The 43,795-nt window shown below is 32.4% G+C and carries 37 protein-coding genes and 1 pseudogene; 8 read left to right on the top strand and 30 right to left on the bottom strand.

The window, feature by feature from the left end:
- From glmM to thiC, 4 genes are all read right to left on the bottom strand, one after another.
- Positions 1–1,231, bottom strand: a 1,231-nt coding sequence (glmM, locus tag ACJMLB_RS01310) for a phosphoglucosamine mutase (protein WP_405323032.1), incomplete at its 3' end; no start/stop codon positions are given.
- 110 nt (positions 1,232–1,341) lie between these two features.
- Positions 1,342–1,740, bottom strand: coding sequence for an exodeoxyribonuclease VII large subunit (locus tag ACJMLB_RS01305; protein WP_295605647.1), 399 nt, complete (start codon positions 1,738–1,740; stop codon positions 1,342–1,344).
- A gap of 244 nt (positions 1,741–1,984) precedes the next feature.
- Positions 1,985–3,640: an ATP-dependent DNA ligase gene (locus ACJMLB_RS01300; RefSeq protein WP_296856692.1), complete on the bottom strand. Its 1,656-nt coding sequence runs from the start codon at positions 3,638–3,640 to the stop codon at positions 1,985–1,987.
- Between the two features lie 53 nt (positions 3,641–3,693).
- On the bottom strand, positions 3,694–4,968 hold the full coding sequence (gene thiC, locus ACJMLB_RS01295; RefSeq protein WP_405323029.1) for a phosphomethylpyrimidine synthase: 1,275 nt from the start codon (positions 4,966–4,968) through the stop codon (positions 3,694–3,696).
- A gap of 457 nt (positions 4,969–5,425) precedes the next feature.
- Here thiC and ACJMLB_RS01290 point away from each other — a divergent pair, with 457 nt between their 5' ends.
- Complete coding sequence (locus ACJMLB_RS01290; protein WP_405323027.1) at positions 5,426–6,196, top strand: SDR family NAD(P)-dependent oxidoreductase; 771 nt, start codon at positions 5,426–5,428, stop codon at positions 6,194–6,196.
- Positions 6,197–6,379: 183 nt separating this feature from the next.
- On the opposite strand, the gene ACJMLB_RS01285 is transcribed toward ACJMLB_RS01290, so the two are convergent.
- Complete coding sequence (locus ACJMLB_RS01285; RefSeq protein WP_405323024.1) at positions 6,380–7,480, bottom strand: cation diffusion facilitator family transporter; 1,101 nt, start codon at positions 7,478–7,480, stop codon at positions 6,380–6,382.
- Positions 7,481–7,674: 194 nt separating this feature from the next.
- Between ACJMLB_RS01285 and ACJMLB_RS01280 the strand changes: the two genes are divergently transcribed.
- On the top strand, positions 7,675–8,127 hold the full coding sequence (locus ACJMLB_RS01280) for a MarR family winged helix-turn-helix transcriptional regulator (RefSeq protein ID WP_405323023.1): 453 nt from the start codon (positions 7,675–7,677) through the stop codon (positions 8,125–8,127).
- Between the two features lie 180 nt (positions 8,128–8,307).
- Here ACJMLB_RS01280 and mtrA read toward each other — a convergent pair.
- The 10 genes and pseudogenes from mtrA to ACJMLB_RS01230 all read right to left on the bottom strand — a co-directional run.
- Positions 8,308–8,847: pseudogene (gene mtrA / locus ACJMLB_RS01275) on the bottom strand (tetrahydromethanopterin S-methyltransferase subunit A); the annotation flags it as partial.
- A gap of 362 nt (positions 8,848–9,209) precedes the next feature.
- Positions 9,210–9,632 carry a universal stress protein gene (locus ACJMLB_RS01270; protein WP_405289201.1) on the bottom strand — a complete coding sequence of 141 codons (423 nt, stop codon included), beginning with the start codon at positions 9,630–9,632 and terminating at the stop codon, positions 9,210–9,212.
- 130 nt (positions 9,633–9,762) lie between these two features.
- Positions 9,763–10,371, bottom strand: a complete 609-nt coding sequence (locus ACJMLB_RS01265; RefSeq protein WP_405323021.1) for a 7-carboxy-7-deazaguanine synthase QueE — start codon at positions 10,369–10,371, stop codon at positions 9,763–9,765.
- Between the two features lie 68 nt (positions 10,372–10,439).
- Positions 10,440–10,799 carry a 6-carboxytetrahydropterin synthase gene (locus tag ACJMLB_RS01260; RefSeq protein ID WP_298536524.1) on the bottom strand — a complete coding sequence of 120 codons (360 nt, stop codon included), beginning with the start codon at positions 10,797–10,799 and terminating at the stop codon, positions 10,440–10,442.
- A gap of 74 nt (positions 10,800–10,873) precedes the next feature.
- The gene (gene queC / locus ACJMLB_RS01255) at positions 10,874–11,509 is read right to left on the bottom strand and encodes a 7-cyano-7-deazaguanine synthase QueC (protein ID WP_405289205.1); all 636 of its coding nucleotides are present in this window, start codon (positions 11,507–11,509) and stop codon (positions 10,874–10,876) included.
- Positions 11,510–11,714: 205 nt separating this feature from the next.
- Positions 11,715–12,548: a methanogenesis marker 8 protein gene (locus ACJMLB_RS01250; protein WP_295606986.1), complete on the bottom strand. Its 834-nt coding sequence runs from the start codon at positions 12,546–12,548 to the stop codon at positions 11,715–11,717.
- A 439-nt stretch (positions 12,549–12,987) separates the two neighbouring features.
- Positions 12,988–15,198: a CDC48 family AAA ATPase gene (locus ACJMLB_RS01245; RefSeq protein WP_295606989.1), complete on the bottom strand. Its 2,211-nt coding sequence runs from the start codon at positions 15,196–15,198 to the stop codon at positions 12,988–12,990.
- Between the two features lie 873 nt (positions 15,199–16,071).
- On the bottom strand, positions 16,072–16,761 hold the full coding sequence (locus ACJMLB_RS01240; RefSeq protein ID WP_295606992.1) for a diacylglycerol/polyprenol kinase family protein: 690 nt from the start codon (positions 16,759–16,761) through the stop codon (positions 16,072–16,074).
- A 119-nt stretch (positions 16,762–16,880) separates the two neighbouring features.
- The gene (locus ACJMLB_RS01235) at positions 16,881–18,029 is read right to left on the bottom strand and encodes a tocopherol cyclase family protein (RefSeq protein ID WP_405289208.1); all 1,149 of its coding nucleotides are present in this window, start codon (positions 18,027–18,029) and stop codon (positions 16,881–16,883) included.
- 394 nt (positions 18,030–18,423) lie between these two features.
- Complete coding sequence (locus ACJMLB_RS01230) at positions 18,424–18,723, bottom strand: DNA-binding protein (protein ID WP_295606994.1); 300 nt, start codon at positions 18,721–18,723, stop codon at positions 18,424–18,426.
- A 185-nt stretch (positions 18,724–18,908) separates the two neighbouring features.
- Here ACJMLB_RS01230 and ACJMLB_RS01225 point away from each other — a divergent pair, with 185 nt between their 5' ends.
- Positions 18,909–19,103, top strand: a complete 195-nt coding sequence (locus ACJMLB_RS01225; protein WP_295606996.1) for a helix-turn-helix transcriptional regulator — start codon at positions 18,909–18,911, stop codon at positions 19,101–19,103.
- Positions 19,104–19,209: 106 nt separating this feature from the next.
- Here the strand turns inward: ACJMLB_RS01225 and ACJMLB_RS01220 are convergent, their stop codons facing one another.
- From ACJMLB_RS01220 to ACJMLB_RS01205, 4 genes are all read right to left on the bottom strand, one after another.
- Entirely contained in the window at positions 19,210–19,920 is a 711-nt protein-coding gene (locus ACJMLB_RS01220) for a hypothetical protein (RefSeq protein WP_295606998.1), read from the bottom strand.
- A gap of 503 nt (positions 19,921–20,423) precedes the next feature.
- The gene (mtnP, locus tag ACJMLB_RS01215; RefSeq protein ID WP_295606999.1) at positions 20,424–21,197 is read right to left on the bottom strand and encodes an S-methyl-5'-thioadenosine phosphorylase; all 774 of its coding nucleotides are present in this window, start codon (positions 21,195–21,197) and stop codon (positions 20,424–20,426) included.
- A gap of 116 nt (positions 21,198–21,313) precedes the next feature.
- Positions 21,314–22,762 carry an RtcB family protein gene (locus ACJMLB_RS01210; RefSeq protein WP_405323018.1) on the bottom strand — a complete coding sequence of 483 codons (1,449 nt, stop codon included), beginning with the start codon at positions 22,760–22,762 and terminating at the stop codon, positions 21,314–21,316.
- Positions 22,763–23,289: 527 nt separating this feature from the next.
- A complete protein-coding gene (locus tag ACJMLB_RS01205; protein ID WP_405323017.1) occupies positions 23,290–23,478 on the bottom strand; it encodes a hypothetical protein in 189 nt (62 codons plus the stop codon).
- 255 nt (positions 23,479–23,733) lie between these two features.
- Here ACJMLB_RS01205 and ACJMLB_RS01200 point away from each other — a divergent pair, with 255 nt between their 5' ends.
- Positions 23,734–24,198: an archease gene (locus tag ACJMLB_RS01200; RefSeq protein ID WP_405323016.1), complete on the top strand. Its 465-nt coding sequence runs from the start codon at positions 23,734–23,736 to the stop codon at positions 24,196–24,198.
- Between the two features lie 74 nt (positions 24,199–24,272).
- Here ACJMLB_RS01200 and ACJMLB_RS01195 read toward each other — a convergent pair whose 3' ends face one another.
- The 5 genes from ACJMLB_RS01195 to ACJMLB_RS01175 all read right to left on the bottom strand — a co-directional run bounded on the left by ACJMLB_RS01195 (position 24,273) and on the right by ACJMLB_RS01175 (position 29,850).
- Positions 24,273–25,391, bottom strand: coding sequence for an ORC1-type DNA replication protein (locus ACJMLB_RS01195; RefSeq protein WP_405323014.1), 1,119 nt, complete (start codon positions 25,389–25,391; stop codon positions 24,273–24,275).
- A 148-nt stretch (positions 25,392–25,539) separates the two neighbouring features.
- A complete protein-coding gene (locus tag ACJMLB_RS01190; RefSeq protein ID WP_296870475.1) occupies positions 25,540–26,277 on the bottom strand; it encodes a 6-hydroxymethylpterin diphosphokinase MptE-like protein in 738 nt (245 codons plus the stop codon).
- An 86-nt stretch (positions 26,278–26,363) separates the two neighbouring features.
- On the bottom strand, positions 26,364–27,152 hold the full coding sequence (gene surE, locus ACJMLB_RS01185) for a 5'/3'-nucleotidase SurE (RefSeq protein WP_405323011.1): 789 nt from the start codon (positions 27,150–27,152) through the stop codon (positions 26,364–26,366).
- Between the two features lie 237 nt (positions 27,153–27,389).
- Positions 27,390–28,655 (bottom strand): aldo/keto reductase, encoded by a 1,266-nt coding sequence (locus ACJMLB_RS01180; RefSeq protein WP_405323008.1) that lies wholly within the window; start codon positions 28,653–28,655, stop codon positions 27,390–27,392.
- Positions 28,656–28,767: 112 nt separating this feature from the next.
- Positions 28,768–29,850: a metallophosphoesterase gene (locus ACJMLB_RS01175; RefSeq protein WP_405323006.1), complete on the bottom strand. Its 1,083-nt coding sequence runs from the start codon at positions 29,848–29,850 to the stop codon at positions 28,768–28,770.
- Between the two features lie 230 nt (positions 29,851–30,080).
- On the opposite strand from ACJMLB_RS01175, the gene ACJMLB_RS01170 reads away from it, so the two are divergent.
- The 4 genes from ACJMLB_RS01170 to ACJMLB_RS01155 all read left to right on the top strand — a co-directional run bounded on the left by ACJMLB_RS01170 (position 30,081) and on the right by ACJMLB_RS01155 (position 33,160).
- Positions 30,081–31,223, top strand: coding sequence for a pyridoxal-phosphate-dependent aminotransferase family protein (locus tag ACJMLB_RS01170; RefSeq protein ID WP_405323004.1), 1,143 nt, complete (start codon positions 30,081–30,083; stop codon positions 31,221–31,223).
- A gap of 294 nt (positions 31,224–31,517) precedes the next feature.
- Positions 31,518–32,006 carry a GerW family sporulation protein gene (locus ACJMLB_RS01165; protein WP_405323002.1) on the top strand — a complete coding sequence of 163 codons (489 nt, stop codon included), beginning with the start codon at positions 31,518–31,520 and terminating at the stop codon, positions 32,004–32,006.
- A 54-nt stretch (positions 32,007–32,060) separates the two neighbouring features.
- Positions 32,061–32,795 carry a hypothetical protein gene (locus ACJMLB_RS01160; protein ID WP_405323001.1) on the top strand — a complete coding sequence of 245 codons (735 nt, stop codon included), beginning with the start codon at positions 32,061–32,063 and terminating at the stop codon, positions 32,793–32,795.
- Positions 32,796–32,800: 5 nt separating this feature from the next.
- A complete protein-coding gene (locus ACJMLB_RS01155) occupies positions 32,801–33,160 on the top strand; it encodes a hypothetical protein (RefSeq protein ID WP_405322999.1) in 360 nt (119 codons plus the stop codon).
- Between the two features lie 35 nt (positions 33,161–33,195).
- Here ACJMLB_RS01155 and ACJMLB_RS01150 read toward each other — a convergent pair whose 3' ends face one another.
- The 6 genes from ACJMLB_RS01150 to ftsY all read right to left on the bottom strand — a co-directional run bounded on the left by ACJMLB_RS01150 (position 33,196) and on the right by ftsY (position 43,752).
- Positions 33,196–35,010, bottom strand: a complete 1,815-nt coding sequence (locus ACJMLB_RS01150) for a thiamine pyrophosphate-binding protein (protein ID WP_405322997.1) — start codon at positions 35,008–35,010, stop codon at positions 33,196–33,198.
- Between the two features lie 95 nt (positions 35,011–35,105).
- Positions 35,106–35,636, bottom strand: coding sequence for a hypothetical protein (locus tag ACJMLB_RS01145; protein WP_405322994.1), 531 nt, complete (start codon positions 35,634–35,636; stop codon positions 35,106–35,108).
- 184 nt (positions 35,637–35,820) lie between these two features.
- Positions 35,821–38,235, bottom strand: a complete 2,415-nt coding sequence (locus ACJMLB_RS01140; RefSeq protein WP_405322992.1) for a hypothetical protein — start codon at positions 38,233–38,235, stop codon at positions 35,821–35,823.
- Between the two features lie 300 nt (positions 38,236–38,535).
- Positions 38,536–40,026, bottom strand: coding sequence for a sodium-dependent transporter (locus tag ACJMLB_RS01135; RefSeq protein WP_405322989.1), 1,491 nt, complete (start codon positions 40,024–40,026; stop codon positions 38,536–38,538).
- A 195-nt stretch (positions 40,027–40,221) separates the two neighbouring features.
- Positions 40,222–41,946 carry a Na+/H+ antiporter NhaC family protein gene (locus tag ACJMLB_RS01130; protein WP_405322987.1) on the bottom strand — a complete coding sequence of 575 codons (1,725 nt, stop codon included), beginning with the start codon at positions 41,944–41,946 and terminating at the stop codon, positions 40,222–40,224.
- Between the two features lie 375 nt (positions 41,947–42,321).
- Positions 42,322–43,752, bottom strand: coding sequence for a signal recognition particle-docking protein FtsY (gene ftsY / locus ACJMLB_RS01125; RefSeq protein ID WP_405322985.1), 1,431 nt, complete (start codon positions 43,750–43,752; stop codon positions 42,322–42,324).
- Between the last annotated feature and the right edge of the window lie 43 nt (positions 43,753–43,795).

Here is a 43,795-nt window from a genome sequence, read left to right as displayed (position 1 = left end):
CCTCTTTTAGGATTGTAACCCCATCTGTTGTATCAAGCTCAAAATCAGTTGTTTCCTTGATCTCATCTGCAATCTTTGTCATGACTTCTTGCTTTAAGTCATCCGCACATTCGACTTTTAACTTTTCCTGATAATAAACTGGAAGCTCTGCTACAAGTTCAGATAATGGCTTATCTTCCTTAACAAGTATTTCAAGGATTTTCGCTACAGTCATAGCTGCATCTCTTCCATAGATGAAGTCTGGGAAAATGAGCCCTCCATTTTCTTCACCACCAAACAATCCATCAGTATCCTTAAGCTTTCTTGCAACAAGCAAATCTCCAACAGCAGTGGATATAACTTCACCGCCAAACTCTTCAGCAATATCATAAATTGCTTGGGAAGTAGCTACAGTAGTTACAATAATGCCTCCCCCATTTTCCTTTAACATATGCTTTTCAACAAGGGCAAAGGTCTTATCTCCCAAGATAAAGTTTCCTTTCTCATCAATGCAGATGGTCCTATCTGCATCACCATCATGAGCAAGACCAATATCCGCTCCGAGATTCTTGACAGTTGCAATTAAATCCTGAAGATTTGGTTCAATTGGCTCTGGATCTCTTCCTGGGAAAAATCCATCTGCCTGACAGTTGATGGTTGTCACTTCACAACCTAATTCCTTAAGGATATAAGGTGCTGTATAGGAACCTGCTCCGGAACCACAATCAACTACAACCTTAAGTTTCCTATTTCTGATTGCTTCTGCATCAACTCTTTTAATGGTCTCTGCAATATACTCCTTAATTATAGTGTCATTAGTAAAGCATTCTCCTATCTTATCCCAAGAAGCCCTATTAGGCTCTGAGTCAAAGTATAATTTTTCAACCTCAATTTCCATATCATCTGGAGTCCCTATACCGAACTCATCCACGAATTTCAATCCATTATACTTTGGAGGGTTATGAGAAGCGGTTACAATGATTCCACCATCATAATAGTTTCTTACAGCATATTGAATAGCGGGAGTTGGAAGAATACCTAAATCCACCACATCACAGCCAGATGAAAGCAATCCTGCAGTAATTGCATATTTGAGCATAGGAGTGCTGGTTCTTGTATCTCCTCCAATAGCTACAGTGCCTTGAACAATTGATCCGTAACTTGCTGCAAGACGTGATGCAAATTCTGGAGTCAAAACATCATTTGCAGTTCTTCTTACACCAAATGTACCAAATAATCTTTTTTCCACCATTTTATGACCTTTGTAAAATTAATAAATGATTAAATATATAATATTTAAAATTATTTTAAATCTAAATATATTTTTGTTTATAAAGTTTAAATATTTTATTAAAAATTAACCTAAGAAACCAATTTAATTGAATTTGAATTGGATAAAATCAGTTCCATTGAAGACTTGTATTCTGTTATGCTGCCAATTACCTTAACTTTATGATTCCTAAAGCTGTCCAAATCATTTCCAGCATCCTTAAGCTCCACTAATGTCGATTCAAAGATAATCAGATTTATCTTCCCAGTGCCATCATTTAACTCCATAAAGCAAGAGCTTCCACTTGAAGACTCCTTAATCGATTCAATCACTCCTGTGACTGCTACAGTCTCTCCAATATTGTTTCTTGTAATGTCCTTTACTTGAATTTCCTTTGGTTCAATGTAAGATGCAAAAACCAGCATTCCCATAATTCCTACAAGCGATGTAATCAATGCAACTTTAAAAATTATTTTATCATTTAATTCCATAAAATCACCAAATAAAATTATTCTTAAAATGATTTATTTGGTAAATAACATATAAATATTGCTTAAAATTAAAAAATAAGTCATATAATAATTTTAATATTGTTTTAAACTCATTTTAATTATTTAAAATGATATCAATGATAAAATAATTTAAAAAAGGCTAAAAAATGTATAAAAAACATTAAAATAAAAAAAGAATGAAAAAATGAGAAAATAAAAAAATAAAAGAAATAAAAAATTAAGATTATTGGCCATTATACATTGATTCCAATCTTTCAATTGTATCAATGTCCTCTACACCCTTATCTGTCCTTATGCTTTTTACAATTGGGAAACGTAAAGAGTATCCTGCAGGATATTCTGGACTTTTAACAATCTCACTGTATTTTATTTCTAAAACAATTTTTGGTTGGACACTAATGTGAGTTCCTTTCTCTGAGATTATAATTTCTTTCATTTGCCTTGTTAGATTTGCCAAATCATCATCTGAAAGTCCACTCCCAATCTTAGTGATTGTAAGCAATTCACCATATTCATCGCGAAGAGCAATCTCATAAGATCCTATAAACTCTCCTCTTTTACCTATTCCCTTTGTTCCTCCAACAATAACCGCATCCAATGTTTCAGGTTCTGCCTTGAACTTTAACATTTTCTTTCCACGGATTCCAGGAATATACGGTTCAGCGCAGTTTTTAATCATTATTCCTTCATGCCCACCAGCTATGGATCTATTGAACAACTCTACAGCATCATCAATGTTTTCAGGACCTACTTTTACTATATCACTGAGGTTCAATTCATCAATTGAGCAATCCACAGCATTTTCCAGAATCTCCCTACGCTTAATAATAGGTTCATCAACTATAGGCTCCTTAAAGTAAAGCAAATCATATAGGAATATTTTTATAGGAACATTTTTCATTGCATCATGGATATCATATTTCCTTCTGACTCTTTGCAATACTGTTTGGAACGGAAGAGGCTTATCATCCTTAAATCCTACAATTTCCCCTTCAGCAATGAAGTCTTCATCCGGGAACCCTCTTCTTATGAAATCAACTGCATCTGGAAAAGCATGTGTAACATTTTCCAAACGACGGGTGAATAATGTAATCTCATCCCCATTCTTATGGAATTGAGTACGGAACCCATCATATTTAGTCTCACAAAGTGCACAGCCCATTTCTTCAATGCTTATATCAATACCTTCAGAGAGTTGTGCAAGCATTGGCTTTACAGCTCTTCCAGGAATTAATGTCAATTTTTTAAGGCCATCTTCACCTTCAAGCTTTGCCACTTTTGCAACAAGACCTAAGTCATTTGTCAACATATGAGCCCTTTCAGCAACAGCCTTATCAACACCAAAGGCTTGAGAAATTGCATCGCGGATAATTCCTTCACCTACACCAATCCTAAGCTCTTCCAAAATGGTTCTGCAAATATATTTTGCTTCCTTTCCAGAAGCAGAAGATAAAAGTTCAAGAATATTGGAAATTTTACGGGCAGTGGACCTGCTTCCAGATATTGTTGCCAATTTTCTTAATTGATTATAAACAAATTTGACAGTTAAAGGTTGTGAGAAGAATGTCATTTGAGCCTTTTTGGCATAGAGCTTTTCTGCAGCCGCTCCAATATCTCCTTCATCACGGATGGCATCTTCAACTACATCTACAGAAACTCCTACAGCATCCCCAACAGCTTTCATAACAAGCTTATCTCCTATTCCCTGTTCCTCTTCACTCCAAGATGGGAAAACGCTTCCTAAAGCCATTAAAGTGATTTTCTCCAAATCTTCCTCTTCAACTCTTTTGAAAAAATCAGCTAAAATATCTGTCTTTTCCAATCTTTTTGTAGTGGCACCTAATGCCTCATAAACATTAACAAGTTCTTGATATTTCATCTTTTCACTCCCAAGAATCCATGATAAACTTATACAATAAATGTAATATTAATCTAAAAATCTCCTTTAGCTATTTTAACTGCACAGTATTCTCCACACATAGCGCACATTTCATCATCATCAAGTTCACATTTGTTTCTATAATGTCTTGGCTTGACATTATCAAAAGCAAGATTGAATTGGCTTTCCCAGTCAAAGTTTTTCCTTGCAGTTGCCATTTTAACTTCCTTCTCCCATGCGGTTTCCAAACCTAATGCAACATCTGCAGCTTGAGCAGCAATCTTGCTTGCAATGACTCCTTCCTTTACATCCTCGAGGGAAGGCAATGACAAATGTTCAGCAGGTGTCACATAACATAGGAAATCAGCTCCGCTTGAAGCAGCAATAGCTCCACCAATAGCTGAAGTGATATGATCATAACCAGGAGCCAAATCTGTAACGATTGGGCCTAAAACATAAAACGGAGCGCCATGACATAATGTCTTTTGAATTTCCATATTAGATCTGATTTGATTTAATGGAACATGGCCTGGACCTTCAACCATAGTTTGAACTCCTGCTTCTTGAGCCCTTTTGACAAGTGTTCCCAAGGTTACCAATTCCTGAATCTGGGAAGTGTCAGTTGCATCAGATAAGCATCCAGGACGAAGCCCATCACCTAATGAAAGGGTGATGTCATATTCCAAAGCGATTTCCAAAAGATAATCATAATTTGCATATAATGGGTTTTCCTCTCCATTATGCAAGATCCATGAAGCAAGGAAAGTTCCACCTCTACTTACAATACCCATCATTCTTTTAGCTTTTTGGAGCTTATCAACCAAAACCTGATTTATGCCGCAGTGGAGAGTCATGAAGTCAACACCATCTTTTGCTTGATGAATGATTGATTCCCATATGTCATCCTCATCCATCTCGATGATTTCATTGCCTTTGTTTAATGTGATTACCCCTGCTTCATAAATTGGAACGGTTCCAATAGGCACATCTACAGAGCCCATTATCTTTTCCCTGAATTCCAATAATTTGGGACCGGTACTTAAATCCATAATTGCATCTGCACCAAAATCAACTGCCAACTTTGCTTTTTTCATTTCAAGATCAATATCCTCAATTTTGCTTGATGAACCAATATTAGCATTGATTTTAGTGGTTAATCCTTTTCCAATACCGCAAGCTTTTGTATCTCTTCTGATATTTTTTGGTATTACAATAGTACCGTTAGCCACTCCTTTCATTATCTTATCTGCATCTATCCTTTCAAATTCTGCAACCGCTTTCATTTCAGGAGTAATGTTTCCTTTCTTAGCTTCAGTCATCTGTGTCATTAAAGCACCTTTAATAATTTAAATCAGTTTTAAGTTTATAATTTTTATTTTTAATTGTTCATAGCATTAATTAATCTATTCATATTAAACTATGTAATTTATTATTTAATTAATTTGTTATAATATGATATTCTTAATTAAAAAAATAATAAAAAAAATTAATAGTTCTAAATATGTAGAATTAAACAAAATAATAAAAAGAATTAAGAAATTTTTTACAAGTTTTATATTCCATTATATAATAAAATTCTAACTGGATAAATAATCGAAATATAAATGAACAAAATAACATTAAAATGAAATAAAACAATAGTATTAACTAGGTTAAATCAAAAAAAATTGAATAAACAATATTTAAATAATTGAAAAATTAAATAATTATATAACCAAAAGTTGAAAAACTAAAAATAAAAGTATTTTCACAATATTGGTTGGAAAAATTTTTAGGAGAATAAAAATGAAAAACTATTTCGACATTAAAGACAAAGTAGCAGTTGTAACTGGTGCTTCCTCTGGATTAGGTTGGCAAATTGCACAAGCATATGCTAGCCAAGGTGCAAAATTAGCATTATTTGCTAGAAGAGAAGAAAGATTAATCGAAAACAAAAAAGAGATCGAAGACAAATTCGGTACTGAAGTAATGTATGCTGTTACTGATGTCGGAGACTACGACAGCATTACTGAATCCGTACAAAAAGTAATGGATGCTTATGGAAGAATAGATATTCTCGTTAACGCAGCAGGTATGGGTAACAACAAAATGGTTGTTGACCAATCAAATGAAGAATGGGACAGACACATTCACATTGACTTAACTGGTGTATACTACATGTGTAAAGCTGTTGGAGAAATCATGATCAAACAAGAATACGGTAAGATCATCAACATCGGTTCCATCCACAGTAGAGTCATCTTCCCTGGTGGAGGTATCAGCGCATACTCCTCTGCAAAAGGTGCAGTAATGAACTTAACCAAAAACTTAGCTGTAGAATGGGCTAAATACAACATTACCGTAAACGCAATCGGTCCTGCAGTATTCGAAACCGAATTGACTGTAGACTCCATCGAATTACCTGGATTCATGGACTTAATTGCAGCATACTGTCCAGCAGGCAGATTAGGTAAACCTGGTGAATTAGACGGTATCGCAATTTACTTAGCATCTGATGCATCCAGCTTCTGTACTGGTCAATTAATCTGTATTGACGGTGGATGGACTGCAATATAAGTAGAAAACACTTAATGAATAATAAAGGGAGAGTTATTAAAACTCCCCCATAATTATTATTCTAATAAAAATACTCTTTTTAACAAGTTTTAAACAATTCTAAACTGTTTTTATAAAATAAGTTAAAGATTAATTGTTTTATTAATTACGAATAAAATAAATTTCTAAAAAATTATAGTGATTTCAGTCACTATAATCTGCATCCAAGATTGCATCAAATTGATAATTCGGATATTTATTCCTGATTTCCTCTAGAACTTTCTCTTTTACATCATTACGATTTGCATCAAAATCAATGATTAAATCAAAAGTGATCAGATTGATATCCTCATCAATGTAAAACCCATGCATTTGCAATATTTCAGGATATTTGGCAATGATTTCATTAAGGCTTCCCTTAATTTCTTTAGCCTCTTCATTGTCTGTATTTGATGCATAGATTCCAACTGTAAGAATTATTCCAAACTCTTCATAAACAGAATATAAAATACGTCTGGTTAACTTATGAATTTCCCTTGCACTCAAGTCATCCCTAAGCTCAACATGGACAGACCCCATCAATTGTGTTGGACCATAATTATGCAAAGTCAAGTCATAAACACCTAAGACTTCATCAAATTCACTTATTTTATCCTTAAGCTTATCTGTTATCTCACTGTCAACACGAGTTCCTATCATGCTGCTTAATGTTTCAGAGAGCATTTCAATAGCTGCCTTTATAATGACAAAAGCGATTATGGTTCCTAAAATACCTTCCAAACTGATATTCCAGATTAAGCTTACAATAGCTGCAACTACAGTAGACAAGGACAATATTGCATCAAACAATGCATCACTGCCTGATGCAACCAAGGACTGTGAATTGATTTCCTTTCCTTTTCCCTTTACATATCTCCCTAAAAGGAATTTGACAACTACAGCCACTGCAATAATGAAAATAGAGACAAAAGTATAATCTGCAAGAACTGGATTAAAGATCTTTGGAACGGATTCCTCTAAAGCGGTTATACCTGCAAGCAGCACAATTACAGAAATGATTACAGAAGAGAAATATTCTATTCTGCCATAACCATATGGATGCTCTTTATCTGGAGCCTTACCTGCCAATTTTGTTCCAATGATTGTTATGATTGAAGATAATGCGTCTGTTAAATTGTTTACTGCATCCAATGTGATTGCAATACTGTTTACCATTATTCCAATACTTGCTTTAAATGCAACAAGAACTAGATTTACCAATATACCAATAATGCTGGTCCTCACTATAATTTTATCCCTATCCATGGATATCCCTCAGTTAATCAAAAGATACTTAATCATAATCTCTTTAATCAATCAAATATATTTTATCATTTAAATATTTCTCAATTATGAATTGTTCCTTAAACCTCAAAAAATAAAATGAAAAATATAATGGAAAATAAAATAGATTTATATATAAAATAGGTTATATATCCTAGTAAAGTGAGGGATATACTATGAAAAAAAATTCTGTATTTAATTATGAAGAAAGTTATCTTAACTCTTGGTATAATATTAAAAAAGGATTCGAAGAGTTTTATAAGCAAAATGGCAATGATTTAGAGATTAATCCGGCTGAATCCATGTTCTTATCAAAAATCTATTATAAAGATGGGATCAGTCAAAGGGAACTTGCAAAAGGATTATATGTGTCTGAAGCAAACATTACAAAAACCTTTAAAAAATTAGAAGAAAAAGGATTAGTCTATAAAACAATTGATAAAGAAAACAATGCACGCCGTAATTTACACTTAACTGAAGCTGGAGAAGAGACATTTGAAAAATGTATCGAATTATTTAGAAATTTCGATAAGGTCTTATTTGAAGGCTTAAGTGAAGAAGAAATAGGGCTTATGGAAAACCAATTATCTAAAATTGGTAAAAAAGCTTTAAAAATTATTGAAAAATAGATAAAAAAAGTATATCCTTTAACTTGTATTAAACTATTTTTAAAAAAATTAAATTATTAAAAAAAAGATTATAAAAAAACTATTTTTAAAAAATTTTAAAAAAGAAAAAAAGAAAAAAGGAAAAGAGGAAATATAAAATCCTTTTTAAGCACCAATCTCTAATTCTTCATTTTTTGAAGATACTTCAATGGTACTTTCCTTACCTTTTTCTTCATCTAAATCAATTACTAAAGCATCTTCTTCTAAAGCACCAGGATCTTTTTCTATACATTCCTTTACTTTAGCAGTGATTGCTCCACCATCCTCATTGTCAATCAGATCAACAAGTTCCACTTGTTGCTGGAATCTTTCTACACCTTCCATTGGAATGTTTTCTACAAATGGAATAGCACCAGTAGCTCCAGTGATTTTCTTTTTCTCAGGGTCGCAACCATTTTCATGCAATGCTCGCATACTTTGACCAGTAATGTGTCCTTGCACTTCAGCTCCACAAAGAATCAAGAATCTGATGTTTGGGTTTGAAATGATGTTTGCCACCACTTTTTCAATACCTAAGTTTTCAGTCTTGCATGGTCCAGCAATTGCTGCTCCCGCAGCTGCAGGTATGTCTTCATTGTGAGAAGCTAAAGTAGTTACAGCAACAGGACTTTCTGGATCCCCAACAATATAATCTCCACTTACAACAGGCCAGTTATCAGCAGTAGGTTTTTTATCTACCATAATATCACTCTCATATTTTTAATATAAGCTATTTTTTCAATATTTTATTAGAGATATCAAATCCCTAAAGAATATTAGATTCAAGTAATTAATTTTATACTGAAATAAGTATTTAAATATTTTGTCACTTAATGCGTATAAAAAGTAAATTAGACTTTAAAAGTTAATTTAGATAAATAAATTCAATTAAAAATAGAAACTAAAGATTTTATAATGATTTTTAGAAAAATAAGTAAATTACAATTGAGTATTTTATAAAATAAAACTTATAAATAATAATTCAAATAGTTAAAAAAAAGATAAGGAATGTGTAAAATAAATGAAAGATTAAAAAAAAGATTAAAAAATAAATGATTTATTAATTAATTATGAATTAATAAAACATCTTTTTCACATTCTTTAAGTACACTCTCAGCAACACTTCCAAGAACAAACTTATGAATGCCACTTACACCTGAAGATGCAATGATAATCAAATCACAATCCTCATCTTCAGCAACCTTATTGATTTGTTCAGATGGGAAACCTGATTTTACCATGGTCCTGACATTAAAACTGTCATCAAAGCAATCCGCCATGGCTTTTACATTATCTTCAGCTTCATTTACAGCTTCATTATTCATTTTCCTAACATCTTTGGTTCTATGGAACGCTGTCTTTCTTATTTTAATAGCAACAGAGAGGATTATAATTTCCCCATCTTCCGCCAATACATGTTTAGCTCTTTCAACTTCACGTAAAGAGTGTTCAGATCCATCAGTTGGTAATAAAATTCTTTTATACATAATTCCACACTTAATTTTAAAAATACAATTTTGATTTAAAAAATACTTTTCTTAATAATATATTGATTTAACTTATATAAGTATATTATCAATTCATTCGATTATACATTAACAAAGTTAATGAGAATGTTTATCTTTGACTTAAATATTTGTGAGTTTGAACAGATAATTTGATATTTTCTAAACGAGGGAAGTTTTCCCTAATCAAATCAGCCATTAAAGCATCCTTGCTGAATTCCCCTTGCAGCCATATTGTCTTATCATAGCCATACTTGTTTTTAATTGAAATCACTTCATCTATATCTTCCTCACAAGTGATTACAAACTTAAAGAAAACATTTTCATATTTATAATAATTTTCAAAGACCTTTTCCTTATCTTCCTTTGGACTGATTACATATTCTATTTCAGGAAGATATTCGAAAATGGAACCGTTTGTCTCAAGCTGAATTTTAATGTCTTCAGGAATCTCTTTTATCAAACGCTTTATCTCTTCCATCTGCAAAGTAGGCTCTCCACCGGTTATGACTAATAAGTTTATATTATTGAACTCCATTTGGGTCATTAGAATCTCTGCCACATCATCAACAGACAGCATTTCATATGTTGAAATGTCAGTATCACACCACTGGCAATTCAAATTGCAACCATATAATCTTAAAAAGGTTGCAGGAGTTCCTATGTAAGGCCCTTCCCCTTGAAATGATGTGAAAATTTCACTAACCTTAATTTTAATCACCTACTTTAAAAAACTCTAAAATGCTTTAAAGAACCCATTTTAAACCATAATTAACAATTTAATCTAACTTATTCCATAGGTTCGTAAGTTACACCAGTCTCCGGAGTTTCATAAACTCCAACACTTACTAAACATTCGATTTTAGGCTTTAATCCATCATAGAAGAACTTGCTCATCTCTTCCATAGTAGGATCTTCTGAATCCATAAACTCATTTAAATTCAAATGGTCAACACCAATGAATTCATTGAAGATTGCTTCAATGTCATAGGTGTCCATAATCATATTTCTATAATCCAAATCCTTATATGGCGCTTTTAAAGTTAAAATAACCTTATATTGGTGTCCATGCCATTGAGTGCATTTTCCACCTTGGTTCTTTAACTTGTGACAACCATAAATCCTATGTTCTGATACTAATGTTAACATAAATATAACCTCCGTAACTAATAAAAATTTCTAATCAGATTGATTTTATTTATTTTATTGATTTAATAATTCTATTAATCCATTCCTAATTCCTTTTTAGCTTCTTCAATAGCTTTTATTCTTGATTTGCAACTGAAGCATTCTCCACAAGGAGTTCCATCATTGTTTACATAACAGCTCCAGGTCTTTTCTATTGGCACTCCTAACTTCAAGGCAAGCTTTACAACATCCTTTTTATCGGTATCAATAAATGGAGCGCAAACAGGAATGTATTCATAGTTATTGACTTTATTTAACTCATTGATCTTCTCCAAGAACTCTGGAGTGGTGTCTGGATAATCACCGACATCTGCCTTGATTGCACCGTAATAGACTTCTTCCTTATTGTTGCTTATTGCAAATGCAGTTGCAAGTTCAAGCAATATTGTATTTCTGCTTGGAACAACAGTGCTCTTTGGCTCTTCAACATTGTCATTATCAGAATCAGTCAAGCTGCTTGAAAGCAAATCCACAATATTCTGTATATCAAATACGAAATGAGGAACATCATTCATTTTACAGATTTCTGCTGCCCTTTCAATTTCAATAGCTGCCTTCTGACCATAATTGAAACTGAGTGCAGTTACCTTATTCCCTTCATTCAATAATTTATACAATAAAGTGGAAGAGTCCAATCCTCCAGATAATATTAAAACTACATCTTTTGACATTTAAATCTCCATAAATAAAATTAATAAATATATAATATTATATTTCTGTTTTACAATACATTTAAAATTAATTATTAAAATGGTAAAAATAATTAAATTAAATAAAAATTTTAAAATAATTAAAAAAAGATTAAAAAGAATAAAAAAGGATTTATAAGGAAAATTAAAAAAAGAAAAAATATTTAATTTCATTTAAGAAGGATTCTTAAATTAATGGTTCAGGATGTCTTGAATTTCCTGTTTTCTTTTTAGGTCCTCCAATCTTATCCAATCTTAATTTAACAAATTCTTTTCCTTTTTCACTTGCTGCAAAAATTGGAATGGAAGTTCCAACAGAGCATAAAGCTCTTTCTGCACCAACTTCTCTAATAGGTTTGGAAGCACAGCCAGTAACCACATCATAGAGGTCAAAGACGAGCTCAGCTTCTTCTTCGGATAATCCTGTTGAGTGAACTCCAAATAAATAAACATTTACATCATCGTATTCCTTTTCCAATTCCCTAAGAATTACTCCATCTTCAGGATAACAAAGGGTAACTGCTATATTCTTATATCCGTTTTCAATAGCTAATCTAAAACCTTCCACTTGATCAATAGAAGCATTTTCCTCATCAAGAACATGATTTGGAAGGAATTGCTCTATAAGTTCAGGTATCGGGCTGGTTTCAACAAGTCCTGAAACCCTTCCACCAACTCCTTGAGCCAATTCACTTTCAGTAACAAGTACAGTTCCACAGCCTTCACAGACCATCACTACACAGTCAATGATATTTTCATCAAGTAAAGTGGACAATATTTCAGAAATTCCAAAGGATAAGAAGTCCTTAAGTCTTAATACCCTATCTTTGGTACACATTCCAAAGTCATCTATTCTGAATTCTATGTTTTTCTTGATTTCTTCTTCAGTTAATTTTTCAATTCCTCTATGCTTATGAAAAAGAGGACAATATTCAATCTTAGGTTCTCCAACATCAACAACTTTTCCGTATTGAACAGTCACTCTAGCTTTTCCTAAAGCTTCAATTACATGCTTATCCATAATAATCCCTATAATAAAAATTATTAACAATTGTGAAATTTTATCTAAATAATAATTTATTTTTCATACAATAAAAATATTTTTAAATTTGGATAAGACTTTAAAAATAGAATGAAAAATGAAAAGAATAAAGAAAGATAAAAAATGAATAATAAAAGATAAAAAGATAAATAAAAAAGAAAAACAGAGGAAATGGATTAAAGATAGATAAAAGGTATAAAAATCTATTCTCTAATCCATTGCATATATTATAGGTGTTTTTAGTGTTTTAATTTAATTTTGAGTGTGTTTTATGTTTTGATCTTATGTTTAGTGTTTTAAGTTGATTTTATAGTGTGTTTTATGTTTTGATTTTGTGTTTTTTATGTGTGATTTATTTGATTTGAGCGATTAAATATGTTAATTAAGGAGGAAAAAAGTGATAAAGTAATTAATCCAATTAGTAATATTGGATCAATTCTTCTTCATCACTTACGCTTTTTGGCTTCACCTTATCCATAGCTTCATCGAAGAATTTCGCTGAGACTTCAGTCGCTTCAATGTTCTCTCTTAAAGCAAGCATTGCAGCTTCACGGCATACAGCTTCAATGTCTGCCCCAACATATCCTTCGGTGTTTTTAGCCAATTTCTTAAGCTTGACATCTTTTGCAAGAGGCATGTCTTTGGTGTGTACCTTGAATATTGCAAGTCTTGCATCTTCATTTGGAGCATCAACCTTAATGTGTCTGTCAAATCTACCTGGTCTCATGAGACCTGGATCTATGATGTCTGGTCTGTTGGTAGCTGCAATGATTGCAACATCCTCTAACTCTTCAAGACCGTCGATTTCAGTCAATAATTGATTTACAACACGTTTGGTTACTCCAGAATCACCAGATTCTGCACCTCTTGAACTTGCGATTGAATCGATTTCATCAAAGAAGATTACAGTAGGAGCAGTTTGTCTTGCTTTTCTAAAGACTTCCCTTACACCTTTCTCAGACTCACCAACCCATTTGGACAAGAGTTCAGGCCCTTTGATTGCAATGAAGTTAGCTTCACTTTCGTTTGCTACAGCCTTTGCAAGCATGGTCTTACCAGTACCTGGAATACCATACAATAAGGTACCTTTAGGTGGTCTTACACCAAATTCCTTGAATTTGTCTGGGTATTTTAAAGGCCATTCTACAGCTTCCTTCAATTCCTGTTTAGCTTCGTCCAATCCACCGACATCATCCCAAGTGACATTTGGAACTTGCACAAGGACTTCTCTAAGTGCAGATGGTTGGATCTCTCTAAGTGCAGACTTGAAGTCATCCTTGGTTACTACAAGCTTTTCAAGGACTTCTGGAGGAATCTCATCATCAGCACCTAAATCTGGAATGATTCTTCTTACAACCCTCATAGCTGCTTCCTTAGCTAATGCTTCAAGGTCTGCACCTACAAATCCATGGGTTGTATCTGCCAAATCATCCAAGTCAACATCATCTGCAAGAGGCATTCCTCTTGTGTGGATTTCCATAATTTCTTTACGTTCCTCTTTATCAGGAACACCGATTTCAATTTCACGGTCAAACCTACCAGGTCTTCTAAGTGCACCGTCAAGGGAATCTGGCCTGTTTGTTGCACCGATTACAACCACTTGACCTCTGGAATTAAGACCATCCATCAAGGTCAATAGCTGTGCAACAGTTCTTCTTTCCACTTCACCTTGAGTTTCTTCACGTTTAGGTGCAATAGCATCCAATTCATCAATAAATATAATGGATGGAGCATTTTCTTCAGCTTCTTCAAAGAATTCCCTTAGGTTTTCTTCAGATCCACCAACATATTTGCTCATGATTTCCGGACCGTTGATTACAATGAAGTGAGCATCACTTTCGTTTGCCACCGCCTTTGCAAGCAAGGTCTTACCGGTACCTGGAGGCCCGTGCATCAATACTCCTTTTGGAGGAGCAATACCTAACTTATCAAATAATTCCGGTTTCTTAAGAGGAATCTCGATCATTTCCCTGACCTTTTTAACCTCATCCTTTAAACCGCCTATGTCATCGTAACTAATATCTACAAGATTGGATACACCTTCCAATTTGGAAACATCTACTGGTTCCTCGTTGATTTCAACCTTAGTGTTTGGACCAACTTTTACAACACCTCCAGGGTTAGTGCTTACAACTGCCAACTTGATTTGGCTCATTGCACCAATGCCTGGAACATTCATGATGTCATCAAAGATATCATCAAAGAAACCGCTTCCAACAGCTCTTCTTTGAGGGGTTTTAATACCAGTATTAATCAAGTCCCCTTGAACCATTACTTGGTTTCTGAATGCTCTGTTGAAATCTCCACCAATCCTGATTCTTGCATCAATAGGAGCTAGAACAATTTTTTTAGCTTCTTTTGCTTCTGCTCTTTTGATGGTAACTTCCTCACCTATTGAAGCACCTGAATTCTTACGGGTTGTACCGTCTATCCTTATGATTGATTCCATATCAGATTGAGAAGCAATTGCAACAGCCGCAGTATGTTTAGATCCGATAATCTCGATTAAATCCCCATCCTTAAGACCTAATTTAAACATGGATTCCATATCCAGTTTAGCTATATTTTTACCAACGTCTTTTTGAGATAATATTTCTGCAACTTTGATTTTAAGTTCTACATCAGCCATAACCTTCAACTCCTTTTATTTTTTTGTGAATAGTAATGAATAGATAAATATGATAATTAGCTAATTGGATCTTTAACTAAGATTTGCTTAGCTAATTTTCGTTACAATAAATAATAAAAGACCATTAATAATCATTGATGGTACAGAAATATCAATTGTTTAGAATTAATTTTAAAATTATTTTATTAATGCCTGAATTTAATCAATAATCCAATAAAAGATTGGTCAAATACAAACAAATGAAATTTTAAAAACTTCAACAAATACATTAAAATTAAACTAAAGATTTAAAGACCATCAATTTATTTAAATAACCAAATAAATACAAATTAATCATCAATAAATAATTAAAAGAATTAATTCTCGTTAAATTCCATTAATTCAATTATTCAATCGTTTTAATCATAATTACTTGATTTAATTAACCAAATAAAGAATTAAAAGAATTTATTAAAAATTTATCAACAATTATTAATGTAAATCTTTTAGTTAGTTTTTGTAACTAAATAATACTTGCACTTCATAGTATATAAATGTTTCGATTTTATTAACAAAAAGTTATTTTAATTTAAAATTTATTAAAATAGAAAAAAATAATTTAAAATAGTTAAATAAATTAAATAAATGATTAAAATTAATATTATTAATAAATATCTTAAAATATTTATTTAAAACAGAAATAAAGAATTTAAAATAAAAATAAATTTAAGTTATTTAAGTGTAAAAAATAAAAAGAAACATGATATCATTTGAATAGATAAAAACAAAAAGAGAATTTGTATAAAAATTTATAAAAATAATATAAAAAATAATTAAAAAATTATTAAGGAATAATTAAAAAATAAGAAAGGTTATCACAAAAGTGATAACGTTTTATAATATAGTTGCAACCAAATAATATAAGATTGCAGTTACAGAAGGTACAGTAAGGTTATCAATACCACCATAACTGATAGCTTCAGCAACAGTTGCAATTGCAGAAATAATCAAGATGTACCAGAAATTAAGTTCTGGAAGGGTGTATCCCATTGCAGTGTAGAAAACCCATACGAATACAGATAAAACTGCAGTTACAGAAAGCATTGCAAGGGAACCTGCAAGAGTTTTCTCTCCACCAAATATATGGTATTTGATTCTACCCCATTTTGCACCGACAAGTGCTGCAAATCCATCACCATATACTAAAGGAACAATAGCTAATGCTACAATCCAAAGCAAATTAGGATCTATTAAAATTGGGAATATCAAAAGCAATACTGACCAAATACCCGCATAGAAGAACAAGCCTAATGCATGACCAGATTCAGTTACACTATTGTGGATTGTTATTGGTGAATACTCTGTCAAGAAGAACAGAGCGATTGTTATAGGCAATGTGATAAACCAAAGTAAGATTGAAGGATCTGAGAAGAATGGCATGGCAAATATCATATTACCAACCATGATATGAACAAACTTACGAGAAACTTCCGGCTTGCTCTTTAAAACCTTTTCTGCCAATAGGAATATGACAACTACATAAAGATAAACAATGACTAATGCAATTATATCGCTAAATAACATAATATCTCTCTTAAACAAAATTAATCATAAAACAGAAAATAATATAACAATTTTAAAAATAATAAATATTAAATCAATTAAGGAATTGATATGATAAAAAAAATAATATTATAGATAACTTATCTGTCATCTATAATATTGTGAGTCCTATCATCATCATATTCTCCGTATTCACAACCTGCATTTTCTATTTTGATATGGTCAATTAAGGTTCCGTCCTTTTTCATCAACTTGATTTCACCGTAACCGTTTCCACCATTCCAAAGACGGGTGTGTAACTTTTTACCGGTAGGAGCTTCATAATTGAAAAGCAACATTTCATCACGTTTGCAGTATAATTTGAGTTCAAGCTTGCTGTTCCAATTGCTGCAATTGATGAACCATTCGTTCACTTCTTCTCCTTCTTTGAAACCGAAATCAACTCTTACATTATTCCAGAATCTTGCAAAGTTGTATTCATACATCTTTCCTTCATAATAGAAACCTATCAGCAATTTACGAGGAAGTGAAATGCCGAATGCCTTAGGCTTTCCACCCCCTGCTTCAAAAGCAGAATTATTAAGTTTCTTGCCAGTGATCAAACTTGTCAGATTACAGGAGGAAATCCATAACCAAGGGCTTGTAAAGTCTCCACCCCAGTTCTTATCAGCATATCCAAAGGATTTTTCAGGAATGACTTCATACTCAACACCATCCATTTCAATGGTACCGCTGTATTGGGTCTTTATTCCTTCAGCGTGCCAAAACATTTCAAAAGCATTCAATTTTCTGAAGAAGCCATTTGCACCATATCCTACATTAAAAGTGATTTGCTTGTCAATATCCAAGTCCCATTTCATTTCTCCTGCATCACACATGTATTCAGGATGTTCACGTGCTTCCTCTTCAGTAACTTTACAGTATCCAGTCATATGGGTTTCAGTTAAGCTGTATTCCCCAACTTTTATATCCAATTTATCATCAGGGCATGAGAAATCCTTCATGGAATAGTAATTATGAATCTGTTTAGGTTCCTTACCCCATGCTCCAACTTTTAACATGCAGTAAGAAGGTCTTTTACCTGCTTCAATGTTTTTAGGGTCTTGACCTAAGGTAGGTTCATCTTCAGCTAAATCTGGGTTACATACAAAGTATTCTATAAAGAATGGTCTTGGTTCACCAGTTTCCTTATTGTAAGCTGTTAAAGAATGCCACCACCAGTCATAACCTTGCTTAGCAAGGGGACCTTTCAACATATAATGGTCTCTTTTCAAATCACTTTTATTCATCAAAATCCTCCAAAAGAAAATGTTCATGTTTGATAATTCAAAAAATATAGAATCTAAATTATTTAAATAATTTTGATAAGTCTAATCAGCCAATTACTTAAATCGCTTAATAATCAACCGATATATCCTATATTTTAATTTATATTCCATTTATAATAAATATTTTATTATTTAAATTAGGGGAACTTGAGAAAATAGGGCAAAATAGGGATTAATTAAGAAAAATGAAAGGTGGAACATTTAATTGTTTAAAAAAGAGAAAAAATCAAATTGGAATTTTTGAAAAAATAAAAGAAAATAAAAGAAAATAAAAAAAGAACCCTCAACTCCAAAAGATAAAAGAAAAGAAAATAAATAAAAGGAGAGAAAATAAATTTGAGGGTAAAAATTTTAACTATTCGTTATAACCACAACAAGTTTTCTTATCATGGTGATGGTGCGGGATATTTGGATTAGCATGATCAGGCATAGGTTTACCACAGGTTAAAGGACCTTTTCCACGTGCTGATCCGCAACATCCACCTCTCCTTTTATTATGAGCAAGAATTGCATCAATATCCAAATCTTTCACTTCTTCTAGAAATTCAATATTTTCACTGTGACATTTAGGACAGATTGAGTGTTCACCATTTAAGGTAATCCAAGTGAATCCACAATCTTTACAAGTATATTTTAAAGTTAAAGCTTTTTCCATATTATCAACTACCTTATTTTTTATTTATATCAAATTACATTTTGAATATATATTCATAATCTTATATAAATACATAGGAATAGTAAATAATATTTAACATAAAGTAAATATATTTATACAATAAGTAAATATAACTTTACATAATATTTTAAAATTCAAATCAATTTATAAAAAAGAGGGCAAATATGAGAAATAATCTAAGAATTTACAGAGCCATTGAGAATATTACCCAAGAGGAATTGGCAAATGAATTGGGAGTCAGCAGACAAACCATAGTGGCTATTGAAAATGACAAATACAATCCATCACTTGAACTTGGCTTTAAAATAGCCCATAAGTTTGATGTGAAAATAGAAGACATATTCATTAGCGAAATATGAATGAAAACTAAAAGTAGAATTTAGAATTGAATTTAGGATATGAATTTAAAATAATTGAAACAAGCTAAAATAAGTAAAAAATAGTAAAAAGAAATGATGAATTCATTTAATCAAAATCATCATTATAATCAAATATGCCGAAGTCCATGCCTTTTGAAGAGCTGAAATCAATAAGGTGTGCAATGAATTCCTCCAATGAAACTTCCTCATCTTCACTTAAGATATCCTCTTCATCTGGAAATGCTTCTGGAGCCAAAGTGAAACTGAGGCCTTCTTGATTTTGAGTAAGGATCTTTATAAAATCCACTACAGAAATCTCACGGGATTCATCAGGTTTCATGTCAAAAAGCTCCAATAATGGATTTTCATCATTTATTTCAAATTCAAACTCATTAGGGATTTCAACAATATCCCCTTCCAATACAGGCCCATTGATAACCTTTTCAAAATCATTATCATCAATTACACCAAACCTTTGATTCTCAATGAATGGATTTTCAAATCTGAGATTGACTTCATCACCACCAGATAAATCCAAATGAACTTCCTCATCTTCAAAAGCACCTATCTGTTCATAGAAATGTTGGAACAAAACCATTTCAACTTCATCAACAATGCTTGAGATATTTTTGAAATCTCTCCAGTTTTGGGAGTTAATTACAAATGCACAGAAGTCATCAATAGCTGAAATGACAGATTTATATCTGTTCACGTCTCTTTCAGATAATCTGTTGCATTCAATTAAAGTATTTATCCTAGCTGTTTCACTTACCAATCTCTTAATCCAAATCAATTGCACTAAACCAAAATCATTCATTAAAACACCTCACAGATGAAAATTCATTCGACAACAAAATACGTTAAATAAGAACAACCCACCCAATTATAAAATAGGCCCCCTTGAAACCTATTAAATAATATCCCAACCAAGTTCTCCCAAAAAATCATCATAACTAAAAAATGCAAACAAAATACAAAGGCACAAATGAGTTGATACTATGAACAAACGAAATATAGGAGTGATTTAATATGATGAAACTCTATTATGATGATCTATTGGTGTAATCAACCACAATTATAGATTCATGCCCCCTTCATTAAATCTATAATAACTAAATCCAAACATGAAAACACCCTCGTTTTAACATGATTGAAAATTTTAGATTATGTGGTTGATATGGTAACAATTATATAAACTTGGTTGCATATAAAGGTTTTGAATTTATTGAAAAAAATAAAATTAAAGCTAAAAAAAGCACAATAAAATAAGAAAAAATAGTTAAAAATAAAAAATTAATTAAAATTATAAAAAAAATTTAACTACATATGAGCATCATCTAAAATGTGATGACACTCACAATCACACTCTTTTGACAATTCCTTGATTGTGTTGAACAATAATTTAATTAATTCCCCTTTCTTTTTAGCCATTATCCCATAAACCTCATCAGTATTCAATTTAGTGGGGGAAATGGAAGTTGAATAATTGGAAACAACAGCTATAGGAGCATAACACATTTCCTTTTCCCTTGCAAGAACCGCTTCAGGCAAGGTGGTCATGCCAACAATTGATCCTCCAAGTATGCTAAACATTTTAATCTCAGCAGGAGTTTCAAATCTTGGTCCTTCGGTACATACAATTGTTCCTCCATCAACCACAGGCCCATTTACACATCCAGAATTAGCCAAAATAGCTCCTCTTAATCTGTTACAGAAGGGTTCAGTCATATCTATATGAATAACCTCATTATCATAGAAAGTCCTATCCCTATTTACAGTGAAATCCAAAAAGTCATCTGGGAGAACTATAGATCCTGGGCCAATATCCAAATCAAGTGAACCTACAGCATTTGTAGCCATGATCTGAGTGACTCCTAACTCCTTAAGTGCCATAATGTTTGCCTTAAAATTGATTTTATGTGGAGGGCAAGTGTGACCTGCAGAGTGTCTTGGCAAGAAAGCAACTGTCTTGTCCCCAATGCTTAAAAGGGAAACCTCAACAGAGCCATATTCAGTCTCAATAACTTTGGTTTCAGTTGCATCTGCCAATTCACTTATTTCTTCTACTCCACTACCACCAATAATTCCAATCATATGATAACCTCAATAAAAATAAAAAATAATAATTGTCTTAATAAATTAATAAAACAATTATTTTATAAATTAATAAATTAATTAAAAATTCAAAATAAAATAAGAAAAGGATAATATTATCCTTTTGTAACTGCTAAAGGAACAACTTTTGCAACTAATTTAGCAATTCCTGCATCATGAGATGTTTTAACAACTGAATCAACGTTTTTATAAGCACCTGGCGCTTCTTCAGCTAAAACAGGAGCGGAATTTGCTTTTACATGAATTCCTTTTGCATTCAATTCCTTCTTGATTCCTTCTGCGGTGAATTGTTTTTTAGCAGCAGTTCTTGATAGGACTCTTCCTGCACCATGAGCGGTTGAACCGAAGGTCTCTTCCATAGCAACATCAGTACCGTGCAAAATGTAAGAAGCAGTGCCCATAGTTCCAGGAATCAATACAGGTTGTCCTACATCCCTGTATTCCTTAGGAATTTCACGTCTTCCAGGACCAAATGCACGAGTAGCTCCTTTTCTGTGAACAAGAACCTCCATATGGGAACCTTTTACCTTATGAACTTCCTTTTTAGCGATGTTGTGTGCAACATCGTAAATGATGCTCATGCCCATATCATCAGCACTGCGGGAGAACACTTCCTCAAATGATTCTCTAACCCAATGGGACATCATTTGACGATTTGCCCATGCATAATTAGCACCAGCAGCCATAGCCTTCAAGTAACCTTGTGCCTCTTTGGAATCAATAGGTGCACAAGCCAATTGCCTATCAGGAATATTGATTTTATAATTTCTATAAGCCTTATCCATTTGCCTTAAATAGTCAGAACAGATTTGGTGTCCACAACCTCTTGAACCACTGTGAATCATAATAGCTATTGATCCCGCTTCAAGACCAAATGCCTTTGCTACAGTTTCGTCATAAATCTCTTCAATCTTTTGAACTTCAAGGAAGTGGTTTCCGGAACCTAATGAACCTAATTGAGGAATTCCTCTTTTTTTAGCCTTATCACTTACAACAGCGGATTCAGCATCCTTCATTCTGCCGTTTTCTTCCAAGAACTTAAGGTCATCTTCCCAACCAAATCCACGTTCTACAGCCCACCAAGCACCGTAGTCTAAAACCTCATTGATTTCATTGTCCTTAAGTCTGATTTGACCTTTACTTCCTACACCTGATGGAATGTTCTTAAATAAGACTTCAGTAAGTTCCTTAAGCTTAGGTTTGATTTCGTCTTCTGTTAAGTTAGTTCTAAGCATTCTAACTCCACAGTTAATGTCAAAACCTACTCCCCCAGGACTTACAACACCATTATTGTAATTGAAAGCTCCTACACCACCAATACTGAAACCATATCCAAAGTGAATGTCTGGCATAGCTATTGATGCACCTTGAATACCTGGCATGCAAGCTACATTTGCCACTTGCTCAAGAGCTCCCTCTTCAATATCCTTAACGGATTCATCATCAAGATACAATCTTCCAGGAACTCTCATTTCCTTTCTATAGCTACTTGGAAGTTCCCATACATTGTCTCTTACCTTTTCAAGATTTTCTTTAACTGACATAAATATCACGGAATAAGTTAAAATAAAAATTTAATATTAAATAATAAGTTTGTATAAAATTTTTTGTATAAAAATTATGAATTTCAATTATATTTAATATAAATTCTAATTAAAGTCTAATTAAATTCTAATATAATTTCTAATATAATATTATAGTTATGTTTTATAATACATTTAAAATTAATTGTTGAAATTAAAACTAACAAAATCAAAAAATGAATATTTGAAAAATGCATTTAAAAATTACACAATCAAATGGATCTAAAAAAAGTAAAAATTGATGTATGGTGTAAAGGATTAAATGATGGTTATTGAGTTTTTAGTGTTTAAAAAATGATAAAATAAAAATAAAAATTTAATTTTAAAAACACATTGATTAAAGGATGTAAACTATGTAATTTATAAAAATCTAAATATTTATGAGATGTTCTTTTTAAGAAATTGCACGATAATATTCATAAATCTTTAGTAGTTTTTATCTTATATGGTTACATCCTTTAATAAACAATGGGTTTGGTTTTGTTTAATTATACCCAGCTCATCATTTCTGGGCTTGGAGCTGCGCTAACAGCTAAAATAGATAAAAGTAATACTGTAAGAACTACAAATATTACCATGCAATCTTTAAAATCAATTCTAAGGTTGTGGAAGTTCATAGGATCCACAATGCTGGTTTTTCTTCTTAAGTCACAAGTGTTGTTAGTATGCTTTATCATTTTTTCACCTCATTTTTAATTTAAGTTTTCTTATAAATTTTCTCTCTGTAATACTACTAAGTTCTAAAGCATATATAAAAAAAGAGAAAGAGAGCATTTGAAAACTAATATGGGGTTGGATTTCAAGTGTATTTATTTAGGAATGAAAACAATTTTCCAATTGGTTTTCAAGCAGTTTATATAATATTAAAATTAAATAATTAATTGGTAGAATTAATAATAAACTTAATAATGAAATAATATTGGTGCATAGCTATGGAAAATAATGAAAAACTAGATAAATATGATTATTTTGATGTCACTGCAGACATTGGATTTCATGCCTATGGGAGATCTTTAAATGAGGCATACGAAAATGCAGGACTTGCTATGTTCAATGTTATAACAGATATAAGCAAGGTAAAAAAAGATGAATCCAGAGAATTTGAAATAGTTTCAGAGGATTTGGTTTCTCTTTTATACGATTATTTAGAAGAGCTTTTGTTCCTGCAGGATACAGAGTTCCTGTTCTTTTCTGATTTTAAAGTGAATATTGAAAAAATAGTTGATGATGAGTCTTCCAATCTAGAAAATTATAAATTGACTTGTTTTGCTTGCGGTGAGGAAATAGATTGGAATGTACATAGCCCAAAATCCGAAGTTAAAGCCATCACTTTTCATAAAATGTGCGTAAAAGAAGATAATGGTGTCTTTAAGCTTAGAGCTATTTTAGACTTATAATAAAATTATAATAAAATAATAAAATTATAATAAAATTTAATAGAATTATAATAAAAAAAGAAGGGATATTAAATCTAAAGGTTACAGCGTTTAATATCCTCAGGTGAAAATCTTAAAATGATTTCTCTTGAATTTCCTCTAACTCCTTTTCCAGTGAACTTAGTGTCCACCAATCTTAAGAATTCAAGTTTTTCAAGAGTCCTGTTGAATGTAGCATAGCTAACTCCTGCTTCTTCCTTAAATTGTTTAGACAAATCGCCAGCAGTCAGTATTTCATCACTATCAACAACCGCCCTTAGCAAAGTCCTTTCAATATCATTTAAGGAATTGATGGTTTCCATCAAATTAATGGAACCTTGTTTGGATACCGCTTCTTCAACATGCTCTAAAGTAATGGATCTGCTTGCATTCGCTTCTGCAATATTACCGCATACTCTAAGAAGGTCAATTCCAACCCTTAAATCTCCCACTTCAATTGTGTGATTAGCTATCTCTTCAATGATTTCATCTGAAATCACTCCAGGATAGAATCCAGATCTAGCCCTGTCTTGAAGAATGCTGAATATTTCAGAATAAGTGTATGGCTGGAATGTAATGTCTTGAGGAATGAATACAGTATTCACATTCTTGTCGAGAGCATATCTGAATTCCAAGTCGGAAAGAATTGCAAAAATACCTGTTCTTACTCCTTCAAATTCCTCATAAGCCCTTAAAATATCATAAAATATTTTATTTGCATGTTGTGTTTGGAATAGGTAATTAACATCATCAAAAGCAACAACCAATGCTTTATTGTCAGCAGAAAGCTTGTTCATGACCTTTTCATATACTCTTGAAAAAGGAACTCCAGTTTCTGGAGGTTGATGTCCAAATAATTTTTTATGAATTTGAGAAAAGATTCCAAAACGTGTTGTGTGCAATTGACAATTAATGTAACAGCAAACCACCTTATCAGTGGTGTGTTCAACCAATTCAAAAACCTTTTTAAGCGCTGTTGTTTTCCCTGTAGCGCATAATCCCATAATCACTGAATTGGTAGGGCGTCCGCCTTGAATAGCTGGCCTAATGCACATAGCCATCCCTTCCATTTGGCTGTCCCTAAAATTAAAGTTTTCAGGCATATAATCAGGATTAAATGCATTTATGTTTTGGAATAATGTTTCATCTCCCATCAAAATATCTTCTATTGCCATATAGTTTATTATATGTTAACTTATATAAAAAAGTTCTTTAATTTTAATAATGGCATACAAATTTTAATAAAAAAAGAAAATTCATAAAAAATATTAAGAAAAGAAAGTTATTAAAAAAAATTATAAAAATAAAAAGTAATAAAAATGATTATTTGTCAATATCAACTAAATTAATCACTTTTACATCAGTGTTTTCCTTTATCCAAGCAAGCAATCTTTCTGCAAAGATTAGCTTTTTGGTTTTAATCTCATCTGCAGGACCTGTTGCCCCTTCAATGTTAGGTCTTGAATATTTGGTTACAGTTGTTCCAAAATCCATTCCTGCAAGAACCATTTCCTCACAACCTAATGCAATGGCAAAAAACATTGCCCTATCACCATCAGTAAAACCACCGAAGTTGTATAAATGACCTATAGGCACTGATTGAGTGGTTCCAAGTATTTTATCAAATTTGGTGGTCCAATTATCTATGAGTTCCTCATTGTTTCCATGGGCATGGATGACAAAATAGGATCCCAATGAATTTGCAGCCAATAAATCCTCCATCTTGCCGTCTAAGTCAGTGGCAACAATGTCTGGAACAAGATCATCTTCAAGCATTGCAGTTGTAGCGCCATCTGCAGAAACAATAAGGTAATCATTCAAGTCATAATTTTCCTTTACATATTTAATATGCTTCTTTATGGAAGGACCCGCACCAACAACAATGAATTTGGAAGTGTCTTTTTTCTCCATCATTTCATCAAAGAATTGCTCAATGGTCAAGCAACCTTTTTCATCAAGAATCTTATCCAATAATTCTGCAGTTTTCTCATCATCATCTCTTAAAAATCCAAGAGTTTCAAGAATTTCCTTATACCATCCTTCCCATTCATTAAAATCCATATTTACACCTTAATTAATGCCTTAATAATTAATGATTATGATTATAATTTAAAAATTTATGATTTGAAACTTTACAATTAAAAAAATTAAAATTCCCAATCTTCCAATCCAGTGATTTTACCACCAAAATCAACGCTTAAAGGAGTCAGGCTAGGCCTTCTTTCAACCAATAAACAATGTCCATCAGTTCCCTCTTCATATTCTTCAATCAATTGAGGCACATTCATGACTGTATCATTCCCCTCATCATCAACTCTCTCAAGGATATTGAAGTCAAGCATTCTATCTGCAAGGGTTGTTATCTTAATCTTATCGGACAATGGCTTGGAAGGGATATTCAAGTTAAAGAGGTCAACTCCTTCAGGAAGACCTTCATCCAAGACCTTCCTAACCACTTTAGCAAGAATCTCTTGAGCAAAGCTATAATCTGTATCCACATACCAATTGCCTTCTTCGTCCTGCTTAAAGCAATCGTCATCCAAAAACAATGAGCATGCAATAGCTGGCACTCCAAGTCCAACTGCCTCAAGTGCTGCACAAACTGTACCGGATGTGGTGATCTGGAATCTACTTATGTTGATTCCAGGATTGATTCCGGTTACAACAAGGTCTGGCTTTTCATCACAAACATAATTAATACCTACATTGACAGAATCTGCGGGAGTTCCAGACAATCCATAAGCACTGCTTCCATCAGCCAATTCATACTCTTTCAAATACATATGTTTCATGATATTGACTTTACGGCCTACAGCGCTGTTATTCTCTTGAGGAGCTACAACAGTAACGTCAGCAAAGTCTTCAAGTGCTTGTTTATTGGCTAAAATACCTGGACCAAGAACACCATCATCATTTGATATTAAAATGTTTTTCATAAAAAGACCTCATAAAATTTTTTCTTAAGTTTTTACTCAAGTTTTTTCTTAAATATATTTTATTTTTAATAATACTTATAAATTCTTAAATGATTTCATGAAAAAATAGAAATTAATTAAAAACAGAGAATATCTAAAATGATTAAATAAATGAAAATTAGTTAAATAAAATAAAAATTAGTTAAATAAAATAAAAATTAAAATCTTTAAAAACAATAAAAAAAAAAGAAAAAATATCTAAAAATGCTTAAAGAAGTCAAAAACTTTAGATATCTTATTAATTGAAGGCATTGCAACATTCTTTACAAACTTGATTTGATAATTGAATCCAAGTAGTTCAAATTCTGATTTTACCCTATCCAATTCATTTGGAATGTCGAGAGACTGAGGGCATAATCTCTTGCATCTGCCACAATGATTGCAAAGTCCTGCACTTGCCTGCTTATTGGTTATTCCACCAACAACCATGTAATAATTCACCATAGCATGTGGAAGCACACCAAATGCCTTTTTATTGAACAAATACTTTTCATTATAGACATTGAAGCAATCTGGAATATTAACCCCTCTAGGACACGGAAGACAATAGCCACAGCCTGTGCAATTGATCTTCATCATTGAATTGAAAATGCCTTGAGCCTTATCCAGTACATCTAACTCATCATCAGACAATGAATCAATCTCAACCCTTTCTGCAATAACCATATTTTCCTTCATTTGATCAAGAGAACCCATTCCAGACAATACGCAAGTGATTTCCTTCTGATTGAAAACCCAACTCAAAGCCCAATCAACAGAGGATTTGCTGGAATCAACTTCATCAAACAAGGCACTTACTTCCGGAGGAAGCTCTCCTGCAAGAAGCCCTCCCTTTAAAGGTTCCATAACAAATACTGCAATATCATTTTCATATGCATATTGAATTCCACGAATTCCTGCCTGTGCATTGACATCCAAATAATTGTATTGGACAAGCACCATATCCCAAGGGAAATCATCAATTAGAGTTTTGAATTCATGTGGAGACCCATGATAGGAAAAACCAATATTTCTGATTTTGCCATCAGCTTTTGCCTTTTCCAAAAATTCATAAAGCCCTAAATCCTTAAGCCTTAAAATGGTTGACAAGTCAACGCTATGAACATAATAGTAATCAATGAAATCTGTCTGAAGCTTTCTTAACTGCTCATTTAAGAATGCATCCATATCCTCCCTTGACCTTACCATCCAGGAAGGCAATTTGGTGGACAATTTGATTTTATCCCTATATTTCACTCCATCAGCACCAGTCAAGCTTAGGATGTCTCCTAAAAATGATTCGCTTTCTCCACCATGATATGCATAGGCAGTGTCAATGTAATTCACTCCATTTTCAATAGCATATAAGATAAATTCCTGAGCGCTTTCCCTATCAATGGAATTGTTTTTGGTAGGAAGTCTCATAGCCCCTATACCAAGAGGGAATATTTCATCCCCATTCTTTTTAACTATTCTTTTAACCATTTAAACCCCTTAAATATACTAATAACATATGATATAATGCTAAATCCATGATAATAATTCTATGATAATAATTCTATGATAATGATTCTATGATAATAAATAATAATTTGAATTAATTTTTCTTCCTTAATTTCAATATGACAAGTTCACTGTCAGTTCCCCATCTAAAAGGATAGTCCATTGAACCAACACCAGTTGTAACATGCAAATACCTATCCTTTCCACCTATTTTAGTCTTAAAAAGACCTCTGTTATACCAAATCAAATCCCCTATCCAAACAACTGGATAGAACTGTCCCCCATGAGTATGGCCAGACAATTGAATGTCAAATCCCAATCTTGAAAAGCCTTCCCAGTTTTGAGGAGCATGGAAATTGATAATGTTTACCTTATCTTCTTGAATGAATTCATTCAAGTCATTTGCAGTAACTGTTTCAATATCTTCAAAGCTAAATGTTAGTCCAAATATATTCAAATCCTTAAATTCCATTCCTCCATTATCCAAAATGAGGATTCCAGCTTTCCTGCAGGCATTATAAACATTTTCAATTCCAGGATAAAAGTCATGGTTTCCTGCTGTAAAGACAATTGGAATATCCACATCTTTAAGTGGGAGGAAATCATCCTCCTCAACTACACAAGACCCATCTGCGAAATCGCCGGAGAGGATTGCCAAATCACAAGTGGAAGACAATTCATTTAGATTATCCCTTAAGTCTAAAATGATTTTATTATGTCTGATTGCTCCAAAATGAACATCAGATAAGTGGACAATGTTAATGTCCTGATTGATCTTGTCAAGTTCAATTGTTTTCTCATGAATGATTATTCTATGAGCATGCCAATAGCTATAGATTGTTATTATAGGAACCAATAGAAGAAGGGCAACTATAATGTAAAACGGAATTTCTATAAAAGTGCCAATAATGTAAATAAATAGAATGTCAAAGAAGAAAAACAAGGACATCCAAATCCAAAATCCGGATATCTCATCCAAGGCTCTTGTTATGAATCTGGATTTCTTCTCTTCAAAAAACATAGGCACTGTATTCAATAAAACAAAAAGAGCTGTTAATAAAAGCAAATATGAATCATCCAATCCACCAAACAATAAAAACAAGTATTTCATTAGGAAAAACTCAAATATTGCAATGAGTGGGGTGGTTCTTAACACTCTTCTTGTTCTGAAACTCATAAGAAAACCTCTAATATTAATCTTTAAAAAGTCATTTATAAAATTATCATAATTAACCTAATAAAGAAAAGAAAGTGCCGACAAAATATTTAAGAACTATTAAAAAGAAAGGTTATATATAGCTTGACATATTATTATAACTTTAAAATAATAATATAAATCTAATAAAAAAACAATTAAAAATTATCCACTCAAGCTCATAATTCTTATTATATATTGGAGGAGAATAAATGAACGAAATATTATTAATGCTCCCTGGTCCAACAACCGCTGACCCAAGAGTATTGCAAGCAATGGGAAAAGCTGTTGTAAACCACAGAGGAGACGAATTCGGAGAAATCTATACTGAAACCACTCAGTTAATGTCTAAAACTTTCCAAACTGAAAATGATTCTTACATCCTTACTGGTTCAGGAACTTCTGCAATGGAAGCAGCTCTTTCCAACCTTGTTAACAGAGGAGACAAAGTATTGAATGTTATTGGAGGAAAATTCGGAGAAAGATTTGCAGAAATTGCAAACTACCATGGAATTGAATCAGTACCTTTAAATGTTGAATGGGGAACTGCTGTAACCCCTGACCAAGTTGAAGAAGCTTTAGAAGCAGATGAAGACATCAAGGCAGTGACCATGATTCACAACGAAACCTCCACTGGAGTGGCTGCACCTATTAAAGAAGTAGGGGAAGTCGTGAAAAACTACGATGCATTATTCATTGTAGACACCGTATCCTCCTTAGGTGGGGACTATGTAGATGTAGACAAATTCCACATTGACGCTTGTGTAACCGGATCCCAAAAATGTCTCGCTGCACCACCTGGACTTGCAGCAATCACATTCAATGATGACGCATGGGCAGCATGTGAAAAAGTAGAACCTAACAACTACTACTTAAACATGCCTAAATACAGAGCAAATGGTAACAAAACTCCTGCTCAAACTCCTTACACCCCATCAGTTTCATTGATTTACGGATTAAAAGCAGCACTTGAAGTACTCCATGAAGAAGGACTTGAAAACAGTGTAGCAAGACACCACCAAGCAGCAGCTGCATCAAGAGATGCTGTTAAAGCTTTAGGTCTTGAATTATTCCCTGATGAAGCTGTATCCTCTGCAACTGTAACCGCAGTAAACATTCCTGAAGGTGTAACTGACGATGACATCAGAGGAACCATGTTAAACAAATACAAAGTTCAATTAGCTGGTGGACAAGACCATCTTAAAGGAAACATCATCAGAATTGGACACATGGGTGTAATCAATTACCAAGAATTAGCTATTACCTTTACTGCATTAGGATTAACCTTAAAAGGATTAGGTTTAGTTGAAGATGCAGGTGCAGGTGTAGCAGCTCTTGCTGATCATTACATTTAAACCCATTTCTTCTTTTTTTCTTTTTTTTATTTTTCTTGTTTTATTCCATTTTATTTTTACTTTTGAATTTACAAATCAAGCATCTCTTTTTCAAAAAAATTAACTCAAACTTAGAAACATTTATATAGAATGTAATATAATTTTAACATATGGAATGTATTTTTAACATATAACTGTATCTAACATATACATGCAAATAGTAAAAAATTATATCAAAAAAATATAATATATTATATGTTAATAACAAACCATGATTAAAAATTATAGAATTTTAAGAAAATTAGGAGCTAAAAAATGATAGATGAAGCACCAATTAAAACAACTGTAGAAGAATTAAGAAAACTTATTCACATAAGCAACTATATTGGAGAACCTATTGAAAGCGAAGACAAAATATTGATTCCTGTAACTAAAGCTGCAGTAGGATTTGGAATAGGAGAACAGAAAGCAGGGCAAGAAATAGCTGCAACCGGTGCAGGTGTAAGTGTTGAGCCTGTAACCATGGTTGTCGTATCAAAAGGAAACAACGGTGCAGACGGAATCAGAACCATAAACTTATCAAAAGGAAACAGTGCTAACAAGACATTGAACGAATTAGGCTTAATCTTGACCGATGTTCTAAAAGATGTCATCCCATCAAAAAAGAAAGATGATGAGTACATAAACGTTGATGATGTTACTGAAGTTGAAATCCAAGATGGAGAAATAAAAGAAAAAGCTGAAGACATCGTTGATGAAGTGGAAGAGGAATTAGACATTGAAATAGATGATGATGATGAATAAATAAATCATCATATAAAATAAGTCTAATAAAAATAAATATGAAAAGGCGATAAAATGAACTTTAATCTTTTTTTAATTATCCTAATCGCCTTAATCATCATATTTTTAATAATTTTATACAACGGAATAAGACTACTTTTAACCGTTGAAAAAGAAAAGGGCATAGTTAAATATGAATTTAAAGTAACTATACTGAAAATAGCTATTTTTACAAGAAAAGGCACTAAAGAAATAATAGATAGCATTAGGTCTAAGAAAGATAAAGATTCTGAAGAAGAGGAGGAAGAATCTAAATCTGAAGAAAACGAGGAAAAATCTGAATCTGAAGGAGAGGAAGATGAAGATAAAAAAGGTTTAAAAGAAAAATATGAAGAGATTAAACCAATCCTAAAAGAGCTAAAGAAATCCAAAGAGGAATTGAAAGGCTTCTTGAATAATATTCTAAAAGCAATCGACTTAAAGAAACTTGAAGGAAATCTGATAATTGGTCTTAGCGACCATACAACTACTGTAAAAATAGCAAGTTGGATCTGGTCAATAGGCGCTATTGTAAACAGCTCAAAGCCAACACAACTAAGTGTAGAGCCTAGATTTAACGAAGTGATAACTGATTTTGAAGGGAAAATAGAATTAAAAATAAATATTTTACTCTTATTGATTCATAGTTTAACTTTATTAACTAAAAAGAACATTAGAGAACTGATTAAAGAACTCTATAGACAAAAGAAATCTAAAGATAATGCAAAAAATGAATCAATAAATGATAATGAACAAAAAACTAAAAAGTGATTTAAATGGATGGAAAGGAAATAATGAATAGCTTTAAAAAAGAAACATTTTATGAGTTTAGCGAAGCTGTTCCTGTATTCAATGATAATATATACTTTATTTTTAAAGTGGATATCATTTCAATTGACATGAATCCATCCAAAAGCCGAATAGATAAGCTAAAAATATTGACTAATAATAAAAATGCTGAAAATTCAATATCCCATCTAGACATTGAACCAATAGCTTATATTTTGGAAACTAAAAACAATTCTGAATTGGATTATCAAATTGAATCAATTGATGAAAAATATGATCAATTTATTGAAAAAAATAAAAACAAGCTATTAAAAGAATTCCTTGAAATAGAAAAAACTAAAAATTAAAAAATAGATTTAATAGATATTTTAAGTTGAAAATATCATTTAGGCAAAGGAATATTCTCTTCACATACACATACATCAACCAAAAATGCATGATTGGAACTGAATGCTCCATCAATAGCCAAATCAAGATCTTCTCTGGATTCCACTTTCATAGAATCGATTCCATAAGCCTCAGCCAATTTTGCAAAATCTGGATTTGCCAATTCTATTTGATACTTATCCATATCATAAACTGTCTCTTCCCATTGGCGAATTATTCCCAATTGTGAGTTATCTATAATGAAAATATTCACATTCAAGTCATATTCCCTAATGGTAGCCAATTCCTGAATGACCATCTGAATATCACCGTCACCGCATATGACAACGACCTGGTCATCAGGATGGGCAATAGCTACACCAATGGAAGCAGGCAAACCGTAACCCATTGGACCGAATCCTCCTGAAAAGAGAAGTTTTCCAAACTTGTCATTTTTGGAAAGCAATGTTGTCCATGTTGTATGAGTGCCTGCATCTGACAGGAAATAGCTTCCCTTAAATGCATTTACGATCTTATTGATTGCATAAGGTGGCCTCAATGGAATGTAATTAACCTCAACATCATCAATTCCATCAACAATCAACTCTTCATAATGAGAGTAAATCTCATTGATCCAATCATTATAGAGTATAAATTCATTGTTCTTATAATCCTTAGATTCAATTTCTTTTAATAATACATATAAAAATTCTGATGCATCCATTGAAAGATTGATATTGCCCTTAAGGCAATCCTCATCAATATTTACATGAATTATCTTATCCTTGACATCAGCATAGTCACATGCAGCAATGGTTCGCTCAGATAACCTTGCACCTAAAACCAAAATGCAGTCTGAATTCTCATATGCATAATTAGCAAGTGAAGTTCCCCTCAGACCAACAATGCCAAGGTTCAATTTGTCGCTTTCACTGATGATTCCTTTAGAGTGAAAAGTAGTTGCGATAGGCACCCATGTTTTACTTACAAGAGTGCTTAATTTATCGATAGCTTTACCCCAAACTATACCATTTCCTACAATGACTAATGGTTTTCGTGAAAGTTTGACTTTTTCAATAGCTAAGTTGATATTGTTATCTACATCTTCCACACTATTTTTTGAAAAAGAGTCAAATTTGCTATGAAGATCATCGATGAACACTAATTTTCCACCATAATAAATGAAATGATTATCAAAGATATCTATCAATTCATAGAAATCATCAAAACTGGAAATCTTTTCATCGAATATTCTCAAACTAGAATCAACAAGATTGAAAATATCATGACCAAAAGAGTCGACTATTCCCTTCAAGTCAACATCATCCAAATCAATGCCCTCAAGTAGAATGTCTTTAGATAAATTAATATGAACTGGCCCTTTAGGATATTTATGAAGCATGACTAAAGCTTCAATTAAATTAAAAATAGCGGATTTTCCAGAAGAGGGATGAAAACTCTTGATGGTGATATCTTCAAAAACACTGTTGATTGGAGAATTTTGAAAGATATCCTCATCCTTTTTTGAATAGTCGTTATCCCCTGTAATAACAAGAAGAGGCACAGAGTCCTTAAAGGCAGTGGCAACCCCCATAACCAAATTCATGGCGCCAGGGCCTGCAGTGGAAATGCATAATCCATAATTGCCTGATGAGCGAGCATAGGCATCTGCTGCATGGGCAGCTCCTTGTTCATGCCTTGTTAAAATATGTTCGATTGAAGAATCCTTTAAAGCCTTATAAAAAGGGAGTATCTGCTCTCCAGGGTGTCCGAATATATGTTTAACACCATCCTCTTCAAGCAATTTGATTAATGCCTCTGCAGTATTCATATTATCACATTGAATGAAAAATTAAAAAAATAAAAAATTAAACAATTAAAAAGTCAATATAAACAATTAACAAGTTAGTATAAACAATTAAAAAGTTAATAATAATGAGATGAATTGTTAGAGGTATTGTTTGAATACATCTGTTGCAGCTCATAATCGTCTACAATTATTCTTGCCTCTAAACTATCATAAACTTTATTCAAAATTGTCAAATCCTTTGAAGACATTAAAATAAAGTTATTTGACATTTTATCCTCAACAAATACAGTATAGGTTCCAAGCTTATTGTTTTTATAATAAGTGAAATTGCCATTTTTTGCTTTTTCAGTACCTAAAACCTCTTGTTTAATATTGTTGAATCTTAAAAGCCCCTGTGATCCTGTAACTGGGGACCCATTATTAAAACTTGTAATGTTGAGACCATAATCATAATCAGAATAGTAATGAATGTCCAGATTATCCGTATATTCAGATATTTGATTAGTCACTGGGACTTTAGCAGAGCATGAATTTGTTAAATTGATTTGATGATAAGTGACATCTCTGCCAGGTTCAAATATCAAGTATGAACCTACACATAATAAACAAAATACAGCAATTATTAAAATAGCCATTTTTTTATCCATATAATACACCTTTCTTTAAGATAATATTAATTATGTTTTCATCTTTATATATATTATTATAAAATATTTATAAAAATAGCTAAATTTAATATAAAAAATTAAAAAAATTAAAAAATAAAAAAAGAAAAGGTAAAAAATAAAAATTGATAATAAACACCATTAACTATTGGAAAAGCATGACAATTTAGTCGTCTAAATTGAAAACAGAATCTGCCCCTTTTCCTTCATAGTCATAATATCTATCTTCATCATCATTTAGTTCTCTTTTAACAGATTTGGATTTCTTTTTAGATGTTTTAGATTTAGCCTTAGGCTTTTCAACATAATCATCCAAAAGGGATTCGTATCCTTCATCACCGAATACTCCATCATCAAAGAAATCATCACTGAAATCCTCATACTCCTCTTCAGGCGGTTCTTCAACTTTAGGTTTTTTAGGAGATTTAGACTTAGATTCAGACTTAGATTTGGCTTTTGACTTGGATTTAGGTTTAGCTTTAGGCTTTTCAACATAATCATCTAAATTGTCAAAAACATCTGCATCCTTAGAGCTCTTAAATGTATGTCTTGGTTTTCTAGGATTATCCTCTTCATCCCTAATAGGGGAAATGTAATCTCCTTCTCCAAAATCGTCATCAAAACTCACATCCTCAAACTCATCATCCAAATCAGACTCTCCCTTGTCTCTATTGAACATGTTTATTTTATCGAACAATGATTTTGATTTCTTTTTGCCATTAGATGAAGTGGAATCCTCTGCATCATAATGTGAATCTTCATAATCATAGTGATTATATTTGTCATCAAAGTCTTCATCATAAGGAGAATCAAATTCTTCAGAGGACAAATCCACATTTTTTAGAACATTTTTACCTGATTTGGACTTTGAACTTCCAAATCTGTTTAATCTTCTGGATTTTGATTTGTCTTCCTCAACAAGATCCATCTTCTCATCATCATTATCCTCCCTTTTGAACCTATTTCTAAAAGACTTATAAGGACTTACAAATGAACCGTTTTTATCAAATAAATGATTATGCTCCTCTTCAGCATAGTCATCAATGGTCTTTTCAACATATTCCTTTTCCTTGAAGTAGTTCACTCCACCTTTATTATCTGACAAATCAAGGGAGTAATCTCCTTTATAAGGAATAAGTGTTAATGCCAAAGGAACAATTACAAATATTGAAGCAATGATTGATTGCACAAGCAAGCTTTGCCTATCTCCAACAAGAATTAAATTGTAAACTCCTAAAATCCAGATAATGGTCAAAATTATTGGAATGATAAATTTAATTGTAATAATCCAAGATTTATCCACTTTAATGTAGGAATTGCTGTTTAAGACGGAACGTATGTCTTCAATATCGTAAACCCAACCTAAAACAATTATTTCAAGAATAACAGCTAATATAATCGCAAATTGGGTTATGAATGAATCTGTAATTCTTAAAAGGTATTCACCCATACCAGTTGCAAATATAAATGACAGGAACAATCCAACTAAAACAAGCTGTCTAACAGCCCTATCCCTTGTCCATCCGAATTTTTCACTTATTGCATTGGATAATGGTTCAATTAAAGCTAAAACAGTGCTTAAGCTACCAACAAATACAAGCAAGAAAAATGCTGGAGCCACCATATAAACCCATGGATCCATTATATTGAATACATTTGGGAAAACAACAAATATCAATGAAAAGCTATCACTAACTAAACTAGTTATTGGAATATTCCTTCCTAATGCCATAAAACCCATAATTGCAAATAGTAGAACTGAAACCAACACTTCAAAGACAAGGCTTACCAAAACAATGATCCATGCATTGTCAATCAGTTTTGCATTGTCTCCCAAGTAAGATGAATATGTGCTTGCAATGGCATAGCCTAAACCATATGAGAATATCAGTTGGCCAAATGCAGCCAGCCATACATTAAAATCCAAAAGCACAGACCAATTTGGATTAAACAATGCCATTATTCCAGTACGTGATCCGGGCAATTGGAGAGAGAACAATAACATTCCGATTAACAATACAAAGGATAATATTAAAGATATTTTACTGATTGTCAAGATTCCCTTGTTGATTTCCTTACGGGAGAATAAATAAATCAAACCCCATATTGCTATCAAGCCAACTCCAATAGGAACTACAAGATAAGTTAGCCCATATGGATTAGAGGTGCTATGAAGCAATGTTGTTGTAAAGAAAACACTAGGATTATTGCCCCATCCTTTAAATAAACTAAGGACAATATAGATAAGGTCCCAAGACATTATGCAAGTGTAATAAATCAGCACTATAAAAATCAAGAACACAATGAACCAGGCTATGATTTCAAACTCTGACTTGATATTATAAAACACCTTAGGCAGGCTTGACTTGAACTTGAAACCCACTCCAAATTCCAATACTAAAATAGGAATAGCCATGATTACAATAGCTAGAATATATGGTATAAGAAATGTTCCTCCACCATTTTCATACATAAGATAAGAAAATTTCCAAATTCCAGACAGCCCAATAATGGCTCCTATCATAGCTATTAGGAAACCTGTTGAACTATCCCATCTATTTCCTATAATTTCATCACCCATCTTACATCACATCAATAAGAATAATCAGTTTTTAAACAAATATTTTAAAATATTCACATATCTTAAATTACATCTCATAAATAATTTAATTTTAGATTTTATTATTATAAATATATTAAAGTTTTAATTATTTAAAAAATTTGCTTATTTTGTGAAAAATTATGAAAAAATAGTGGAAATAGTAAGACCAGTGAAAATAGTTAAAATGTGAAGGTGGAAGTGTGAAAGTATTGAAAAATAGTAAAAATAAATGAAAAAAGCTATGATGAAAAAAATAAAAAGAAAAAATAAAGAGGAATTTTAATTTTCCTCTTGGATTGGTTTATAATAATCCTCATTACTTGCAGGCAATAGAGTGAATATTATTGGAACAACTACAAGAACGATTGCTAAAGCAAGCATAACCATATGGCTTGTAGTATCTCCAGTTAAAATAGTGCTATAAACTCCTTGAGCCCATAATACAAAGATACAAACAGGTAAGATATACTTGATAATAATCTTCCAGAATGGATCCATCTGAATGGTTGAATGGCTGTTTAACACTTCAACAAGTTCGTCAAAGTTATATATCCATCCAAAGATTATACATTCAAGGAATACTCCAAATAGCAATGCAAAGTTGTTTAGGAATGCGTCAAAGATTCCTAATAGGTAACTTCCTGCAGCAGTTGAGAATAAACAGGATATGCAGAATCCAACAATACATACCAAAGTAGCGGATCTTCTTCTTGAAAAGTCGAATTTTTCAGAAATCGCAAATGAAGCCACTTCAAGCAATGCCATAAGAGAAGTTAGACCTGCAAATAAAATGCATAAGAAGAACAATGGCCCAATAACAGATGACCAAGGACCCATTACATTAAATACCTTTGGGAAAACAACAAATGCCAAACCGGTTCCTTCAGTAACCAATTCATTGAATGGTATTCCACTTGTTAAAGCCATAAATCCTAAGATTGAAAAGATCCCAATAGCGTTGAACACTTCAAATCCGGAGTTGGAAAATGCTACAATCAAAGCATTGTCAGTTAATTTGGAATCCTCAGGAAGATAGCTTGCATAGGTAAGAGCAATGGACATACCTAAACTAAGTGAGAATACAATCTGACCAAATGCAGCTAGCCATACATTTAAATTTGTTAATGCAGACCAGTTAGGAGTGAATATCTGAGTATAACCTATTGAAGCGCCAGGTAAAGTCAAGGAAAATGCAACAATTACAATTACAATTAAAACTAAGACAGGCAATAATATTTTGCTTACTTTACCAATACCCTCATTCAAGTCCTTTTGGACGATGAACCATGAACTTAACCAAACAAGAAGAACAGATATGAAAACCCATGGAACAATGGTAGTAATACCTGAAAGGGAATCAGATGCATGCAAAACACTAAATGTAAAGAACAAATCAGGATTTGCACCCCATGCCTTGGTAAGACTCAAAACGACATATATCAAATCCCAAGCAACTACACAAACATAATATGTTGTGATCAAGAATACAACCAATATGATAAACCAGGCAATCGGTTCCAATCTAGACTTAATTGTAAAAAATATCTTAGATAAGGATGTTTTGAATTTAAATCCTACTGCATATTCCACCAAAACAAATGAGATTCCTAAAATAAATAGAGAAACTATATAAGGAATCATGAATGATCCACCACCATTGGAATAAAGAACATTTGGGAAACGCCAAATATTACCTAAACCAACAGCAGAACCAATCATTGCCAAAACAAAAGCAATGTTACTATCCCACACAGACTTTTCAGACGCCATAAAAATCACTACATAAATAATAAAAATACAATAAGAATATATTAATTGAAACTAGTAAATAAAACTTGTTAAAATAATTAAGTATTTTGATAAAAAATAGGGTTAATTAGAATTATAAAAAATAATGTATTGAAAAATAAAAATAAAAAAGAAAAAGAACTTAAATGGATTAAACCATTTAAGTAAAAATCATATTTAAGCAACTTCATCAAAAGGTACTTTTTCACCAAGCACTCTTAATCCGAGGTACATCACTACAATAGCTACAGGGATTGAAATGTACCATTGGATACCGAATCCCGCAGGGATGTAGCCGAATATGATAGCAATAACTGCAACGAATATTGCATAGTATATCTGAGTACTTACGTGGTCAATGTGGTTACAGCTTGTACCCATGGATGATAGAATTGTGGTATCTGAAATTGGTGAACAATGGTCACCAAAGATAGCTCCAGTCAATACACCACTGGTACATACGATTACAAAGCCCATTTCAGGGTTTACTGCCCAAGCAAGAGGAATGGTTAATGGCATTAAAATACTCATTGTACCATAGGAAGTACCTGTTGCAAAGGAAATCAAAGCACCTAAAACGAAGATTAATGTTGGTAAGATGAATATAGGTATTGCACCTGCCAATACACCTACTAAATAATCAGCAGTACCTAATTCACCAATAACTCCACCTAAGGACCAAGCAAGGAGTAAGATTACACCAGTGATAACGATAGTTTTCATACCGCCTACCCATTCACTGATAGCTTCTTCGATGGTCATGATCTTTTGGAGTACAGCCATGAGAATAGCTACAATGGAAGCAAGCAATGCTGCTTGGAACAAAGCAACAGATGCGTCAGAAGCTGCTAATGCTTCAAATATACCGCTGAATGATAATGGGGAGGTTTTCATTAAGGTAATTAAAGCTTGATCTTCTCCACCTAAGATAGTGGTATATCCGCTCCAGTAGAATGCAATAAGTGCACCAACAATCAATACACCAATAGGGATAATTGCATTCCAAACAGATAATTTAATACCTTCAACCGGTTTAACATCATCAAAACTGGTTGCTTCAAGAGATTCGACTGGTTCATCTTCTTTTCTAGCACGTGCTTTTTTCTCTGCTTCTTTCATTGGTCCGAATTCATAGTAAGTAAGTGCAGAGATAACAATGAAGATTAAGATTAAAATGTTATAGAATCTAAATGGAATAGTTTGTAAAAATATACCGAATCCACTTACATTCATTCCAATGGATTGGAACCCTTGGGTAATTAAACTGAGTTCTAAACCAATCCAGGTAGAAATAATAGCGATACCTGCAACAGGAGCTGCAGTTGCGTCTACTACAAATGCTAATTTTTCTCTGGATACGTGAAGTTTGTCCATAACAGGTCTCATGATAGGACCTACAATTAAAGAGTTAGCGTAATCGTCAAAGAATACACATAAACCTAAAAGTTCAGTGAATAATTGAGCTTTTCTAGGAGTGTCAGCACGTTTAGCAAATTCATCCGCTAAAGCTTTTGCACCACCCATCTTGGTTACTAATTGGATGATACCACCAATAAGTAAACATTGAAGGATAATACCTGCATTCCAAGGATCAGCCATACAAGAAATAATTTGAGTACCCATTGCTAAAAATGCATTGATAGCAGAACTGATAATGTTTAAATCGTTGACGGAAACCATAAATTCTCCAACGAAAACCCCAATAAACAAAGATAAAATAGTTTCTTTGGTTATGAATGCTAAAGCAATAGCCACAAGAGGCGGTAAGAGAGTTAAAATACCGAAACGAACTGCATTATCGTCTCCAGCTGGTGCATTGGTAATTAGCAAGGATAAAACGAAAAGAGCTATTACAGAAATAGCTACAATCAATCCAATTTTTAAATTTCTATTCATTTCCATAATCACACCATTTTTATAAAAAATTAAAAAAATACGAATTAAACGATTGTAAGAAATTTTATTTAAAAAAATCCAAAATAAGATATTTTAGATTATAAATAAAAATTAAAAACCGTTCAACATAATAAGTAAAAACATAGCATTTAATACATTATGCAAAATATTAAACAAAATTTTACTTAATTAATATATAATATATTTATAAAATTAATATATAAATTTAACTTTATAATTCAGTAAATTTAGCTTTAAAATTGATTAAAATTAATAAAATGAGAGTAAAATAAGATTATAATTAGTAAAATAAGAGAAAAATAAGATTAAAATTAGTAAAATAAGATTAAAATAAAAAATAAAAAATAAAAGATGATGAATTTAAGAGAATATTTGCTCTAACATCCAGTCAGCATCATATTCCTTAATGTCATCATAGGATTGTCCCATACCTAAGAATAAAATTGGTTTTTTAATGATGTAACCAATTGAAAGTGCAGCACCACCTTTTGAATCGGCATCGGCCTTGGTAAGTATGACACCATCTATATCAATAGCTTCATTGAATTTCCTTGCCTGTTCTGTTGCATCATTACCAGTTAATGCATCACCTACAAACACGACCAAATCAGGTTTAGATACTCTGCGAATCTTTTTCATTTCATCCATCAAGTTAGTGTTTGTTTGCATTCTTCCAGCAGTGTCAATCAATACAAGCTCTTTTCCTTTAGCTCTAGCATGCTGAACTGCATCAAATGCTACAGCTGCAGGGTCAGATCCCTTTTCATGCTTGATTAATTTAACACCTAAATTATCTGCATGGTATTGAACCTGTTCAATAGCACCTGCCCTAAATGTATCTGATGCTGCAATAACTGGAGTATAACCTTTTTTAATGTAATAATTAGAGAGTTTTCCAATAGTGGTGGTTTTTCCAGTACCATTGATACCTACAAGCATTACAACAAGAGGCTCCCCTTGAGCAACTTTCTCTTCAAGTAGTTCAGTCATTGATTTTCCTTCAATGTTAATGATTTTAGCCACAGCATTTTTAAGAGCTTTATAAGTGTATTCCTCAATATCACTACTTCTTTTTATTTTTTGACCAACCAAGTCGTTTTTAACAGACTCAACAACAACACTTGAAACATCCATTGCCACATCTGCTTCTAAAAGACCTAATTCAAGTTCAAATAATATATCCTCAACATCATCTTCAGATATTGACTTTTCCTTAATGAATGATAAGAATCCGCCTGATTTCTCCTTTTTATCCTCATCTTCAGACTCATCATCAGATGCTTCTTTCTTCTTACGTCTGAATAATGAACGTCTGGATTTTTTAGATTCCTCTTCTTTTTCCTCTTCATCTTCTTCTGGAATCTCTTGAGAACCTTCAACAGTTTCAAGTTGAGAATCTTCTTCGCCTTCTTCTGCTGCTTCTTCAAGTTCCTCTTCAGATTCATCTAACTCTTCAGAATCTTCTTTTTTATCTCTTTTTAAGAAACCTAAGAATCCGGATTTTTCCTTTTTATCCTCATCTTTAACTTCTTCATCAGATTCATCTCCCAATTCTTCTTCAGACTCTTCTTCTAAAGCAGCATCTAGCATTTCATCTAATTCTTCTTCAGAAATCTCTTCATCCTCATCTGAAAATTCTTCCATCTCTTCAAATTCATCAATTTCATCAAAAGACTCTTCACTAGCTTCTTCGATTAATTCTACATTATTGGCTTCTTTAGCCTCATCTTCAACTTTATTTCTTAACTTACCACTTGCATCAGCAAATTTTTTCTTTAATGAATCAAACAAGTTTATCCCTGCCTAATAATAAGTATTATAATTTAAATTTTTT

The organism is Methanobrevibacter sp., assembly GCF_045114555.1.
In the GTDB taxonomy this organism is placed as follows: Archaea; Methanobacteriota; Methanobacteria; order Methanobacteriales; family Methanobacteriaceae; genus Methanobrevibacter.
This window is presented reverse-complemented; position numbering and strand designations above follow the sequence as displayed.

Excerpts from the sequence above, each read along its gene's own strand:
- ACJMLB_RS01305 (WP_295605647.1), bottom strand. The coding sequence starts at position 1,740 with ATGGAATTAAATGATAAAATAATTTTTAAAGTTGCATTGATTACATCG.
- ACJMLB_RS01300 (WP_296856692.1), bottom strand. The coding sequence starts at position 3,640 with ATGAAATATCAAGAACTTGTTAATGTTTATGAGGCATTAGGTGCCACT.
- thiC (WP_405323029.1), bottom strand. The coding sequence starts at position 4,968 with ATGACACAGATGACTGAAGCTAAGAAAGGAAACATTACTCCTGAAATG.
- ACJMLB_RS01290 (WP_405323027.1), top strand. The coding sequence starts at position 5,426 with ATGAAAAACTATTTCGACATTAAAGACAAAGTAGCAGTTGTAACTGGT.
- ACJMLB_RS01285 (WP_405323024.1), bottom strand. The coding sequence starts at position 7,480 with ATGGATAGGGATAAAATTATAGTGAGGACCAGCATTATTGGTATATTG.
- ACJMLB_RS01280 (WP_405323023.1), top strand. The coding sequence starts at position 7,675 with ATGAAAAAAAATTCTGTATTTAATTATGAAGAAAGTTATCTTAACTCT.
- ACJMLB_RS01270 (WP_405289201.1), bottom strand. The coding sequence starts at position 9,632 with ATGTATAAAAGAATTTTATTACCAACTGATGGATCTGAACACTCTTTA.
- ACJMLB_RS01260 (WP_298536524.1), bottom strand. The coding sequence starts at position 10,799 with ATGTTAACATTAGTATCAGAACATAGGATTTATGGTTGTCACAAGTTA.
- queC (WP_405289205.1), bottom strand. The coding sequence starts at position 11,509 with ATGTCAAAAGATGTAGTTTTAATATTATCTGGAGGATTGGACTCTTCC.
- ACJMLB_RS01250 (WP_295606986.1), bottom strand. The coding sequence starts at position 12,548 with ATGGATAAGCATGTAATTGAAGCTTTAGGAAAAGCTAGAGTGACTGTT.
- ACJMLB_RS01245 (WP_295606989.1), bottom strand. The coding sequence starts at position 15,198 with ATGGCTGATGTAGAACTTAAAATCAAAGTTGCAGAAATATTATCTCAA.
- ACJMLB_RS01240 (WP_295606992.1), bottom strand. The coding sequence starts at position 16,761 with ATGTTATTTAGCGATATAATTGCATTAGTCATTGTTTATCTTTATGTA.
- ACJMLB_RS01235 (WP_405289208.1), bottom strand. The coding sequence starts at position 18,029 with ATGAATAAAAGTGATTTGAAAAGAGACCATTATATGTTGAAAGGTCCC.
- ACJMLB_RS01230 (WP_295606994.1), bottom strand. The coding sequence starts at position 18,723 with ATGGAAAAAGCTTTAACTTTAAAATATACTTGTAAAGATTGTGGATTC.
- ACJMLB_RS01225 (WP_295606996.1), top strand. The coding sequence starts at position 18,909 with ATGAGAAATAATCTAAGAATTTACAGAGCCATTGAGAATATTACCCAA.
- ACJMLB_RS01220 (WP_295606998.1), bottom strand. The coding sequence starts at position 19,920 with ATGAATGATTTTGGTTTAGTGCAATTGATTTGGATTAAGAGATTGGTA.
- mtnP (WP_295606999.1), bottom strand. The coding sequence starts at position 21,197 with ATGATTGGAATTATTGGTGGTAGTGGAGTAGAAGAAATAAGTGAATTG.
- ACJMLB_RS01210 (WP_405323018.1), bottom strand. The coding sequence starts at position 22,762 with ATGTCAGTTAAAGAAAATCTTGAAAAGGTAAGAGACAATGTATGGGAA.
- ACJMLB_RS01205 (WP_405323017.1), bottom strand. The coding sequence starts at position 23,478 with ATGATAAAGCATACTAACAACACTTGTGACTTAAGAAGAAAAACCAGC.
- ACJMLB_RS01200 (WP_405323016.1), top strand. The coding sequence starts at position 23,734 with ATGGAAAATAATGAAAAACTAGATAAATATGATTATTTTGATGTCACT.
- ACJMLB_RS01195 (WP_405323014.1), bottom strand. The coding sequence starts at position 25,391 with ATGGCAATAGAAGATATTTTGATGGGAGATGAAACATTATTCCAAAAC.
- ACJMLB_RS01190 (WP_296870475.1), bottom strand. The coding sequence starts at position 26,277 with ATGGATTTTAATGAATGGGAAGGATGGTATAAGGAAATTCTTGAAACT.
- surE (WP_405323011.1), bottom strand. The coding sequence starts at position 27,152 with ATGAAAAACATTTTAATATCAAATGATGATGGTGTTCTTGGTCCAGGT.
- ACJMLB_RS01180 (WP_405323008.1), bottom strand. The coding sequence starts at position 28,655 with ATGGTTAAAAGAATAGTTAAAAAGAATGGGGATGAAATATTCCCTCTT.
- ACJMLB_RS01175 (WP_405323006.1), bottom strand. The coding sequence starts at position 29,850 with ATGAGTTTCAGAACAAGAAGAGTGTTAAGAACCACCCCACTCATTGCA.
- ACJMLB_RS01170 (WP_405323004.1), top strand. The coding sequence starts at position 30,081 with ATGAACGAAATATTATTAATGCTCCCTGGTCCAACAACCGCTGACCCA.
- ACJMLB_RS01165 (WP_405323002.1), top strand. The coding sequence starts at position 31,518 with ATGATAGATGAAGCACCAATTAAAACAACTGTAGAAGAATTAAGAAAA.
- ACJMLB_RS01160 (WP_405323001.1), top strand. The coding sequence starts at position 32,061 with ATGAACTTTAATCTTTTTTTAATTATCCTAATCGCCTTAATCATCATA.
- ACJMLB_RS01155 (WP_405322999.1), top strand. The coding sequence starts at position 32,801 with ATGGATGGAAAGGAAATAATGAATAGCTTTAAAAAAGAAACATTTTAT.
- ACJMLB_RS01150 (WP_405322997.1), bottom strand. The coding sequence starts at position 35,010 with ATGAATACTGCAGAGGCATTAATCAAATTGCTTGAAGAGGATGGTGTT.
- ACJMLB_RS01145 (WP_405322994.1), bottom strand. The coding sequence starts at position 35,636 with ATGGATAAAAAAATGGCTATTTTAATAATTGCTGTATTTTGTTTATTA.
- ACJMLB_RS01140 (WP_405322992.1), bottom strand. The coding sequence starts at position 38,235 with ATGGGTGATGAAATTATAGGAAATAGATGGGATAGTTCAACAGGTTTC.
- ACJMLB_RS01135 (WP_405322989.1), bottom strand. The coding sequence starts at position 40,026 with ATGGCGTCTGAAAAGTCTGTGTGGGATAGTAACATTGCTTTTGTTTTG.
- ACJMLB_RS01130 (WP_405322987.1), bottom strand. The coding sequence starts at position 41,946 with ATGGAAATGAATAGAAATTTAAAAATTGGATTGATTGTAGCTATTTCT.